General features: G+C 73.3%; 55 protein-coding genes and 5 tRNA genes (2 of these 60 running past the window's edge). 36 read left to right on the top strand and 24 right to left on the bottom strand.

Features of this window, described 5'->3' with window-relative positions:
* On the bottom strand, positions 1 to 1,287 hold the beginning of the coding sequence (locus tag BM028_RS13730; protein ID WP_092387146.1) for an ATP-dependent Clp protease ATP-binding subunit. Its footprint begins 1,308 nt before the window's first position; 1,287 of the gene's 2,595 nt are visible here — the first part of the coding sequence; its start codon is at positions 1,285 to 1,287; its stop codon lies beyond the left edge, outside the window.
* Positions 1,288 to 1,382: 95 nt separating this feature from the next.
* Positions 1,383 to 1,868 carry a Cys-tRNA(Pro) deacylase gene (gene ybaK / locus BM028_RS13735; protein ID WP_070418963.1) on the bottom strand — a complete coding sequence of 162 codons (486 nt, stop codon included), beginning with the start codon at positions 1,866 to 1,868 and terminating at the stop codon, positions 1,383 to 1,385.
* A gap of 67 nt (positions 1,869 to 1,935) precedes the next feature.
* Between ybaK and BM028_RS13740 the strand changes: the two genes are divergently transcribed.
* Positions 1,936 to 2,211 carry a hypothetical protein gene (locus BM028_RS13740; protein ID WP_070418962.1) on the top strand — a complete coding sequence of 92 codons (276 nt, stop codon included), beginning with the start codon at positions 1,936 to 1,938 and terminating at the stop codon, positions 2,209 to 2,211.
* 67 nt (positions 2,212 to 2,278) lie between these two features.
* The gene (locus BM028_RS13745; protein WP_092387148.1) at positions 2,279 to 3,016 is read left to right on the top strand and encodes a YidC/Oxa1 family membrane protein insertase; all 738 of its coding nucleotides are present in this window, start codon (positions 2,279 to 2,281) and stop codon (positions 3,014 to 3,016) included.
* A 24-nt stretch (positions 3,017 to 3,040) separates the two neighbouring features.
* On the opposite strand, the gene BM028_RS13750 is transcribed toward BM028_RS13745, so the two are convergent.
* On the bottom strand, positions 3,041 to 3,244 hold the full coding sequence (locus BM028_RS13750; protein ID WP_070418960.1) for a hypothetical protein: 204 nt from the start codon (positions 3,242 to 3,244) through the stop codon (positions 3,041 to 3,043).
* 90 nt (positions 3,245 to 3,334) lie between these two features.
* On the opposite strand from BM028_RS13750, the gene BM028_RS13755 reads away from it, so the two are divergent.
* Together BM028_RS13755 and BM028_RS13760 are read left to right on the top strand one after the other, a co-directional pair.
* Positions 3,335 to 4,381: a hypothetical protein gene (locus BM028_RS13755; RefSeq protein WP_092387150.1), complete on the top strand. Its 1,047-nt coding sequence runs from the start codon at positions 3,335 to 3,337 to the stop codon at positions 4,379 to 4,381.
* A 241-nt stretch (positions 4,382 to 4,622) separates the two neighbouring features.
* On the top strand, positions 4,623 to 5,984 hold the full coding sequence (locus tag BM028_RS13760) for an MFS transporter (protein WP_092387152.1): 1,362 nt from the start codon (positions 4,623 to 4,625) through the stop codon (positions 5,982 to 5,984).
* A gap of 62 nt (positions 5,985 to 6,046) precedes the next feature.
* Here the strand turns inward: BM028_RS13760 and BM028_RS13765 are convergent, their stop codons facing one another.
* Positions 6,047 to 8,095: a carboxypeptidase-like regulatory domain-containing protein gene (locus tag BM028_RS13765; protein WP_092387154.1), complete on the bottom strand. Its 2,049-nt coding sequence runs from the start codon at positions 8,093 to 8,095 to the stop codon at positions 6,047 to 6,049.
* Positions 8,096 to 8,206: 111 nt separating this feature from the next.
* Positions 8,207 to 8,659, bottom strand: coding sequence for an NUDIX hydrolase (locus tag BM028_RS13770; protein WP_092387156.1), 453 nt, complete (start codon positions 8,657 to 8,659; stop codon positions 8,207 to 8,209).
* Positions 8,660 to 8,756: 97 nt separating this feature from the next.
* Between BM028_RS13770 and BM028_RS13775 the strand changes: the two genes are divergently transcribed.
* Entirely contained in the window at positions 8,757 to 9,665 is a 909-nt protein-coding gene (locus tag BM028_RS13775) for a universal stress protein (RefSeq protein ID WP_175496081.1), read from the top strand.
* Here BM028_RS13775 and BM028_RS13780 read toward each other — a convergent pair.
* From BM028_RS13780 to BM028_RS13790, 3 genes are all read right to left on the bottom strand, one after another.
* The gene (locus BM028_RS13780; protein WP_071294662.1) at positions 9,617 to 10,636 is read right to left on the bottom strand and encodes an SGNH/GDSL hydrolase family protein; all 1,020 of its coding nucleotides are present in this window, start codon (positions 10,634 to 10,636) and stop codon (positions 9,617 to 9,619) included. The two genes, BM028_RS13775 and BM028_RS13780, sit on opposite strands and share 49 nt — an antisense overlap.
* A gap of 117 nt (positions 10,637 to 10,753) precedes the next feature.
* Positions 10,754 to 11,110 (bottom strand): PRC-barrel domain-containing protein, encoded by a 357-nt coding sequence (locus tag BM028_RS13785; protein WP_070418952.1) that lies wholly within the window; start codon positions 11,108 to 11,110, stop codon positions 10,754 to 10,756.
* Between the two features lie 50 nt (positions 11,111 to 11,160).
* A complete protein-coding gene (locus BM028_RS13790; protein ID WP_092387159.1) occupies positions 11,161 to 12,144 on the bottom strand; it encodes a glycosyltransferase family 9 protein in 984 nt (327 codons plus the stop codon).
* Between the two features lie 100 nt (positions 12,145 to 12,244).
* Between BM028_RS13790 and BM028_RS13795 the strand changes: the two genes are divergently transcribed.
* The 7 genes from BM028_RS13795 to BM028_RS13825 are packed head-to-tail and all read left to right on the top strand — an operon-like array spanning position 12,245 to position 19,128.
* Complete coding sequence (locus tag BM028_RS13795; RefSeq protein ID WP_092387161.1) at positions 12,245 to 12,796, top strand: HAD-IIIA family hydrolase; 552 nt, start codon at positions 12,245 to 12,247, stop codon at positions 12,794 to 12,796.
* On the top strand, positions 12,793 to 13,872 hold the full coding sequence (locus BM028_RS13800; protein ID WP_092387163.1) for a glycosyltransferase family 9 protein: 1,080 nt from the start codon (positions 12,793 to 12,795) through the stop codon (positions 13,870 to 13,872). The genes BM028_RS13795 and BM028_RS13800 overlap by 4 nt, the downstream gene beginning before the upstream one ends.
* Positions 13,873 to 13,924: 52 nt before the next feature.
* Positions 13,925 to 14,926 (top strand): glycosyltransferase, encoded by a 1,002-nt coding sequence (locus BM028_RS13805; protein WP_092387165.1) that lies wholly within the window; start codon positions 13,925 to 13,927, stop codon positions 14,924 to 14,926.
* Entirely contained in the window at positions 14,923 to 16,287 is a 1,365-nt protein-coding gene (locus BM028_RS13810) for a glycosyltransferase (protein ID WP_092387167.1), read from the top strand. Before BM028_RS13805 ends, BM028_RS13810 begins: the two co-directional genes overlap by 4 nt.
* Complete coding sequence (locus BM028_RS13815) at positions 16,284 to 16,907, top strand: D-sedoheptulose-7-phosphate isomerase (RefSeq protein ID WP_071294657.1); 624 nt, start codon at positions 16,284 to 16,286, stop codon at positions 16,905 to 16,907. Before BM028_RS13810 ends, BM028_RS13815 begins: the two co-directional genes overlap by 4 nt.
* Positions 16,904 to 18,385: a PfkB family carbohydrate kinase gene (locus BM028_RS13820; RefSeq protein WP_092387169.1), complete on the top strand. Its 1,482-nt coding sequence runs from the start codon at positions 16,904 to 16,906 to the stop codon at positions 18,383 to 18,385. Before BM028_RS13815 ends, BM028_RS13820 begins: the two co-directional genes overlap by 4 nt.
* Before the next feature lie 38 nt (positions 18,386 to 18,423).
* Entirely contained in the window at positions 18,424 to 19,128 is a 705-nt protein-coding gene (locus BM028_RS13825) for an SDR family oxidoreductase (RefSeq protein ID WP_092387171.1), read from the top strand.
* 54 nt (positions 19,129 to 19,182) lie between these two features.
* Here the strand turns inward: BM028_RS13825 and BM028_RS13830 are convergent, their stop codons facing one another.
* A complete protein-coding gene (locus tag BM028_RS13830; protein ID WP_092387173.1) occupies positions 19,183 to 20,289 on the bottom strand; it encodes a glycosyltransferase family 9 protein in 1,107 nt (368 codons plus the stop codon).
* A gap of 134 nt (positions 20,290 to 20,423) precedes the next feature.
* On the opposite strand from BM028_RS13830, the gene BM028_RS13835 reads away from it, so the two are divergent.
* The 5 genes from BM028_RS13835 (at position 20,424) to BM028_RS13855 (ending at position 26,147) form a co-directional block, all read left to right on the top strand.
* Positions 20,424 to 21,824 (top strand): aldehyde dehydrogenase family protein, encoded by a 1,401-nt coding sequence (locus BM028_RS13835; protein ID WP_092387175.1) that lies wholly within the window; start codon positions 20,424 to 20,426, stop codon positions 21,822 to 21,824.
* Positions 21,821 to 23,329, top strand: a complete 1,509-nt coding sequence (gene rfaE2 / locus BM028_RS13840) for a D-glycero-beta-D-manno-heptose 1-phosphate adenylyltransferase (protein WP_092387177.1) — start codon at positions 21,821 to 21,823, stop codon at positions 23,327 to 23,329. The genes BM028_RS13835 and rfaE2 overlap by 4 nt, the downstream gene beginning before the upstream one ends.
* 120 nt (positions 23,330 to 23,449) lie before the next feature.
* Entirely contained in the window at positions 23,450 to 24,157 is a 708-nt protein-coding gene (locus BM028_RS13845; RefSeq protein WP_092387179.1) for a DedA family protein, read from the top strand.
* Entirely contained in the window at positions 24,154 to 25,488 is a 1,335-nt protein-coding gene (locus BM028_RS13850) for a sensor histidine kinase (RefSeq protein ID WP_092387181.1), read from the top strand. The genes BM028_RS13845 and BM028_RS13850 overlap by 4 nt, the downstream gene beginning before the upstream one ends.
* Entirely contained in the window at positions 25,485 to 26,147 is a 663-nt protein-coding gene (locus tag BM028_RS13855; RefSeq protein ID WP_071294651.1) for a response regulator, read from the top strand. Before BM028_RS13850 ends, BM028_RS13855 begins: the two co-directional genes overlap by 4 nt.
* A gap of 41 nt (positions 26,148 to 26,188) precedes the next feature.
* On the opposite strand, the gene phoA is transcribed toward BM028_RS13855, so the two are convergent.
* From phoA to BM028_RS13900, 9 genes are all read right to left on the bottom strand, one after another.
* The gene (gene phoA / locus BM028_RS13860) at positions 26,189 to 27,880 is read right to left on the bottom strand and encodes an alkaline phosphatase (RefSeq protein ID WP_092387183.1); all 1,692 of its coding nucleotides are present in this window, start codon (positions 27,878 to 27,880) and stop codon (positions 26,189 to 26,191) included.
* A 168-nt stretch (positions 27,881 to 28,048) separates the two neighbouring features.
* Positions 28,049 to 28,546 carry a Dps family protein gene (locus BM028_RS13865; protein ID WP_070418937.1) on the bottom strand — a complete coding sequence of 166 codons (498 nt, stop codon included), beginning with the start codon at positions 28,544 to 28,546 and terminating at the stop codon, positions 28,049 to 28,051.
* Positions 28,547 to 28,655: 109 nt separating this feature from the next.
* Complete coding sequence (locus tag BM028_RS13870) at positions 28,656 to 29,069, bottom strand: SIP domain-containing protein (protein ID WP_071301600.1); 414 nt, start codon at positions 29,067 to 29,069, stop codon at positions 28,656 to 28,658.
* Positions 29,070 to 29,098: 29 nt separating this feature from the next.
* A complete protein-coding gene (locus tag BM028_RS13875) occupies positions 29,099 to 29,752 on the bottom strand; it encodes a TetR/AcrR family transcriptional regulator (protein ID WP_254789585.1) in 654 nt (217 codons plus the stop codon).
* Positions 29,749 to 31,788, bottom strand: a complete 2,040-nt coding sequence (locus BM028_RS13880) for a CocE/NonD family hydrolase (RefSeq protein ID WP_092387187.1) — start codon at positions 31,786 to 31,788, stop codon at positions 29,749 to 29,751. Before BM028_RS13880 ends, BM028_RS13875 begins: the two co-directional genes overlap by 4 nt.
* The gene (locus BM028_RS13885) at positions 31,785 to 33,581 is read right to left on the bottom strand and encodes a dipeptide ABC transporter ATP-binding protein (protein WP_092387189.1); all 1,797 of its coding nucleotides are present in this window, start codon (positions 33,579 to 33,581) and stop codon (positions 31,785 to 31,787) included. Before BM028_RS13885 ends, BM028_RS13880 begins: the two co-directional genes overlap by 4 nt.
* Entirely contained in the window at positions 33,578 to 34,456 is an 879-nt protein-coding gene (locus BM028_RS13890) for an ABC transporter permease (protein ID WP_071294646.1), read from the bottom strand. The genes BM028_RS13885 and BM028_RS13890 overlap by 4 nt, the downstream gene beginning before the upstream one ends.
* Positions 34,453 to 35,487 carry an ABC transporter permease gene (locus tag BM028_RS13895; RefSeq protein WP_071294645.1) on the bottom strand — a complete coding sequence of 345 codons (1,035 nt, stop codon included), beginning with the start codon at positions 35,485 to 35,487 and terminating at the stop codon, positions 34,453 to 34,455. The genes BM028_RS13890 and BM028_RS13895 overlap by 4 nt, the downstream gene beginning before the upstream one ends.
* Positions 35,484 to 37,085, bottom strand: a complete 1,602-nt coding sequence (locus tag BM028_RS13900; protein WP_070418931.1) for an ABC transporter substrate-binding protein — start codon at positions 37,083 to 37,085, stop codon at positions 35,484 to 35,486. The genes BM028_RS13895 and BM028_RS13900 overlap by 4 nt, the downstream gene beginning before the upstream one ends.
* 256 nt (positions 37,086 to 37,341) lie before the next feature.
* Between BM028_RS13900 and BM028_RS13905 the strand changes: the two genes are divergently transcribed.
* Genes BM028_RS13905 through BM028_RS13915 form a run of 3 tightly spaced genes read left to right on the top strand, consistent with a single transcriptional unit; the run spans position 37,342 to position 38,968 of the window.
* The gene (locus BM028_RS13905; protein ID WP_092387191.1) at positions 37,342 to 37,935 is read left to right on the top strand and encodes a molybdopterin-dependent oxidoreductase; all 594 of its coding nucleotides are present in this window, start codon (positions 37,342 to 37,344) and stop codon (positions 37,933 to 37,935) included.
* Positions 37,932 to 38,717, top strand: a complete 786-nt coding sequence (locus BM028_RS13910) for an FAD-binding oxidoreductase (RefSeq protein ID WP_254789587.1) — start codon at positions 37,932 to 37,934, stop codon at positions 38,715 to 38,717. Before BM028_RS13905 ends, BM028_RS13910 begins: the two co-directional genes overlap by 4 nt.
* The gene (locus tag BM028_RS13915; protein WP_070418929.1) at positions 38,714 to 38,968 is read left to right on the top strand and encodes a DUF6510 family protein; all 255 of its coding nucleotides are present in this window, start codon (positions 38,714 to 38,716) and stop codon (positions 38,966 to 38,968) included. The genes BM028_RS13910 and BM028_RS13915 overlap by 4 nt, the downstream gene beginning before the upstream one ends.
* A gap of 290 nt (positions 38,969 to 39,258) precedes the next feature.
* Here BM028_RS13915 and BM028_RS13920 read toward each other — a convergent pair.
* A tRNA-Gly gene (locus BM028_RS13920) sits at positions 39,259 to 39,330 on the bottom strand.
* A gap of 42 nt (positions 39,331 to 39,372) precedes the next feature.
* Between BM028_RS13920 and BM028_RS13925 the strand changes: the two genes are divergently transcribed.
* From BM028_RS13925 to BM028_RS13960, 8 genes are all read left to right on the top strand, one after another.
* A complete protein-coding gene (locus BM028_RS13925; protein WP_092387193.1) occupies positions 39,373 to 39,588 on the top strand; it encodes a hypothetical protein in 216 nt (71 codons plus the stop codon).
* 112 nt (positions 39,589 to 39,700) lie between these two features.
* Entirely contained in the window at positions 39,701 to 40,153 is a 453-nt protein-coding gene (locus BM028_RS13930) for a hypothetical protein (protein ID WP_092387195.1), read from the top strand.
* Between the two features lie 87 nt (positions 40,154 to 40,240).
* Positions 40,241 to 40,939 carry a GAF and ANTAR domain-containing protein gene (locus tag BM028_RS13935; protein ID WP_092387197.1) on the top strand — a complete coding sequence of 233 codons (699 nt, stop codon included), beginning with the start codon at positions 40,241 to 40,243 and terminating at the stop codon, positions 40,937 to 40,939.
* 12 nt (positions 40,940 to 40,951) lie between these two features.
* On the top strand, positions 40,952 to 41,665 hold the full coding sequence (locus BM028_RS13940; RefSeq protein WP_070418924.1) for a GAF and ANTAR domain-containing protein: 714 nt from the start codon (positions 40,952 to 40,954) through the stop codon (positions 41,663 to 41,665).
* Positions 41,666 to 41,753: 88 nt separating this feature from the next.
* Positions 41,754 to 42,851 (top strand): fatty acid desaturase family protein, encoded by a 1,098-nt coding sequence (locus BM028_RS13945; RefSeq protein WP_092387199.1) that lies wholly within the window; start codon positions 41,754 to 41,756, stop codon positions 42,849 to 42,851.
* A 29-nt stretch (positions 42,852 to 42,880) separates the two neighbouring features.
* Positions 42,881 to 43,666 (top strand): alpha/beta fold hydrolase, encoded by a 786-nt coding sequence (locus BM028_RS13950; protein WP_092387201.1) that lies wholly within the window; start codon positions 42,881 to 42,883, stop codon positions 43,664 to 43,666.
* A gap of 102 nt (positions 43,667 to 43,768) precedes the next feature.
* Positions 43,769 to 44,011 (top strand): hypothetical protein, encoded by a 243-nt coding sequence (locus tag BM028_RS13955; RefSeq protein WP_070418921.1) that lies wholly within the window; start codon positions 43,769 to 43,771, stop codon positions 44,009 to 44,011.
* A gap of 12 nt (positions 44,012 to 44,023) precedes the next feature.
* The gene (locus tag BM028_RS13960; RefSeq protein WP_092387203.1) at positions 44,024 to 44,893 is read left to right on the top strand and encodes an SMP-30/gluconolactonase/LRE family protein; all 870 of its coding nucleotides are present in this window, start codon (positions 44,024 to 44,026) and stop codon (positions 44,891 to 44,893) included.
* Here the strand turns inward: BM028_RS13960 and BM028_RS18895 are convergent.
* Entirely contained in the window at positions 44,859 to 45,935 is a 1,077-nt protein-coding gene (locus BM028_RS18895; RefSeq protein WP_092387205.1) for a GNAT family N-acetyltransferase, read from the bottom strand. The genes BM028_RS13960 and BM028_RS18895 overlap by 35 nt on opposite strands.
* Before the next feature lie 44 nt (positions 45,936 to 45,979).
* On the opposite strand from BM028_RS18895, the gene BM028_RS13970 reads away from it, so the two are divergent.
* Both BM028_RS13970 and BM028_RS13975 read left to right on the top strand, forming a co-directional pair.
* Positions 45,980 to 46,660: an HAD family hydrolase gene (locus tag BM028_RS13970; protein ID WP_092387207.1), complete on the top strand. Its 681-nt coding sequence runs from the start codon at positions 45,980 to 45,982 to the stop codon at positions 46,658 to 46,660.
* Positions 46,661 to 46,721: 61 nt separating this feature from the next.
* Complete coding sequence (locus BM028_RS13975; protein WP_070418919.1) at positions 46,722 to 47,546, top strand: ornithine carbamoyltransferase; 825 nt, start codon at positions 46,722 to 46,724, stop codon at positions 47,544 to 47,546.
* Between the two features lie 13 nt (positions 47,547 to 47,559).
* Here BM028_RS13975 and BM028_RS13980 read toward each other — a convergent pair whose 3' ends face one another.
* Positions 47,560 to 47,883: a hypothetical protein gene (locus BM028_RS13980; protein WP_070418918.1), complete on the bottom strand. Its 324-nt coding sequence runs from the start codon at positions 47,881 to 47,883 to the stop codon at positions 47,560 to 47,562.
* A 253-nt stretch (positions 47,884 to 48,136) separates the two neighbouring features.
* Here BM028_RS13980 and BM028_RS13985 point away from each other — a divergent pair, with 253 nt between their 5' ends.
* Positions 48,137 to 48,664: a hypothetical protein gene (locus BM028_RS13985; RefSeq protein WP_070418917.1), complete on the top strand. Its 528-nt coding sequence runs from the start codon at positions 48,137 to 48,139 to the stop codon at positions 48,662 to 48,664.
* A 146-nt stretch (positions 48,665 to 48,810) separates the two neighbouring features.
* Here the strand turns inward: BM028_RS13985 and BM028_RS13990 are convergent.
* The 3 genes from BM028_RS13990 to BM028_RS14000 all read right to left on the bottom strand — a co-directional run bounded on the left by BM028_RS13990 (position 48,811) and on the right by BM028_RS14000 (position 49,128).
* Positions 48,811 to 48,885, bottom strand: a tRNA-Val gene (locus BM028_RS13990).
* 15 nt (positions 48,886 to 48,900) lie between these two features.
* Positions 48,901 to 48,974 (bottom strand) — tRNA-Cys (locus BM028_RS13995).
* An 82-nt stretch (positions 48,975 to 49,056) separates the two neighbouring features.
* Positions 49,057 to 49,128 (bottom strand) — tRNA-Gly (locus tag BM028_RS14000).
* A gap of 205 nt (positions 49,129 to 49,333) precedes the next feature.
* On the opposite strand from BM028_RS14000, the gene BM028_RS14005 reads away from it, so the two are divergent.
* The 5 genes from BM028_RS14005 to BM028_RS14025 form a co-directional block, all read left to right on the top strand.
* A tRNA-Val gene (locus tag BM028_RS14005) sits at positions 49,334 to 49,406 on the top strand.
* Positions 49,407 to 49,490: 84 nt separating this feature from the next.
* Entirely contained in the window at positions 49,491 to 51,023 is a 1,533-nt protein-coding gene (locus tag BM028_RS14010; protein ID WP_092387209.1) for a DUF3375 domain-containing protein, read from the top strand.
* On the top strand, positions 51,020 to 51,814 hold the full coding sequence (locus BM028_RS14015) for a DUF4194 domain-containing protein (RefSeq protein WP_092387211.1): 795 nt from the start codon (positions 51,020 to 51,022) through the stop codon (positions 51,812 to 51,814). Before BM028_RS14010 ends, BM028_RS14015 begins: the two co-directional genes overlap by 4 nt.
* A complete protein-coding gene (locus tag BM028_RS14020) occupies positions 51,811 to 55,179 on the top strand; it encodes an ATP-binding protein (protein WP_092387213.1) in 3,369 nt (1,122 codons plus the stop codon). Before BM028_RS14015 ends, BM028_RS14020 begins: the two co-directional genes overlap by 4 nt.
* Positions 55,180 to 55,437: 258 nt before the next feature.
* Positions 55,438 to 55,633, top strand: partial view of a glycoside hydrolase family 16 protein gene (locus BM028_RS14025; protein WP_092387215.1) — the 5' end (the start) only. 722 nt of this gene lie beyond the right edge of the window; 196 of the gene's 918 nt are visible here — the first part of the coding sequence; its start codon is at positions 55,438 to 55,440; its stop codon lies beyond the right edge, outside the window.

The following is a 55,633-nucleotide window of genomic DNA, read 5'->3' on the forward strand; positions in this document are numbered from 1 at the left end:
GTAGCGGTGCGAGAGCTCGACCGAGGCGCGCAGGGCGTCCGGCGTGTAGGTGACGCTGTGGTGCTCCTCGTAGCGCGGGGCGAGTCCGGTCAGGATCGCGACGGCGTCCTCGACGCTCGGCTCCCCCACCGTGATTGGCTGGAAGCGACGCTCGAGTGCGGCGTCCTTCTCGATCCGGCGGTACTCGTTCAGCGTGGTCGCGCCGACCATGTGCAGGTCGCCACGGGCCAGCCGGGGCTTGAGGATGTTGCCGGCGTCCATCGAACCGCCCTCGCCGCCACCACCGGCGCCGACGACGGTGTGGAGCTCGTCCACGAACACGATGAGCTCGTCGGCGTGCGCCGCGATCTCGTCCATCGCCTTCGTGAGGCGCTCCTCGAAGTCGCCGCGGTAGCGCGTGCCGGAGAGCATGCCGGCGAGGTCGAGGGCGACCACGCGCTTGCCCTGGAGCAGCACGGGCACGTCGGCGTCCGCGATGCGCTGGGCGAGTCCCTCGACGATGGCGGTCTTGCCGACGCCGGGCTCGCCGATGAGGACGGGGTTGTTCTTGGTGCGACGGAGCAGGATCTCGACGGTCTGCTCGATCTCGTCGGCGCGGCCGATCACCGGGTCGATGCGGCCGTCGCGGGCCCGCTCGGTGAGGTCGCTGCCGAACTGGTCGAGCATCGGGGTGTCGCTCTCGGTGTCGGTGGTCTGGTCGGTGCTCGTGGGCATCGTGCGCCCCTCCCTGGCGGCCGCCGCGGCCTGCGCGGCGTAGTCCTGCATGACCTGCGGGGTGACGCCGGCACTGGCGAGCAGCTGCCCGGTGACGGTGTCCTGGTCCATGACGAGCGCGAAGAAGACGTGCTCGGGATCGGTGTAGGTGCTGCCGAACCCGCGGGCGGCCTGGGTGGCCTCGAGCAGGATCCGCTGCGCGGTCCCGGTCAGGGCCGGGCGACCGTCGGGCTGCTGGCGGGGTTCGCCCGCCATCGGCAGGCGCTGCTCGACCTCGTCCGCGAACTGCTCGGGGTCGACACCGGCGTGCCGGAGGACCGCGGTGAACGGGCCGGTACGGACGAGCACGTGCAGGACGTGCAGGGCGTCGATCTCGTGCTGCCCCTGCTCGGCCGCGAACTCCGCGGTGCGCTGGAGCAGCTCGTGGGTGCGACGGCTGAGCAGTCGCGTGATGTCGACCGGGCGTCCCAGCGGTACGGATCGCTGGGCGCCGGAGTCCTGTGCCGCGAGCAGGCGGGCGAGGAACTCGTCGAACGAGTCGTTGCCGCCGGTCGGGCCGAACGTTGCTGGCAAAGGGACCTCCTGGGAACTTGAGTGCCTTCGACTCAATGCAACGCAGGAGGGGCCGGGTCATTCCCGGTCGTGGAAGAAACTTGCGGCGACCCGGCTCAGGTCCGTGCGATCGGTGCTGCGGTCGCCTCGGTGATGCGCACGAGGTCCGCCGGGGACACCTCGATGTCGAAGCCGCGACGCCCGCCGGACACGAAGATGCTCGCGTAGGACAGCGCCGACTCGTCCACCACGGTCGGCAGCTTCGTCTTCTGCCCGACCGGGCTGATCCCGCCCACCACGTAGCCCGTGCGCTTCTCGGCGAGGGCCGGGTCCGCGAGCGTCGCCTTCTTCCCGCCGACGGCAGCCGCGATCGCCTTGAGGTCGAGCCGGTTCGCCACCGGGACGATCGCCACGGCCAGGGCACCGTCGACCGACACCACGAGGGTCTTGAACACCTGCTCCTCGCGGAGCCCGAGGGCGGCCGCGGCCTCCTCGCCGAAGTTCGTGGCGGTCTCGTGGTGCTCGTACACGTGCGGCGTGTACGCGACCCCTGCCCGCTCGAGGGCGGCGGTCGCTGGGGTGCTCGGCGAACCTGCGGTCATGGGCACGATCCTGCCGTGACCAGCCACTTCCCCCACGACGGCGCGCGGGCGTTACCCTGAACGGACCATGACCGTCGTCGAACTCCTGCTGCGCGCCACCGCCGCGCTGGTGCTCGGCGACCCGTCGGTCAGTGCCGTCCCGCTCCTCGCGGTGGCCGCGCTCGGGCTCACGGCCGTGGCGGTCGCGGTGCTGGTCGCCGGCGTCCTCGCGATCGTCCTCGGCCTGGTGCCGGTCCGGTCGCTTTCGTCCCGCGCCCCGGCCGACCTCGTGACGCGGATCGCGTGGAGCCACCCCGACGCCGACGGGCACGCCCGACCCCGGGCACCGGGAGCCGTCGCCTGAGGCCCTGACCACCGACCGGTGGACGGGCCGTACAAACGACCCCTCCCACCGAACCGATCGGAACGTCATGGACCTCACCACCCTGCCCCTCGTCGGGCCGCTGCTGCACGGCGGCGCCGACCTCCTCGCCGCCACCAGCGCGGCGCTCTCCCCCGTCGCCGGAGGGCTCGCCGCCGCCGTCGCCGTCGTGCTGCTCACCCTCGTGGTCCGGGCCGTGCTCGTCCCGCTCGCCGTGCTGCAGGTCCGCGCGGAACGGGACCGCCGACGCCTCGCCCCACAGATCGCCGCGCTCCGGAAGCGCCACGCGAAGGACGCCGAACGGCTGCAGCGGGCGATGCAGGAGCTCTACACGAACGAGAAGGTCTCGCCGCTCGCCGGGTGCCTGCCGGTCCTCGCCCAGGCACCGGTGCTGTCGCTCCTGTACACGCTGTTCACGCACGCCTCGATCGACGGCACGGTGAACACCCTGCTGACGGCCACGCTCGCGGGCGTCCCGCTTGGGCACTCGCTCGTGGTCGTCGTGACCTCGCCGCTCTGGTGGCACGCGTGGGTCGTGGTGCTCCTGCTCGCCGTGCTCGCCCTCGTGGTCGAGCTCACCCGGCGGGCGAACCTGCGGTGGAACCCGGCGGCGGTGCCGGACGCCGCGGTGCCGGGAGCGGGTGCGACGGCGGCGATCGGCCGGTGGGCGCCCTTCGTCACGGTGGTGTTCGCCGCGATCGCGCCCCTGGCCGCCGCACTCTACGTCGTCACGAGTGCCGCGTGGACGCTCGGGGAACGTGCGGTGCTGCGACGCGTGCTCGCCTGACGTGGCGGTCGGGCGGCGGGCGTGTCAGCCGCCCTGACCCTCCTGCTGCGGGCCCTGGTCGACGGGGTCGTACTCGGTGCCGCGTCCCTGCTCCTCGTCCGGCAGGGGGACGTGCCGCTCGGTGCCCGTCCCGCCCGGGCTCGTCGCGACGTAGTCGGCCTCGCCGGACTGCGCGTCGTGGCTCAGGGGCTCGAGGGTCTCGGGGTCGGGATCGTGCTTGTCGCTCATGATCCCCGTCTACGCCCCGCGAACTGGGTGCGCGCCCGCACGGCGCCGGTGGGACGATGGGCGGACAGTGCGACCGGACCGGGAGTGCGCATGGCCGACGACGACGTGGCAGCAGAACGAGCACGGCTCGAGGCGCTCGCATGGGGTGGTGCCGCGTCCGAGACCGACGCGGCCGCAGCGCGGCTCGCCCTCGAGCGGCTCGGCCGAGGACGGCGCGGTCCAGGAGGCGCGGCTCCCGTCTCCCCGCGGGCCCGGTCGACGGGGCGGTCGCGTCCGACCTCCGCGGCCGGCTCCGACCGGGCCGTCACGTCCGGCACGACGAACCCGTTCCACACCGGCGGTGCGCGGCCCCTCGCCGGTTCCTCGGGAGCCGTCGCCGACCGGGTCACGACGCCGGCACCGGGTCCGGTCTCGGTGCGGTCGACACCGGGGCCGCGGACACCGGACGCGGGACCACAGGGCGCGGCCGCCGCCGCGGATGCTCCGGGCCCGGTCGACCCGGCGGCGACCGACGACACGAGCGGGGTCCCCGACGGACCGGACCACGGGGTGGGGACCGGCCACGGGACGGAGCCGGGCGACCGTGGCGGAGGCGGGTCGAGCCTCCTGGACCGCATCGGCGCCTGGCGGACGCGAGCCGCACGGGTGCTCTGGACCACCCGGCCGCGCGTCTGGATCGGGCTGGGCGTCGCGGCGGCCGTCGGCGTGGCGTTCGCGGCGGGGACGGTGGTCGGGACCTCGAGGCCGGACCCGGCGGCGGCGCCGAGCGTCACGCCGAGTGCCGGGACGATCACGCTCGAGGACCTGCTCGACGCGCCGCAGACCTACGCCGACCAGCTGCCGGGACCGGTCGAGGCGCCGGTCACGCTCCGGACGACGCGGCTCATCTTCACGAACCGTGCGCTCGACGGCGGCTCGTTCGAGACGCCCTGGAGCGTGTGGGCCGGCGTCGGGACGGACCGCTCGACGATCTGCCTCGTCGCGACGGCGAACCGGCTGGAGTCGACGTCCGCGTGCTACCCGCGGCAGGACGCGCTGCACGGGTCGGTCTCGCTGTCGGCGCAGTCGATGAGCGGCACGCTGACGCTGAGCCTCCGGGGCGGCGGGGTGCAGGGCACCGTGACGAACGAGAACTGATCGGGAATGTCTCGGCACTGACGGCGTTGGAGCGCTCCTAGGACTTTCTCGGCGAAGGCCCTCGCATCTCCTCGCTGCAGCGTGCAACACTGGAAGAGCGCACTCGCCGTGGAGTCGTACCCACAATCCACACACCACAGCGAGCGCGCATCGTCGGCCGGCACCGTCCGGTCCGGTCGTCGTCACGTCGTCACGTCGACACCGACGCGCGCTCCGCCGTTCCCCGGAGGAGGTCAGCATCGTGTCCACCAACACCACCACCTCGGCCGTGTCGACGAACACGCGGCCGATCACCGTCACCACGCAGTCGATCGTCGGCATCGCCGTGCTCGGGCTCGCGACGTTCTTCGCGATCACGACCGAGCTCATGCCGGTCGGGCTGCTCGGCACCATGAGCGCCGACCTCGGGGTCTCCGAGTCGACCATGGGCATCGTCGTGACGGTGTACGCCGCCGCCGTGGCGATCCTCGCGCTGCCGCTCACGTCCTTCACCGCCCGGCTCCCCCGCAAGACCGTCCTCGTGGCGACGCTCATCGGCTACACGGTGTCGAACGTGATGATCGCGCTCGCGCCGTCCTTCGCGGTGGTCTGCGCCGGCCGCATCGTCGGCGGCGTCGCACACGCACTCTTCTTCTCGGTCGCCTCGGCCTACGCGACGCGCATCGTGCCGCCGCGTCTCGCCGGTCGCGCGATCGCGTTCGTGTACTCCGGCAGCTCGCTCGGCTTCGTCATCGGCGTGCCCGTGGCGACCTGGGTCGCGCAGTCGATCGGGTGGCGCCCGGCCGTCGGTGCCGTCGCCGTCGCCGCAGCAGCACTGGCCGTCGTCGCGCTCCTGTTCCTGCCGAGCGTCCGCGGCGCATCGTCGCCGCACATCGGATCCCCGAAGGCCTGGGCCCGCACCGGACTGCTCTCCGTCGTGATCGCCGACCTGCTGCTCTTCGCCGGGCACTACGTCGTCTACACGTACATCGGGCCGTACGCGATCGACGCCGGGCTCGACGCCGACATGGTGAGCGGGGCGCTGCTCGTCCTCGGTGGCACGGGTGTCGTCGGTCTCTGGCTCGCCGGCATGTTCGTCGACCGGGCTCCGCGGCAGACGCTCATCGCGGCCGTCGCCGTGATGGCAGCGGCGTTCGCGGTGCTGCCGTTCGTACACGGGTCGCTGCTCGGCACGATGGTCGTCGCCGGTGTGTGGATGGCCGCGAACGGCACCACCGGCACGCTCTTCATGGCCGCGGCGATCCGCTCCGGCGGTGTCTCGCCCGACATCGCGGGTGCGCTCATCAACGGTGCGTCGAACATCGGCATCGCCGGCGGCGCGGCCATCGGCGGCCAGGCACTCGGGGTCGTCGGGCTGCAGTTCATGCCGTTCGCCGGGGCCGTCGTGCTGGTCGGGGCGCTCGGCGTCGTGATCGCGGCGCGTCGGGGCTTCCCGGTGCACACGCACAACCAGGAGCACCTGTCGACCTCGTCGATCGAGGCGATCACGTCCTCGCTCGCGGTCGTCACGACCTCGGTGCCGGTGGTGTCGCGGGCGATCCAGACCCTGACGGGGTCGGTCGCGGTGGCGACGGGTTCGGTGCCGACGCGTCGGCGGCGCTGAGGCGCCCCGCACGCACGACGGGGCGGGACCGGCAGCGCCGGCCCCGCCCCGTCGTCGTGCGGTCAGTCCTGCAGGTGCGACGTCCGGCGGCGGTTGCGCACCGCACGGAACGTCAGCAGCCCGCCGCCGAGCAGCACGAGCACGCCCGCCGCGATGAGCCCCGGCGTCAGGTCGGCGCCCGTGTACGCCAGCGCGCCGCCGGTGGTCGATCCGCCACCGGACGAGATCGGCGTCGTGCCGGAACCGCCGCCGGGGGTCGGAGCCGGAGCGGGAGCCGACGGCGTGGGCGTCGGGGTCGGGGTCATGACGGCGGCCGGGACCGTGATCGCCAGCGCCGCGGCCGAACCGCTCGCGGGCGTGGTGATCGTCACCGGGTCCGCGCCGTCGACCTCGACGGTGTACTCCGTCTCGGGCGCGAGGCCGGTGAGGTCGAACGTCCCGTCCGTGCCCGTGGTGGTCCGGACGGGGTCACCGGCCTCCGGGTCGGTCGGGGTCGCGACGACGTCGACGCCCGCGGCCGGGTCGCCGTTCGTGTCGGTGACCGTGCCGGGCTGGTCCGTGGTCGTGACGACCGGCGCCGCGGGCGTCGCGAACGGCAGGTTCGACTCCGCGCTCGCGCCACCGGCGACGGTGACCCCGGTGTTCTGGGTCGGGCCGGTCGCGCCGGGCTCCGGGACGGTGGTGCGGACGGTGTACGTGCCGGCCGCGGTGTGGAACGTGTAGCGGCCCGAGGCGTCCGTGGTGGTCGAGGCCACGACGGTGGTGCCCTGCAGCAGCTCCACGACCTGACCGGCCGCGACGGGAGCGCCGTCGAGGCTGACGACACCGGTGACGGTCGCGATGACCGCGGCGGGGGCCTCGATCGGGTCGAGCGCGGTGGGGTCGCCACCGGCCGGTCCGGTCGTGATCGTCGTCGGGTCCTCGTCGCCGACCGAGACACCGAGGTCGGTGCCGGCGGGCAGGTCGGAACCGGTGTAGACGCCGTCGCTGTTCGTCGTCGTGTTGACGAGTTCCTCGCCGTCGGACGGGTCGACGATCACCACGGGGACGTTCGACACCGGGTTGCCGTCGGCGTCGGTCACGGTGCCGATCACCGAGGTGGTGCCCTGTGGTGCGGTGAACGGGAAGTCCACGACCTGGTCGGCGCCGCCGGGAACCGTGTTGAGGGACGTCGTCGTCGACGGGGTGCCGTCGGCGTTCGGCGGCGGCGTGATCGTCACGGTGTAGCCGCCGATGACCGGGAGCTCCGGGAACGAGTAGGTGCCGTCGGCGCCCGTGGTCGTCGTGTAGAGCGTGCCGCGGGGTGCCTGCACCGTGACGGTCGCGCCGGGGATCGGGGTGTCGTCGAGCGTCGCGGTGCCGGTGATCGCCGCCGTCCGGTTGGCGAACCAGGTCTGGTAGACGGGGAACCCGCTGCGCTGCTGGTAGGTGATCGTCAGGGTCTCGAGCGGGACCGTCGGCGTGAACCACGCGGTCGCGCCGGAGGTGTCGTTGGCGGCCGCGTTCCCCGTCAGGGTCCGGGTCGCGGCGTCCCACGTGGGGGTGTCCTGGCCAGCAGGGACCCCGCCCGGATCGGCCGGGCAGCTCCATCCGCCGGCGGAGACGGACGAGCACGAGTTGTACGAGCTCTGGTAGCCGAGCTGTGCCGCGGTCGCCGCTGCGCCGCCCTGGACGGTCGCGGAGATCGTCGCCTGGTCGGCGTCGACGTCACCGAGGACGAAGGACCAGCTGCCGTTGCCCGGGGTCGCACCGTCGAAGGTGTAGGTCGTGGTCGACGCTGCCGACGAGGTCGGCGAGTCGGCGTTCGGGCGCTGGTTGATGTAGGTGTTCCCGCGGCTCGAGCCGTACACCGCGCCCGGTCCCGTCGACGGCCCCTGCCAGGTCGAGGCACCGCTGATCACGGTGGACTGCCGTGAGTTCGACGAGAACGTCGTCGCCGGGAACCCCGGCAGTGTCATCGTGCCCGTGTAGGCCTTGCTCGACCCGCTGACGGTGAACGTGCCCCAGTGGCCGGCCGGCGCGGCGGACGCGCTCGTGGCGCCCCCGATCGCCAGACCCGCTCCGAGCACGATCCCGGTCAGCCCTGCGGTGACTGCGCGCCAACGCCGCATGTGGAACTCCCCTGTTTCGGCGCCGCCTCACCACGACGCTCGCTCAGGTTATCCAGCGACCGCGAAGTCCGTCCACACCGAGACGTGTTCGTGACACGCGCCCGGAGCCGGTCACTCCGCGGTCAGCCGGTCCAACGCCGCGACCTGTCCCGCGACGACCATCGACCGCGCCTCGTCGATCGGGACCCAGCGTGCGTCGTCGACCTCCGGCACCTCGACGAACCGTCCGGAGCCCCGCGGCAGCTCGATCCGCGCCGTGTTCGACCGCACCCGATCGACCGAGAAGCCCGGGGCGTCGACCGCGAACACCCGCACGCGCTTGCCGGACGCCTGCCGCACCTCGCCGAGGTCGGTCACCGGTCCGTCCGGTGCGGCGACCCCGATCTCCTCGGCGAACTCGCGCCGTGCGGTGTCGAGCGGGTCCTCGTCCCCCTCGACGATCCCCTTCGGGATCGACCACGCGCGCGGGCGGTTCCGCCAGAACGGCCCGCCCATGTGCGCGATCCAGACCTGCACGCCGGCGTCGTCGGCCCGGTACAGCAGGAGTCCAGCGCTCAACACCACAGCGCGAGGCTACACAGCGGGCAACGGGAGTAGTTTGCAGCGCAAGGAGCGCCATGGCGACGCCCCCGGAGGACCCCGGACGAGGAGGTCGATCGGGATGGACGAACGGTGGACGACGGTCACACTGGCCGCCGACGCGGCGAAGCCGCGCGAGGAAGCCCTGCACTGGGTCACGTCCCGGGTCGGCACGGGCATCGAACGCATCCGGGTCATCGGCGTGGACCCGGCGATCGAAGGGCGCACCGGTCCGGACGGCAAGCGCGTGGCCGACGCCCTGGCGGACGCTGCCCGCAGCGCGATGCCCGACGTCCGGGTCGAGGTGCGTCGACACGCCGGGCCCTTCGCCGCGGCACTCGTCGAGGAGTCGGACGGTGGCGACCTGCTCGTCGTCGGGACCTTCCGCGGCCGGCGCGGTTCGACGGCGGGTGGGGACCCGGCCCGGGTCGCCGAACGTGCAGCGGTGCCGACGGTCGTCGTGCCGGAGGGACCGCACCCGATCGACGGCGACGTCGTCCTCGCGGTCGAGGAGCCGATCGACGAACGCGCCCTCGCGATCGCCGTCGACGAGGCGCACCGACTCCACCGTCGCGTGACGCTCCTGCGTGCCTGGGAGATGCCGGTGCTGACCCGCACGGGCCTCACGGACTTCGCCGAGGACCCGATGCGGTGGCGCACCAGGAACGCCGAGCTGCTGCAGCGGGTCACGACGGACCTGACCGCTCGGTACCCCGGCGTCCGGTTCCACCCGCTGCTCGTCGAGGGGCACCCGGGGCACGCGATCGCCGCGCACACCCGCCGCGCCTCGCTCGTCGTGCTCGGCCTCGGGCACGTGACGGCGTTCTCGGGGTCGGTGCTGCACGACGTCCTGCGGGAGACCGCGTCGCCGGTGTGCGTGGTCCCGCGGGCGGCGCACGGCGCACACGACGCCGGCAGCGCGGAGGTCCCCGCCGCGACCGGTCAGCCGGCGAGGTCGCGCGCGGCGGCGGCCACGCGCTTCGTGAGGTAGGCGACGCCCCGCGTGTTCGGGTGCAGGGCGCCCGGCTCGAGGTCGATCCGCCGCAGGTCGCCGGTGCCGTCGAGCGAGACGCCCGACACGTAGGGCTTCTTCGTCGCGCACGCCGAGTGCGCCTGGGTGGACGAGAACACGTCCACGAACCGGACCCCGGCCGCCCGTGCCGCCGACGCCGAGACGTCGTTCAGCGCCTCCTGCACCCCGTGCAGGTACCGCACGTCGGTGTTCGTGAACGGGTACGAGTTCGTCGGGAAGGACCCCGCGAGCGTCCCGAGGTCGAGGGCGGACCGGAAGCAGCCGCCCTTCGGCGTGTGGTCGGCGTCCGGGAAGATCGCCGGGTACCCGAGGAAGAGGATCGTCGCGTTCGGCGCGGCTTCCTTGACCGTGGCGAGGGTGTCGGCGATGCCGAGGGCGACGCGGGACTCGATCTTCGTGCCGAGCAGGTCCTCGCCGTCGGTCACGAGCGTGCTCCGGCAGGACGGTGCGTCGCGTCCGGAGAACACCGGGCCCTTCGCCGAGAGCGCGAGGCAGGACGCCGCCGTGCCGAAGAGGTCGGCGTCGTTCCCGCCGATCGTCAGCGTCACCAGGCGGGTGCGTTCGGACAGCGACCGGATCTGCGGGGGCACACCCTTGAACTGGAAGCCGCTCGTGACGTCGTCGCTCGTGGCGCCGCCGCACGTGACGTCGGTGAGGGCGAGCCCGAAGCGCGCGGCGATGCGGTGCGGGTAGTCCTGGGCGGACTGCCCGCACGCACTCGTCGGCAGGTGCGTCGGGTCGGACAGCCCGTACCCCGCGGAGTACGAGTCGCCGAGCGCGACGTACTCGCTGCCCGGCGGGATGTCCGCGAGCGTCTCCGCCGGCACACCGGTCACCGGGTAGGGCTGCGGGACCGGCCACATCGGTGCAGCCGACGCCGCACCACCACCCGCGACCGATCCGGCGAGCACGACGAAGGCCGCCACCACGGCGAGCAGCGTCGAGCGGACGGAGCGGAGCAGGTTCGGCCTCCAGGGACGGGTCGGACGGACCAGGCTAACCGGTCGACCCGGCTGCCGCGGTCAGCGACCGACCGGGCGCCGCGGTCAGCGACGACCCAGGCGCCGCTCTCCCCCGCTGCCGGTGCGGTACTCGAGCCCGTAGTGCTGGTAGACCTCCGGTTCGAGCGACGCGTCGAGCTCGCCGTCGGTCGCGATCGTCGGCGCGGCCTTGATGGTCTTCTTCGGGTACGCGACACGCAGGTGCTTCGGCGCGACGAGGGCTCCGGTCAGGGGCACGAACAGGAGCTTCTGGAAGCCGACCATCCCCGTGGTCACCGCGCCGAAGGCGGGCTCGGACGTCGCGGTGTCGTAGTAGATGCTCTCGAGCGTCCCGACCTTGTCGTCCGCCTCGTCGACGACCGGCAGGCCGATCCAGTCCCGGATGTTCGCGGCTTCGAACACGTGCGCCTCCTCGCGAGCACCCGGCGCGTCCGGGTCGCTCTCCGTCGACGCTACCGGGCCGCGGACGGGTCGGTCACGCCGAGCGAGTCCACCGCGGCGAGCACGTCGTCGGGCCCGATGGCGAGCAGCGCGGGGTCCGGGTCCTCGGCGAAGACGTCGCCGCGCCGCACCGAGGCGTCGGTGAGGACGACGTGCGGACCGGAGGCCGGAGGCCCCCACGCCTCCGGCGGCGCCGGACCGAAGACGACCACCGACGGGACGCCGTAGGCGGACGCGAGGTGCGCGGCGCCGGTGTCGACCGTCACGACGAGCCGTGCGGCCGCGATCACGCCCGCGAAGTCCTGCAGTGCGAGCACGCCGGCCAGGACCGCCCCCGGCGCCAGCCCGGCCGCCTGCGCGACGGCGGCGGCGCGCTCGACGTCGTCCGCGCCTCCCGTCAGCACCACGTCGAGGCCGCGCTCACGCAGTCCGCGCACCACGGCGGCGAAGCGGTCCGTCGGCCAGTGCCGCGCACCGTGGAACGCGCCGACGTGCACCACCGCGGCACCCTCGGCGACCGGCCGCGCGTCGGGACGGGCGATCGCGACGTCGTCGGGGTCGGCTTCGATCCCGTGCCACCGGAGCAGCTCGGCCCAGCGGTCGCGCTCGTGCACCGCGTCGGGCCACTCCGGTCCGTCGAAACCGTTCGTGGGGTCGGCGTGGCCGATCACCCGACGGGCACCGAGCGCGGCGACGAGGTCGGACGACTCCGGCCCGGCGCCGTGCAGGTTCACGGCCACGTCGACCGCGCCCGCGGGTGCGCCAATCGGGTGGTCCAGACCGTGCTGGGCGAGGTGCACGTCGACGTCGGGCACGAGCTCCACGACGGGCGCCAGCCAGGCCGTCGTCGCGAGCGAGATCCGGTGGTCCGGGAAGGCGCGGCGCAGCGCGTGCAGTGCGGGCACGGCGACGAGCAGGTCGCCGAGCTTGATGGCGCGGAGCACGAGCAGCTCGGGGCGCCCGTCGGACGGGGGCAGGGTGTCGTCGGCGGTCACCGCGCCGACGGTAGACGAACACCCCCGCCCGCCCGTCCGGGAACGCGTTCCGCGGCTGTTCCTGAACCCGTCACCGGCCCGCGGTCGGTACGTCAGGAGCATGGCCCTCGCTCCGGACCGCACCGTGCGCGGTCTCCTCTTCGACCGGGACGACACGCTCGTCATCGACGTCCCGTACAACGCCGACCCGCACCGGGTGGTGCCCGTCCCCGGCGCGCGTCGAGCGGTGGCACGTGCCCGTGCCGCCGGGCTGGCGCTCGGGGTCGTCACGAACCAGTCGGTGATCGCGAAGGGGATGGCGACGCGCGAGCAGGTCGACGCCACGAACGCCCGGGTGGACGAACTCGTCGGACCCTTCGACGTGTGGTGCGTCTGCCCGCACGACGCCGACGACGACTGCGTGTGCCGGAAGCCGCGGCCCGGGATGGTCCTCGACGCGGCCGGACGACTCGGCCTCGACCCGTCCGAGCTCGTGGTCGTCGGCGACATCGGCGCGGATGTCGCCGCCGCTCTGGCCGCGGGCGCCCAGCCAGTCCTGGTCCCGACACCGCGCACCCGGCAGGAGGAGGTCGACGCCGCGCCGACGGTCGCGGCGACGTTCGAGGACGCCGTGGCGCTCGTCCTCGACCACGTGCGGGCGGTGCGGTCGTGAGAACCGGACCCCGGGTCCTCGTCGTCCGGCTCGACTCGTTCGGCGACGTCCTCGTCGCCGGGCCCGCCGTCCGGGCCGTGGCCGCCGGCGCGTCCCACGTGACGATGCTGTGCGGGCCGCAGGGTGCGCCCGCCGCGGACCTGCTGCCCGGCGTGGACCGGGTCCGGGTCTGGGCGGCGCCGTGGGTCACCGAGACCGCCCGCCCGATCGACGACGCACTGCTCGCCGACTTCCGCGCCCTGGTCGCCGAGGAGGCGCCGGACGAGGCCGTGGTCCTCACGTCGTTCCACCAGTCGCCGTTGCCGGTCGCGCTGCTGCTCCGCCTCGCGGGCGTCCGTCGCGTCTCCGGCGCGAGCGTCGACCACCCCGGTTCACTGCTCGACGTGCGGCTTCGACCCGGCGAGGACCTCCCCGAGGACGTCCCGGAACCCGAGCGCGCCCTCCGCATCGCCGAGGCCGCCGGGTTCCGACTGCCGTCGGGTGCGTCCAGGAGGCTCGGCGTGCGTCTCGACGTCGCCCCGCCTGCCGAGGTGGCCGGGCTGGGCCGGTACGTGGTCGTGCACCCCGGCGCGAGCGTCCCGGCCCGCGCCTGGCCGGAGGACCGTCACCGGGCCCTCGTCGCCGCGTACGCGGCGCAGGGCACCGCCGTCGTCGTCACCGGCTCGCCGGGCGAGCGCGCCCTGACGGCGCGGGTCGCCGGCGACACCGCGATCGACCTCGGCGGACGCACCACGCCGGCCGAGCTCGCGGCGGTCCTGGCCGGTGCCGAGGTCGTCGTCGTGGGCAACACGGGGCCGGCGCACCTCGCCGCAGCGGTGGGCGTGCCGATCGTCAGCCTGTTCTCGCCGGTGGTCCCGGCGGTCAAGTGGGCGCCGGACGCACCGCTCGTCGAACTGCTCGGCGACCAGGGGGCTCCGTGTCGCCTCAGCCGAGCCCGAGCGTGCCCGGTGCCGGGGCACCCGTGCCTGTCCTCCGTGCGCATCGAGGACGTCCTCGAAGCGCACCGGAGGCTGCTCGACCGCGCTTCCCGGATGGTCCGGAGAAGTCTGCGGAGCACGCCAGAAGGTGCTGCGTAGCTTCCGCACTGCTCCTCCTCCTCTTCTCCTCATCCCGACCGGAAGGCCCCGCATGCGGATCCTCGTGTGGCACGTGCACGGCGGCTGGATGGACGCCTTCGTCCGCGGCCAGCACGAGTACCTCGTCCCGACCACGCCCGCCCGGGACGCCTGGGGGCTCGGCCGTGCCGACCGCGCCTGGCCGGCCTCCGTCGTCGAGATCGACCCGGCCGACGTCGCCGACGCCGAGGTCGACGTCGTGGTGCTGCAGCGGCCCGAGGAACTCGACGAGGCGCGCCGGCTGCTCGGCGGGCGCGAGGTCCCGATGGTGTTCGTCGAGCACAACGCACCCCGTGTGGACGTGCCGAACAGCCGCCACCCGCTGCGGGACCGCGACGACGTCACCATCGCCCACGTCACGCACTGGAACGCGCTCATGTGGGACTGCGGCTCGACGCGGACCACGGTCGTCGAGCACGGCGTCGTCGACCCCGGGCCCCGGTACACCGGCACGCTCGACCGACTCGGCGTCGTCATCAACGAACCCGTGCGCCGCAGCCGCGTCGTCGGGACCGACCTGCTCCCCCGCTTCGCCGCGGTCGCGCCGGTCGACGTCTGGGGCATGGGCACCGAGCGCCTGCCCGAACTCGACTTCGGCGACCGTGTGGTCGCCCGCGGCGACGTGCCCGCCGACCCGATGCACGCCGCCCTCGCCGAGCGCCGGGCGTACGTGCACCCGAACCGGTGGACGTCCCTCGGCCTGTCGCTCATCGAGGCGATGCACCTGGCGATGCCGGTCCTGGTCCTGGCGACGACGGACGCGGCCCGCACGGTCCCGGCCGAGGCGGGCGCGATCGCGACGGACGTCGAGGAGCTGGTCCGCGCCTCCAGGACCCTGCTCGAGGACCCGGACGAAGCGCGCCGACGGGGTGCCGTCGCCCGCGAGGCCGCGCTCGCGCGGCATGCACTCGGCCGCTTCACCGCGGACTGGGACGACCTGCTCGACGACGCCGTGACGCGCGCCGTGACGCGGAACCGCACGGCCTCCGCCGCGCTGGAAGGGAGTGCGCGATGAGGATCGCGATGGTGTCCGAGCACGCGAGTCCGCTCGCGGTCCTCGGCGGGGTCGACGCCGGCGGGCAGAACGTGCACGTCGCCGAACTGTCGGGCGCGCTCGCGGACCGCGGGCACCGGGTGACGGTGTACACGCGACGCGACGACACCGACCAGCCCGTGCGCGTCCTGCTCCGCCCCGGCGTCGAGGTCGTGCACGTCGATGCCGGGCCCGCGCGGGCGGTCCCGAAGGACGACCTCTTCCCGTACATGGGGACCTTCGCGTCGGTGCTCGCCGCGGAGTGGTTCGTCGACCGGCCCGACGTCGTGCACGCGCACTTCTGGATGTCCGGGCACGCGGCCCTCGAAGCCGTCGCCCAGGTCCAGGCGCGCACCGGCGGCGTCCGCATCCCGGTCGTCCAGACCTTCCACGCGCTCGGGGCCGTGAAGCGCCGACACCAGGGCGCTGCCGACACGAGCCCGGCCGAGCGCGAGTGGCTCGAGCCCGCGGTGGGCCGCAGCGCCGACCAGGTCGTGGCGACGTGCTCGGACGAGGCGTTCGAGCTGAAGGCGCTCGGTGTCCCGCTGCACCGCATCTCCGTGGTGCCCTGCGGCGTCGACGTGTCGCTGTTCCGACCCGAGGGCGCCGGTCTCCCCGTGGAGGAGCGCGGCCGTGCCGCCCGGATCCTCACGGCGTCGCGGCTCGTCCGGCGCAAGGGCGTCGGGACCACCATCGCCGCACTCGCCGCGCTCGTGCACGAGGGTCGCGATGTCGAACTCGTCGTCGTCGGCGGTGCCGGGGTCGCCGGCGCCGACCTCCCGGACGACCCGGAGTACCAGCGCCTCGACGCGCTCGCGCGGTCCCTCGGCGTCCGCGACCACGTCACCTTCCGGGGCCAGCTCGGACAGCACGACATGCCGGCGGTCTACCGCAGCGCGGACGTCGTCGTCTGCGCGCCCTGGTACGAGCCGTTCGGGATCGTCCCGCTCGAGGCGATGGCGTGCGGACGCCCGGTCGTCGCGTCGAGCGTCGGGGGGCTGATCGACACCGTCGTCGAGGACGCCACCGGGCTGCACGTGCCCCCGCGCGACGAGCACGCCGTCGCCGCGGCCGTCGGCGGTCTGCTCGACGACCCCGACCGACGGGCGCAGTACGGACGGGCCGGCCGCGAGCGTGCCGAGTCGCGCTACACGTGGCAGAAGGTCGCTGCGGACAGCGAGCGGGTCTACGAGCGGCTGCTCGCCGGCAGCCGGTCGGTCGCCGCCCCCGTCCCCGACGCCCTCGCCCCCGACGCCCTCGCCCCGATCGACACCGAGACCCGCGGTCCACGGGCCGGACGGACCGCCCGCTCCACCCTGTCCACCGAGAGGACGGCACGATGACCATCGACCAACGCACGGGGACCGTCGACGAGCGCACCAGCGCCAGTGCGCGGATCGTGCTCGACCACGTGGCGGCCTCGGTCCCCGTGGTCGCGTCGCTCGTCGACCACGGCGACCACATCGGTGCCTGGGCGGACGACATCGCCGCGCGGCTCGTCGCCGGACGCCGGTTGCTCGCCGCGGGCAACGGCGGGTCGGCGGCCGAGGCGCAGCACCTCACGTCCGAGCTGACCGGTCGCTTCGACGGGGACCGCCCGGCGTACTCGGCAATCTCCCTGCACGCCGAGTCCTCCGCCGTGACGGCCATCGGGAACGACTACGGCTTCGACGAGGTCTTCGCCCGACAGGTCTCGGCGCACGCACGGGCCGGCGACGTCCTCGTCCTGCTGAGCACGAGCGGCCGCAGCCCGAACCTGCTCCGCGCCGCCGAGGCCGCCCGCGCCGTCGGGGCCCGGACGATCGCGATGACCGGGCCGCGGCCGAACCCGCTCGCCGAGGCGGTCGACGATGCGATCTGCATCGACGGGCCCTCCGCGAACGTGCAGGAGGCGCAGCTCGTCCTCGTGCACGCACTGTGCCGGGCGATGGAACCGGCGCTCCGCCGCGGGGCACGGCGATGACCGGGCCGCACGGGAACCCCACCGTGCCGCGCGGGAACCCCACCGTGCCGCACGGGTCCGCGACCGCTCCGCGGCTCCGCATCGCCGTCGTCGGGGACACCCTGCTCGACGTCGACGTCTCCGGCACGAGCGAGCGCCTCAGCCCCGACGCGCCCGTGCCCGTCGTCGACGTCCGCACCGACGACCGCCGTGCCGGTGGCGCAGGCCTCGTGGCGACGATGCTCGCGCGCGACGGCCACGACGTGACCCTCGTCACCGTGCTCTCCGACGACTCCAGGGGACCGGAGATCCGCAGCCTGCTCCCGGACGTCACCGTCGTCGCGGGTCCGTCCGGAGCGCCCACGCCCGTGAAGACCCGCGTGCGCGTCGTCGACCACGCCCTCGTGCGGATCGACGAGGGGTGCGGCACCCCGCCCGTCCCGGACGTCACCGACGCGATGACCGCCGCCCTCGACGGGGTCGACGCCGTCGTCGTCGCCGACTACGGCCGCGGGGTCGCCGCCGCCCCGACCATGCGGGAGGCCCTCGCCCGGGCGGCCCGGAGCACCCCCGTCGTCTGGGACCCGCACCCGAAGGGCGCCACTCCGGTCGCCGGAGTCGCGGTCGTGACCCCGAACTCCGCCGAGGCGCGCCGGTTCACCGCCGACGCGGTCGTGGCACCCCACGCGGGCGCGGGCAGCGCCGGCAGCGCGGACGTCACCTTCGCCACTGCGGCAGCGGCCCACCTGGTCGCAACGTGGCGCGTCGACGCCGTCGCCGTGACGCTCGGCGACCGCGGCGCGCTCGTCGCGAGCAGCAGGGACGGCAACCGCTTCGTCCCGGCACCCTCCGTCACCGCGGGCGATCCCTGCGGCGCGGGCGACCGTCTCGCCGCCGGTGTGGCCGTCGCCCTCGCCTCGGGAGCCGACGTCGCCGAAGCCCTCACCGCCGGGGTGACCGCGGCCTCCGAGTACCTCGCCGCGGGTGGCGTCACGGCGCTCTTCGCCCAGGAGGGTCCGGCCCCCGTGCGCGTCCCCGGCGCCGACCGCGACGCGATGCGCCTCGTGCACGACGTGCGGAACGCGGGCGGGACCGTGGTCGCCACCGGTGGCTGCTTCGACCTCCTGCACGCCGGGCACGCCCGCACGCTCTCGGCAGCCCGGGCGCTCGGGGACTGCCTGGTGGTCTGCCTGAACTCCGACGACTCGGTCCGGGCGCTCAAGGGCCCCGACCGGCCGATCATGGGCCAGGACGACCGCGTCGAGCTGCTCCTCGCGCTGGACTGCGTCGACGCCGTCGTGGTCTTCGACGAGCACACGCCCGACGAGGCCCTGCGCCGCTTCCGTCCGGACGTCTGGGCGAAGGGCGGCGACTACACCGAGGCCGAGCTCCCGGAGTCGCACACCCTCGCCGAGTGGGGCGGCCGCGTCGTGACGGTCCCGTTCCACCCCGGCCGGTCGACCACGCGACTCGCGGCGGCCCTCGAACACGTCGGCTGAGCCGGCACGCCCCACCACCCCACCACGGAAGGAAGTCCATGCCCGTCCCCACCACCCCCATCGGCCGTGTCCTCGTCACCGGCGGCGCCTCCGGCCTCGGGGCCGCCGTCGTCGCCGCGGTCACCGAGGCCGGCGGCACGCCGATCGTCCTCGACCTCCGGATCGATGCCGTCCCGGACAGCCTCGACGCCGTCGCGGTCGACGTCACCGACACCGAGGCGACCGAGCGAGCCGTGCGCGAGGCAGCGGAGCGGCACGGCGGCCTCGACGCCGTCGTGACCGCGGCGGGGATCGACAAGCCCGCACCGATCGGCGGCATCTCGTCCGGCGACTGGGAGCGGATCGTCGCCGTCAACCTGCTCGGCACGGCGGCCGTCGTCCGTGCGGCGCTGCCCGCGCTCGAGGCGTCGCACGGTCGGGTCGTCACGGTCTCCTCGTCGCTCGCCCTCCGCGGCGTCGGGGACGGCACCGCCTACTCGGCGTCGAAGTTCGGCGTCCGCGGGTTCTCGCAGGCCCTCGCCGCCGAGACCGGCGGCAGCGTCGGCGTCACGAACGTGATCCCGGCGGGCATGCGGACGAACTTCTTCGCCGACCGCACGGAGCAGTACAAGCCCGGGCCGGACGCGCAGCTCATCGAGCCGGAGTACGTCGCGAACGCGATCCTGTTCGCGCTCGCGCAGCCGGCCGGCTGCGAGATCCGCGAGCTGTCGATCATGCCGGCGACGGAGCCGAGCTGGCCGTAGACGCGACCGTCTGACGGACGGGAGGCGCGGTGCGGGCCCGCACCGCGCCTCCAGTCACGTGGTGCGGAGCAGGTCCGCGACGTCGTCGAGCACGGCCTGCGGCTCGACCTCGTCGACGTAGGACGGGTCGTGCGCGCAGCGCTCGGCCGTCCACCCGACCTGCGTCACGTCGACCCCGCACACCGGGCACCGCGTCACGTACGAGAGGTGGACGCGGTGCCGACCGCGGTCGAACGGACCGGCGTTCACCACGTTGCCGAACCAGAACACGCCCACCGTCGGGGTGCCCACGGCCACGGCGAGGTGCCGCGGGCCGGAGTCGTCGCCGACCATGACGTCCGCCGCCGCGAGGACCGCCGGAAGGTCGGTGAGCGGGAGCGCGCCGGTGCGGTCGTGCACGCGGTCCGCGGTGTCGGCGGGCAGCGCGGCCCGGATCGCTGCCGCCGCGGGCACGTCCGTGGCGTCACCGACGAGGAAGACGTCGTCACCGGCGGCGAGCCGAGCCCGGGCGACCGCGGCGAACCGGTCCGGGCTCCAGCGGCGCCGCGGATCGGTGGCCCCCGGGTGGATCACGACGAGCCGCCCGCTGCGGTCCGACGCGGTGCGGACGCCGAGCCGGTCGCGGACCGCCACGCGCTCCTCGTCGGAGACGCGCACGCGGGGGTCGAGGGTCACCGGTGCGGCACCGGCGAGCGAGACGACCTCGAGGGCCCGGAGGACCTCGTGCTGGTAGTAGACGTAGCGGACCCAGCGCTCTGTGACCTCGGCGTCCTCGGTGGCGGTGCCGACCGTGTGCCGGGCGCCGAGCCGGAGGAGGAACGGGTTCGAGTTCCGTCCGCCCCCGTGCAGCTGCACGGCGAGGTCGAAGCGCCCGGCGAGCCGCGACTCGAAGTCCGCGAGGGTCGGGGCACCCTCGCCGGAGTCCCGGACGCCCGGGACGACCGGCAGCTCCTCGAACGCGTGCACGGCGTCGGTCCGGCCGCGCAGCACCGCCGGGGCAGTCGGCGTGCCGAGCAGGGTGATGCGCGCGTCGGGGTACGCCGCTGCCAGGGCCTCGAGCGCCGGCACCGCGAAGAGCAGGTCGCCGAGGCCCCCGCCCCGGAGCACCCCGATCTCGCGGACGTCGTCGAACCGTTCTCCACCGTTGCCGATCAGTTGCACCCGTCCCGTCTACCGACCGGGGGCCGCCCGGACGTCCAGCAGCGGGCTCGGATGGACGAGAAACGCGATGCCGTGGGCGTGCCCAGCTTCCCGCGAGGACCGTCGGACCCCCGCCCGTCCCCCGGAAGGACACCATGACGATCGCTCCCCCCGCTACCGATGACATCGTGGTGGCCGACCCCGCCACCGGGACCCTCGCCTCGACGGTGCGCCGCGCCTCCGAGGAGGAGGTCCGCACCGCCGTCGCCCGTGCCCGCGCCGCGGCCCCGATGTGGGCCCGGACCGCACCGGCGGAGCGGGGTGCCCTGCTGCACCGCGCTGCCGAGCACGTCCGCGCGCACGCCCAGGAGCTGGCTGATCTGAACACCCGGGAGACCGGCAAGGTCCCCGGCGACGCGCTCGGCGGGGTCGAGGCCGGGGTCGGGACGCTCGTGCAGTACGCCGAGCTCGGACCCGTGCACCGCGGCGAGGCCCTGCGCGGCGCGTTCGGCGCTGCCGACTGGTCGGTGCCGCACCCCCGCGGCGTGGTGCTCGCGCTGACCCCGTGGAACGACCCGGTCGCCGTGGCGTGCGGGATCCTCGGCGCCGCGATCGTCACCGGCAACACGGTCGTGCACAAGGGCAGCGAGCGCTCCCCCGTGACGATCGCCCGGCTGAACGCCCTGCTCGCCGAGGTCCTGCCGGACGGCGTCCTCGTCGGGGTGGACGGCGACGGCGCGACGGGTGAACTGCTCCTCGCGCAGGACGGCATCGACGTGTACGCGCACGTGGGCTCCACCGCGACCGGAGACCGGCTCTCCGAGGCTGCGGTGCGGACCCGTGCCCACGTCGTCCGGGAGAACGGCGGGAACGACGCGGTCGTCGTGGACGCCGACGTCGACCCGGTGTGGGCCGCGGCCCAGGTCGCCCTCGGCGCCTTCGCGAACACCGGCCAGATCTGCACGAGCGTCGAGCGGGTCTACGTGCACCGCGCGGTCGCCGAGCCGTTCGTGACCGCACTCGTCGCCGAGGCCGAGCGGCGCACGTCGGCCCCGGCCGCGGAGTACGGGCCGCTCGTCGACGACCGGCTCCGGCGCACCGTGCAGTCGCACGTCGACGACGCGCTGCAGCGTGGGGCGTCGGCGCGCACCGGCGGGGCCACACCGGACGGCCCGGGCGCCTTCTACCCCGCGACCGTGCTCACCGGTGTCACCGACGACATGCTCGTCATGACCGAGGAGACCTTCGGGCCGATCGCCCCAGTGCGCGTCGTCGAGGACTTCGACGAGGGCCTGCGGCTCGCGGCGGCCGACCGCTACGGCCTCGCGGCGACGGTGCTCACGAACGACACCGGACACGCCCTGCGTGCGGCCGCGGAACTCCCCGTCGGCACGGTGAAGGTGAACGCCGTCTTCGGCGGGGCCCCGGGTGGCAGCGCGCAGCCCCGGGGTGCCTCCGGTGCCGGGTTCGGGTACGGCCCGCACCTGCTCGACGAGCTCACCACCACGACGGTCGTGCACCTCGAGGCCGCCCCGACGGCCGGGGGTGACCGGTGAGCGTCGACGTCCGGCTCGTCCGGGACCTCGTCGCCACGGTCGACGACCGCGAGCCGCTCGTCGTCGTCATCGGCGACTGCATCCTCGACCGCTGGACCGTCGGCGAGGCGGAACGGGTCTCGCGCGAGGCCCCGGCCCCGGTGGTCCGCGTGACGGAGACCGTTGCAGTCCCGGGTGGCGCGGCGAACACCGCGGTGAACGCCCGCGCACTCGGCGCCCGCGTCCGGATGGTCGGGCTGCTCGGTGACGACGAGGCCGGCGCCGTGCTCCGCGAACGCCTCGACGCCGCCGGGGTGGACACGTCCTGCATGGTCGTCGTCCCCGGCACCCGCACCACGACGAAGTCGCGGGTCGTCGGCGGCGACCGGGTCGTCGTCCGCGTCGACGAGATCGCCGCGGAGCCCACCGCCGAGCACGGCGTCCGGCTGGCCGAGGCCGTCGCCCGTGCGCTGCGGTGCACCGACGCCGCAGTCGTCTGCGACTACGGCCTCGGGGTGGACCCGGCCGACGTCGTCCCCGTGCTCGACGCCGATCGTCCCACCGCGGTCGTCGTCGACGCGCACGACCTCACCCGCTGGGCGGCGCTCCGGCCCGACCTCGTGACGCCCAACGCCGGCGAGGCGGCCGCCCTGCTCGGTGCGCCGCTCGGGACCGGCCCGGACCGGGCGTCCGCGATCGTCGATGCCCGGCACGAGGTGCTCCGACGGACCGGCGCACGTGCGGCGGTCGTGACGCTGGACCGCGACGGCACGGTCCTGGTCGAGCACGGTTCCGACGGTGGCTTCCGGACGCGGGCGGTCCCCGCGTCGGAGCAGCAGGCCTCGGGTGCCGGCGACACCTTCTGCGCCGCTGCCACGGTGGCGCTCGCCGTGCACGCCCCGCTCCGCGACGCCGTGTCGGTCGCCCAGGCGGCAGCCGACGTGGTCGTCCGCGAGGCCGGCACCTCGGTGTGCTCGGCCGCGGCGCTGCTGGAGTCGGTGACCGCGCCGGCCGCGACCGTCGTCGACCACGACGAGCTCGCCGCCGCGGTGGATGCCGCGCGCGAGGCCGGACGACGGATCGTGTTCACGAACGGCTGCTTCGACGTGGTCCACCGCGGACACACGACCTACCTCCGGCAGGCCCGGGACCTCGGCGACCTGCTCGTCGTCGCACTGAACGACGACGACTCCGTCCGGCGCCTGAAGGGTCCGGAGCGGCCGATCAACCCGGCCGAGGACCGGGCCGGTGTCCTCGCCGCCCTCGCGTGCGTCGACCTGGTGACGGTCTTCGCCACCGACACCCCGATCCCGCTCATCGAACGGCTGCACCCCGAGGTCTACGTCAAGGGCGGCGACTACTCCCCCGAGATGCTGCGCGAGACCGCGGTGGTGCAGGGCTACGGCGGCGAGGTCGTCATGGTCGACTACGTGCCCGAGCACTCCACGACCGCCGTCGTCCGACGGATCCGCGAGGCGGCCGCGGCGACCGAGGCCGCACGGACGGACCCCGAGGCCACACCGTGACCCGTCAGGGGGAAGTCATACCGCGGTAGGGGGTGGTCGAGACCCGCGCGGGATGGCAGCCGGTCGCACGCTCCGTAGCGTCGAACCCGTCGACGAGGTCCGTCGGCGGAGGGAGCCACCGTGTTCGACCAGATCACCCCGCTCGTCGTCGAGCTGGCGGCCAGCCCGCTCGTCTTCGTCGTCCTCTTCGCGCTCTGCCTGGTGGACGGCTTCTTCCCACCCGTGCCGAGCGAGGCCGCCCTCGTCGCGGTCGCCGCCATCGCCGCGACCTCCGGCCAGCCGGTCCTCGCCGGGGTCCTCGCGGCCGCCGCACTCGGGGCGGTCGCCGGGGACTCCGTCGCCTACTGGATCGGCCGTCGGATCGGACTCGGACGCCTCGCGCGGTCCCGGCGTCCGAGGATCGCCGCGGCGTTCGCGTTCGCCGAGCGCCAGATGCGACGGCGGTCCGCGAGCCTCATCCTCGTCGGTCGGTACATCCCCGTCGGACGAGTCGCGGTGAACATGACCGCCGGTGCGACCCGGCTCCCCTACCGCCGGTTCCTGGCGATCAGCTCGGTCGCGGGGCTGGCGTGGTCGGCCACGTCGATCGGGATCGCCCTCGCGGCGTCGAGCGTGCTGCACGAGCCGCTCGTCGCAGCACTGGTCTCGATGGTGGTCGCCGCCGGGCTGGGGATCGCCGTCGACCGGGTCATCGGTAGAGTCACCCGGAAGCGGGAGGCCCGAGCAGCCGCCCGGGCGGACGACCGCGCGGACGCCCGGGCAGCGGTCCTCGACGCCGCCCGCACCGCCCCGCACCTCGCCCACTCCGGAGGGACCGCACGACCGTGACCGCCCACGTCCCACCCGCGACGCCGCGCCGACGCCGGCCGTGGTCGACGCGCCGGGAGTGGGCGACCTGGCCCGTCGTCGCCGCCCGGATCGTGCTCGTCGTCGTCGCCGCGACGCTCTTCGCGGTGGCCGCACCCGTGACGGTCGCCGTGTACGACGTGCCCGTCCCGCTCGCGCTGCTCGTGACCGCGGTGCTCTCCGTCTCGCTCGGGCTCGCTCCCGTGCTGCCGCGGACGGCCTCGGTGGTGCACCTGGCGGGGGTGGCGGCCCTCGGGCTCCTCACCGCCGGGTCGCCGGCCGGTCCGTGGCCGCTCCCGGTCACCGCGATCATCGGCGTCGGCGCGCTCCTCGTCGTGCTCGGCGTCCGCACGGACTGGCGACTCACCGCGGCTGTCTGGACCGCGGCGACGGTGCTCACGCTCGGCCTGGTCGCGGTCGTTCCCGGTCGGTGGGACCCGGCCGACGTCTGGGCCGCGACCTTCGTCGTCTCCGCCGGCAGCGACCTCCTCCTCGCCGGGACGGCCGTGGCGATCGGGCAGCGCCGGGCCGTCCGGGTGGAGCTCGCCGAGGCGCGCCGCGACGCCGAACTCGAGCAGGCCCGCCGCCGGTCGGTCGAGGAACGCTCCCGGATCGCCCGCGAACTCCACGACGTCGTGGCGCACAGCATGTCCGTCGTGCACATGCAGGCCGAGTCGGCGCCGTTCCGCGTGGCCGACCTCCCGCCGGCAGCACGTGCCGAGTTCGCGGCGATCGCCGAGACCTCGCGGACGGCGCTCCGCGAGATGCGGCAGCTGCTCGGCACGCTGCGCGGCGACGGCTCGGCCGAACGGGCGCCGCAGCCCCGGCTCGCCGACCTCCCCGCGCTCGTGCAGGCCACGCGGGCCGCCGGGATCCCGGTCGAGCTCCACCTCGACGACGCCGCACCCGACGACGGGGACGACCGGCTGGCACAACTGAGCGCGTACCGGGTCGTGCAGGAGGCCCTCGGGAACGTCGCGCGGCACGCTCCCGGTGCGGTCACGATCGTGACGGTCGCCCGGCGCGGCCCCCTGCTGGCGGTCGAGGTGACCAACGCCGCGCCACCCGCCGGCACCGTCCCCGCCGCTCCCCCGGACGACGGCGGGTTCGGGCTCGCCGGCATGCGGGAGCGCGTGTCGGCACTCGGCGGGACGATCGAGCACGGGCCGCTCCCGGACGGCGGGTTCCGGGTCGCCGTGACCCTGCCCGCCCACCCGAGCACGCCCCCGCCCCTCCACCCGAGCACGCCCCCGCCCGCCCACCCGATTACCGCTCGCCCGAACGCAGGCCCGCCCGACCGAGGAACCCGATGACGCGTGTGATGGTGGTGGACGACCAGCAGATGTTCCGCATGGGACTGCGGGCGATCCTCCAGGCCCAGGACGACGTCGAGGTCGTGGGCGAGGCATCGGACGGCGCCGAAGCGGTCGTCGAGGCGCTGCGGCTCCGACCCGACGTCGTGCTCATGGACGTCCGGATGCCCGAGCTCGACGGGATCGAGGCGACCCGACGGATCACGGCCGCCCCGGCCACGCAGCCGGTCCGGGTCGTCATGCTCACGACGTTCGACATCGACGACTACGTGTTCGACGCCCTCCGTGCCGGGGCGAGCGGGTTCCTGCTCAAGGACGCCAGCGCCGACGAGCTCGTGCAGGCGGTCCGCACGGTCGCGGCGGGTGACTCGTTGCTGGCGCCGCGGGTGACCCGGCACCTCGTCGAGGCGTTCGTCGCGGGCCCGCTCCCGGCGGCACCCCGGACCGAGGTGCTCGAGGTGCTGACCGAACGGGAGCGCGACGTGTTCCTGCTGCTGGCTCGGGGTCGGTCGAACGGGGAGATCGCGGCGGAGCTCTACATCGCCGAGCAGACGGTGAAGACGCACGTCGGCCGGATCCTGGCGAAGCTGCAGCTGCGGGACCGGGTGCACGCGGTGGTACTGGCGTACGAGACCGGCCTGGTGACGCCGGCCCCCTGAGGGACCGGTGCTACCAGGCCGTCTCGACCGAGCCGAGGAGGCTAGCGGACCCGCACCTGCTTCGAGGCCTGCTTGCCCGACTGCACGCCGGTGAAGGTGATCGTCGACTTCCCCGACGTCGCCTTCCACGCCACCGTCGCCGTGCCGTCGATGACGTCCACCGTGTCGAGGTCGGTCGACCCGACGGCGACCCGCACCTGGCGGTCACCGGCGAACCGCGACCCGGTGAGCGTCACGCGCTGGTTCGGACGCGATGCCCCGACGGACAGGTCGATGCGGGCGCCGCGCGACAGTGCTGCGAGGTCGTCGTGCAGCCGGAGCCCGTCGCGGATGGTGGAGAACGTGTCCGTCTGGTCCGACAGCCCGACGACGTTCGCGGCACCCGGGCCGTACGCCGCGATGCGGACCTGCGTGCCGGTGTGCTGCTGCGAGCTGCCCGCGGCGGAGGTGCCGTACGAGACCTTCATCGTGGTGCCGTCGGCGGTGCGGAGCGCCGTGGAGAGCGAGGTCGGCGGCGTGCTGTCGACGATCTGGCTCGAGTGGGCGTGGTTGGCCGTGGCGATGACGAGCGTGTTGCCGTCCTTCTTCGCGAAGGCGAGTGCGGACTGCACGGCCTCGTCGAAGTCGATCGTCTCGCCGATCTGGCCGCAGGCGTCGGCGGCGTGGTCCTGCTTGTCGATGCTCGCGCCCTCGACCTGCAGGAAGAAGCCCTTGCCGGTCTTCGCACGGTCACGGTTCAGCAGGTCGATCGACTTGTTCGTGAGCGACTGCAGCGACAGCCCGGTCGACAGGCGTGCCGGGTTCGTCGTGCACTGCACCGGTGCCTGGTCCGCCCCGCCGACGGTCGCCGTGGTGGGTGCGTACCGGGTCGGGAAGTTGCCCGGGGTGAAGAGCCCGAGGAGCGGCTTCGACTGGTCCGCACGACGGACGGCGGCGAGGCCGTCGGCGTCGGAGACCACCTGGTAGCCGCGCTGCGCGGCCTGGTCGAAGAGCGTCGAGCCCTGCCACTGGCCGGCCTTCGCGGTCTGCTGGAAGCTCGCCGAACCGCCGCCGAGAGTGAGGTCCGGGCGCGTGTTCAGCAGCTGCTCGCTGATCGACCCGAGCCCGCCGTTCTGCAGCGCGTCCGTGCCGCACGACGCCGTGTCCGGGCCGTAGCAGGAGCGGGCGCCGACGTGGGCGACCTGGACCGCCGGGGTGGCGTCCTGGATCTCGGCGGTGGACACGTCGCCGGTGCGGAGGCCGTTCGCCTTCGCGAGCTCGAGGAGCGTCTGCTGCTGCTTCCCGTCGATGTCGACCGAGATCGCGCCGTCGTACGTCTTCGTCCCCGTCGCCCAGGCGCTGCCGGAGGCCGCCGAGTCGGTGACGTAGTCGGGCTTGCCCTTGTCCGCACCGTCCTTGTAGAGGGAGTACGTCGTGTACGAGCCGGTGAGCGGCAGCGCGTCGAGGCCCGGGAGCCGACCGGCCGCGCCGTACTGGTAGTTCCGCGCGATGGTGATCTCGGAGTCGCCCATCCCGTCGCCGATGAGCAGGATGACGTTCTTCGCGCCGGCCCGCTTGATCTCCTGCTGGATCGAACGGGTCTGGTCGCCCTGGTGGCGCTGTGCGCCGCCGTGCTGGTTCAGCGCGAGCTGCCCGACGGCCTCGGCCGCGCCCGGCAGGGCGACGGCGCCGGCGATGAGCGCGGCGCCGAGTGCGAGCGCCGCGCGGCGGCGGCGCTGCGGAGTGTGCTGCATTGGGTGTTCCCCTCGTCTGTGCCCCGAACGGGTGCCATCCGAGGATGGCTGTGCGTGGGTACAGGCGGGTGAACGGGCCCGGTCTGGTCGATGAACAGACGCGGTGACAGCGAGACGGGAGGCGCGGTGCCAGCTGGCACCGCGCCTCCCGTCGGAAGTCGGTCGCGTCTACGCGGCGAGGTGCGCCTGCAGGAACCAGCGGTCCTTGGTCAGGCCGCGCTCGATCTCGATGACGACGTCCTGGCTGTTGAGGTCGACCTCGTCGAGGCCCTCGACGGCGCGGCGGACCTGCAGCAGCGCGGCGTCGATCTCGGCGATGACCTCGGTGATGGTCACGTCGGAGTTCTGGAAGCCCTCGGACAGCGGCGGGATCGTGGTGTTCGCGGCGACCGTGGCGATCCGGGAGTCGACCGGGAGGCCGAGGGCGACGATGCGCTCCGCGGCGAGGTCGGCCCACTCCTGGGCGTGCTCGACGATGGTGTCGAGGAGCTCGTGGACGCCGACGAAGTTGCGGCCGCGGACGTGCCAGTGCGCCTGCTTGCCGTTGACGACGAGCGCCTCGAGGTCGATCACGACGGGGGCGAGGAACTGCGCCACCCCAGCGGCGAGCTCCGGCGTCGTCGAGAACGGGGACGTGGTGGGCGTGGTGCTGGTGGTGTTGGTCATGTCGTTTCCTCCTGCCTCGTGGTCCCACCCGAGTGGGGTGGATCCGATGGTGACAACAGTGCCCGCTTCTCTTGTATGCCGCAAGGAAGCGAAGGCTGACCTCACCCGGTCAGCCGACGAGTGTGTCGAAGCCGGCGTCGGCCAGTTCGATCTGCACGACGGAGCGGGCGCGCTCGACCCAGGGGCTGTCGGCGCAGCCGATCCAGACGCTCGTGCGCGGTTCGCAGTCGGCGACGCACCACTCGGCCGCCCACCCGGTGACGGCGTGCGCGAGGGCCTCGCCGTGGTCGGCGAAGACGAGGGGTGACACCGCGGACGTCCGGGCGCTCCGGAGCAGCCACGTCACCGTGACGCGCGGGGGCGCCGGGAGCGTGCGGACCTGCTCGGCGAGGGCTGCCTCGACGAAGACCTGGCCGTAGGCGTTCTCGGGCAGGTCCTCGAGCATGCGGGTCATCTCGGGAAGGTCGTCGACACTGCCGGCGATGAGGATGCGTTCGCTGGGCTGTCGCCGGGTCCGTGCCATGCGACCACGGTAAGGCAAGCCTTGCCTCATCACAAGGGCGTTGCGGCGGTTCCCCCGATACGCGCAGGTGCCACACCGAGTTCGTGGGCGAGGAAGGTCCACATCCAGGACAGGGCGACCGTGTTCGTCAGGTCCGGCACCCCCTGCGCGATCTGCGTCGCCACCCCGTCGCTGTACGCCGCGAGCTTGAGCGCCACGATCTCGGGCGACTCCGCGGGCGTGAACACCCCCGCCTCGATGCCCCGACGGACGACCCGGACCAGGCAGGCCTCCCACACGCGGATCCGCTCCGCGTACTCCGCCGCGACCTCGGGCCGCCGCACGACCGCCGTCCAGTAGTCCGACCAGATCCGCCAGTGCTGCCGCACCTGCTCGGTGTCCCCGAAGAGCGGTTCCACGAGCATGCGGATGCCGGCGACGGGGTCCGGCTCCGCGTCGACCGCGGCGACGATCGCCCCGTAGAAACGCTCCGTCTCGAGCACGACGACCTCGTTGAGGATCTCCGCGACGCTGCCGAAGTGGTACGTGACGGTCCCGACCGAGACGTCCGCCTCGGCGGCGATGTCCCGCAGCCCCGTCGCCCCGACGCCGTTCCGGACGATCACGGCGCGTGCCGCCTCGACGATCATCGCCCGCCGGACCTCGGGACGCTGCCGGACCCGTGTCTGCTCCGGCCCGCTCACGCCGAGGTCCTCGGCACCTCGTCGACGAACGTGTGCTCGGCGACGAGCACCTCGGCGACGTCGGGACCACCGTCCCGGGCCCAGGCACGCACGGTGTTCCGGACGTGGAAGGCGTCGCCGTCCGCGGTGACCTCGGAGGCGGTCTCGAGCCGTGCGGCCCACTCCGGCTTCGCCAGGCCGATCGACCAGCGGGACGTCGCGCTGGCACTGGTCGGGTCGTCGGACCGGATGCGGTAGGTCTCGCGGGCGTCCTCGCTGAAGACGAGCCCGTCCGGGTACACGCGTCCGCCGCCGTACCCGGGGTCGACGTCGAGCGTCCACTCCCCCGACTCGACGTCGTGCGTGACGGTGCGCTGCGGCAGGACCTCGGTCGGCGCGACCCGTTCGATCGCGAGCGGCTCGGAGCGCTCCGGCTGCTCGAACCGCACGCCGTCGTCGGTGGCGCGTGTCCAGACCGGGAGCTCGACGTGCGAGCCGACGGGGTCGATCGTGACGGTCGGTGCGACGCCGTGCGGCCAGACCCACGGCCAGTACGACGTCGACACGGCGATCCGGAGCCGGTGTCCCGCGGCGAACCGGTGACCGGTCGACACGAGCCGGACGGGCAGCGACGCCGCGGCGCCGGGCTCGAGCGGGTCGCCCCGGTCCATCCCGTCGCGCTTCGCGGCGTTCAGCACACCCCGGGTCACGAGGGTCGACGACCCGTCCGGCGCGACGTCGCACAGGCGTACGGTCACGGTGGCCCGGAGCTGGTCGCTCGTCACGGCGAGGTGGACGAGGACGGTGCCGAGCACGTCGACCGGCTCGTCGAGCGGCAGGTCGAAGCAGACCGAGCGGCCGTCCTCGGCGCGTTGGTCCGGCGGCAGGTCGGTGGCGTTGCCGAACGGGAAGAAGCGTCCGGCGTCGGCACCGGTGTGCTGCGGCGACCGGACGACGACCGCGCCGTCCGCGCCGCCGCGGAACCCGGCGAGGGGAACCGTGCGGGACGCGGTGGCGGACGACGGCCAGGCCTCGGCACCGACCCACCGGCCGCGGCGCGTCTCGTAGTACGTCGCCGGCGGCTCGCCCTCGTTGATCCAGGCCCGGAGCGCGGGCTCCTGCTCGACGCCGGTGTCGACCCCGCGCAGCCAGCGGTCCCACCACCGCAGGGTCTCCTGCAGGAAGCCGATCGACGGCCCGGGTGCGAGGCCCCGGTCGGGGTACTGGTGCGACCACGGTCCGACGATCCCCTTGACCGGGGCGTCCACGTTGGCCACGAGTCGGAGCACGGCGTCGCGGTACGGGTCGGCCCAGCCGCCGACCGCGAGGACCGCGGCGCCGATGTTCCCGTACTCCTCCGCAGCGCTGCCGTGCCGCCAGTAGTCGTCGCGCTCCTGGTGGGACAGCCACACGGGCGTCATCGGGCGGTTCGCATCGAGGCGGTCACGCCATCGGTCGACCCAGCCGGAGCCGACCACCTCGGGCCGCGGCGGCCGCGAGTTGAACGCGAACATCGTCGCACCCCACGCCGCCATGTCGATCCCGAGCACCGCACCGCCGACGTAGTGCACGTCGTTGTCGTACCGGTCGTCGGTCGAGCACACCGTCACGATCGCCTTGAGGGCCTCAGGTGCCCGGGCCGCGAGCTGCAGCGCGTTGAACCCGCCCCACGAGATGCCGAACATCCCGACGGCGCCCGTCGACCACTCCTGTGCGGCGAGCCAGGCGATCACGGCCTCGCCGTCGCGGAGTTCCTGCTCGCTGTACTCGTCGTCGAAGAACCCGTCCGACGAGCCGGTCCCGCGGATGTCCACCCGCACCGAGGCGTACCCGTGCTGCGCATACCAGGGGTGCCGCTCGGAGTCCCGCGGCGCGGTCCAGTCGTCGAGCCGGTAGGGCAGGTACTCGAGCAGCACCGGCACGGGGCCGTCGGGTGCCGCCGGGGACCAGATCCTCGTGTGCAACCGGACGCCGTCGGACATCGGGATCCACTCGTCGCGGACGGTCACACCGTCGGGCAGGGCCGGGTCCACCCCGAGTGCGGTGAAGCCGGTCATGCGTCCTCCCAGTTCCGGGTCAGGTGTCCGTCGCCGCGGTCGGTCCACCCCGGAGCCTCGCGCCACCGCGGCACGCCGTCGCCGACGTCGGGCAGCTCGGTGCTGCCGGGTTCGAGCGTCGCCGCGAGGAGCGTCGCCGTGTACGGGTGGTTCGGGCCGCCGAACACGGCCTCGGTCGGGCCGATCTCGACGATGCGCCCGCCGGTCATCACGGCGACGCGATCGGCCACACCCCGCACCACCGCGAGGTCGTGGCTGATGAACAGGCAACTCAGCCCGCGCTCGCGCTGCAGGTCGGCGAGCAGCGCGAGGATCCCCGCCTGCACCTGCACGTCGAGCGCGGTCGTGATCTCGTCGGCGATGACCAGGCGCGGCTCGGCGGCGAGGGCCCGGGCGATCCCGACACGCTGCCGCTGCCCGCCGGAGAGCTGCGCCGGCAGCCGGTCAGCGAACTCCGGCCCGAGGCCGACCTGGGAGAGCAGTTCCCCGACCCGATCGCGCGACGAGGAACCGGTGAACAGCTTCAGCGGCCGCGCGATGGCGGCCCCGACGGTCCGGCGGGGGTTCAGCGAGGTGTCGGCGTTCTGGAACACGAGCTGCACCGCACGACGGAGGTCCGGGGACCGTCCGGCGATCGGCTCGCGCAGGTCCCCGCTCACGGTCCCGTCGTCGAACGAGAACGTGCCCGACTCGGCCGGGACCAGACCGGCCAGGGCCGTCGCGAGCGTCGACTTGCCGCTGCCGGACTCCCCCACGACGGCGAGCGTCTCGCGCGGCGCGATCGTGAACGAGACGCCGTCGACGGCGGCCGGCAGGCCGCGTCCGTAGCGGATCACCAGGTCCTCGGCGGTCACCACGGGGCGGACGAGCGGTTCTGGGCCCACGCCGCCGGTTCCGGCGCGACGCGCCAGCGGCGGGCCGGCCGTGCCGGTGGGGAGACCAACGGTCCGGCCGGCCCTGGAGGCGACCGTGGACGAGACGGTCGCCGTCTCGGACACGTGGTCCGTTCCTCCTGGCCGGCGCCCGTCCGGCACCGCGGCCAGCAGGGCACGCGTGTACTCGTGCTGCGGGGCGGCGAAGAGCGCCGCCGTCTCGGCGTGCTCGACGACCTCGCCGTCGCGCATCACGGCGATCTCGTCGGCCATCGCGGACACGACGCCGAGGTCGTGGCTGACGAGCAGGACGGCCATCCCGAGCTCGCGGCCGAGGTCGGCGACGAGGTCGAGCACGGCGGCCTGCGTGACCACGTCGAGGGCGGTGGTGGGTTCGTCGAGGACGAGCACGCGGGGGCGCGCGGCGACGGCCATCGCGATCGCGACGCGCTGCTGCTGCCCGCCGGAGAGCTGGTGCGGGTACCGGCGGACGATCGTCTCCGGCGACGGCAGCCGCACGAGCCGGACGAGCTCGAGCACGCGCTCGGGGCCGTCGGGCTCGCCGTGGGCGCGGAGGGCCTCGCGGATCTGCTCGCCGACGGGCATCGACGGCGTGAGTGCCTGTCCGGCGTTCTGCGCGACCACCGACGCGGTGCCGCCACGGAGCGCCCGTCGGCCGGCCGGCGAGAGGGCGAAGACGTCCTCGCCGTCGACGTGCACGGTGCCGTGCTCGACGCGCGACCCGGTCCGGAGGTGCGCGAGCAGGGTGCGGGCGACGGTGGACTTGCCGCTGCCGGACTCGCCGACGAGCCCGAGGGTGCGGCCCGCCTCGATGGCGAACGAGACGCCGCGGACGACCGGCACGGAGCGCTTGCCGGCGGCGTACGAGATCGCGAGGCGGTCGACCTGGACGATGCTCACGCGCTGACTCCCTTCGTCGCGCGGTCGACACCGAGCGACTTGCTCAGCCCGTCGGCCGCGAGGTTGAGGCCGACCACCAGGGTCGCGAGCGCCACGATGGGCGCGAGCGTGCCGAGGGGCACGACCGTGAGGGCGGTCCGGTTCTCCTGGACCATGAGCCCCCAGTCGGGTGTCGGCGGGTTCGCACCGAAGCCGAGGAACGACAGCGACGCCACGAGCAGCACGATCCAGGAGGCGCGCATCGCGTACTCGACGAGGACCACGTCGAGGACGTTCGGCAGGATCTCGCGGAACACGATGGACAGGGAGCGTTCGCCCCGGGCGCGCGCGGCCGTGACGTAGTCCTGCGTGATCACCGTCCGGGCCGCGCCGCGCACCACCCGGGTCACGGCGGGCGCGTAGACGATCGTCACGGCGAGGACGATCACCCAGAGCCCGGCGTCGAACACCGTGACGACGACGAGGAGCGCGAGGATCGACGGCACGCTGAGCAGGGCGTCCACGATCCGCATGACGACCTCGTCGAACCAGTTGTCGGCGTACGCGGTGACGCAGCCGAGGACGGTCCCGACCGCCACGGCGATCGTCGTCGCGAGGAAGGTCACGAGCAGGGCGTAGCGGCCGCCGTTGAGCGTCCGGGACAGGATGTCGCGGCCGTACTGGTCGGTGCCGAGCCAGTGCGTCCACGTCGGGCCGGCGAGCACGTCGGCGGAGTTCGTCGCGACCGGGTCGTGGCCGGCGATGACGGGGGCGAGGACGGCGAGCACGAGGTGCAGCGCGATCAGGCCGAGGCCGATGGCCAGCGCGGTGGAGCTGCGCAGGGGGGCGACGGCTGCGCCGATGACGTTCCGGGAACGCGGGGCGATGGCGGTCATGCTGCTGCCTTCCGGGTGGGGCGTGTGCCGGTGCGGCTGCGGGTGCGCGCCCGTCGCTGTCGTGTTCGGAGCTTCGGGTCGAGCACCAGCGCGACGAGGTCGGCCGCGAGGTTGCACACGACGTAGACGAGGGCGCTGAGGAGCGCGATCGCCTCGATCGTCGGCAGGTCGCGGTTGAAGACGGACTCGAGCATGAGCTTGCCCATGCCCGGGTAGTTGAAGACGTTCTCCACGACGACCACCCCACCGAGCAGCCAGGCCACGTTGAGCGCGACGACGTTGAGCGTCGGCAGGAGCGCGCTCGGGACCGCGTGCTTCCAGACGACCCGGCGCATCGTCAGGCCCTTCAGCTCCGCGGTGGTCACGAACTCGGACGCCATCACGTCGATCGTCGAGGAACGGGCGGTCCGGACGATGTACGCGGCCATCGCCAGGGTCAGCACGATGATCGGCAGCCAGATCGTCGGCAGGAGCTCGCCGACCGTGGCGTCGCTACCGCGCAGGACGACGGCGGGGAAGAGCGGCAGCCCGATCGCGAAGAGCAGCACGAGCACGGTGGCGACCATGAACTCCGGCACGCTCATCACGACGAGGCTGACGATCGAGATCACCCGGTCGGACGCACGGCCGCGGCGGACCCCGGCGATGACGCCGAGCGCGAGGGACAGTGTGACGCCCACGACCATCGCGGGGACGGCGATGAGCATGCTGTTGCGGAACGCCGTGAACAGCGTCGGGGCGACCGGCTCCCCGCTGACCAGCGAGGTGCCGAAGTCGCCGTGCACCGCTCCGGCGAGCCACTGCAGGTACCGGAGCCAGACGTTCTGGTCGAGGCCGAGCGACTCCCGGAGCTGCTTGACGGCGTCGGGTGTGGCGTTCTGCCCGAGCAGCTGCTGCGCGACGTCGCCGGGCAGCGCCTGCACGGCGAGGAACACGAACAGCGACGCGAGCACCACCGTGAGCACGGCGATGCCGAGCCGACGGAGGACGGGGACGAGGACGTCCGAGGGCTTGCTCGTGGTCGTCGTCATCGTCGCAGTCCGATCCGGAGGTAGTCGAACTCGAAGCCGTACTCCGAGTAGTTCACGACGTCGCGGGACAGCCCGACCAGGCGGTCGCCGAACATCGGGGTCATGTCCGCGCCGTCCTCGACCACGAGCCGCTGGGCGTCCTGGTACAGGGTCAGTCGCTTCGCGTCGTCCATCTCGGCGCGGGCGTCGTCGAGCAGCCCGTCGAACCGCTCGTTGGACCACGCGCTCTCGTTGTACGACGAGCCGGACCGGAAGATCTGGTTGAGCAGCTGGTCGATCGGACGGCCGGTGAACCAGTAGCTCACCATGAGCGGCTTCTGCATCCAGATCTGCGTGTAGTACGAGTCCGAGCTGGCGTTCTTCACCGTCAGGCGGATGCCCGCGTCCGCGACGGCGTCGCGGTAGGCGACGGCCATCGGGGTGAAGACCGACTCGTAGCTCGACGTGTAGATCGACGCGCGGAGGTCTGACCGACCGGCGGCCTTGAGCAGCGCCTTCGCCTTGTCGGGGTCGTACTCGCGGTGGTCGTCCACGAAGGCGGCGAGCTGCGGCGGCACGGGGTTGTCCCAGCCCGGCGACCCGGTGCCCTGCAGGGCGGTGTCGACGATCGTGCGCGGGTCGTAGGCGAGCTTCATCGCCTGGCGGACCCGCGGGTCGCGGAACTCCTCGGAGGTGGCGAGCATCGGGATCGTGTACCACTGCGCGTTCTTCGAGCGGGCGATGGTCGCACGATCGGAGGCGGCGACGACCCGAGCCGTCGCGAAGTCGAGGTTCGTCTGCGAGATGAGGTCGATCTGCCCCGCGAGCAGGGCGTTCACCCGGGCGGTGGTGTCCTGGATCGAGTAGAAGTCGATGCCGTCCAACGCGGGGCGGCCGGCGAAGTGGTCGTCGAACGCCTCGACGCTGCCGGCACCCGCCGGAGTGAAGGACGACAGGCGGAACGGCCCGGTGCCGATGCCCGTCCGGCCGATGTCGGCGATCGCCCCGGCCGGCACGATGTAGCACTGGTACGCGGTGAGCAGCGACGGGAACTCCGCGTTCGGCTTCGTGAGGGCGAACCGCAGCGTGTACGGGTCGACGGCCGTCATCGAGCGGGCGTCCATCACCTCGCCGAGCACCCCGGCCTGCGGGCTGCCGGTCTTCTCGTCGAGGATGTGCCGGATGCTCGCGATCGCGTCGTCGGCCGAGAAGCGCGACCCGTCGTGGAAGCGCACGCCCCGGCGGAGGCGGAAGGTCCACTCGGTGCCGTCCTGGTTCGCCGACCACTCCTCGGCGAGGTCGGGCACGGTCCGGCCCTGCTGGTCGAGCTTGACGAGCCGGTTGTAGAGCGCGCCGAGGTACTCGTACGCCGACAGGGAGCTCGCCGAGTCGAGGGTCTCGGCGGCCGACGCGGCGGGTCGGGCGATCCGGAGTCGACCGCCGCTCCGGGCGGTGCCGGTGGCGGCGGCCTCGGGAAGGTCGGTGGTGCCGGCCGAGGCGCCGGAGCTGCACCCGGTGAGCGTCAGCAGGCCGAGGCCGGCGAGTCCTGCGGCGCCGGTGAGGAGCGCACGACGGCTCGGGCCGCGGGCGTTCCGGGGTTCGGGGACGATGGGCTGCATTCGGGGTGACCCCTCCTGGTAATCGTTCCGGTGAACGATAGAGGGCGGATCGTCCCCGGCCAAGCCCGACGCGACGGACGCCGGCTGTCTGCATGGGGCCCCGATCCGCACGGTGACCGCGATCGAGCGGTCTCCCGCAGCCGCACCAGAGGCACGGGAACGTTTACCAACCCGTTACACGAGCGCCTGTGCGAGGCGGGATGATCGACCAGAGCGGCGCCCGCGTGGTCGCCGGACACGCGACCGAGGAGCACCGATGGCGACGTTCACCCGAGGCTTCGGCGGTCGCCGTGACGACCGCGACGACCCGCGCATCCCACCGGGTCAGACGCTCGTCCGCGACTGGCCCGTGCTGTCGGCCGGCGCCACCCCCGAGATCGAACCGTCCGACTGGAGCTTCTCGATCCGCACCGAGTCCGGCCTGCACAGCTGGACCTGGGACGAGGTGCAGGCGCTCGGCGTCGAGGACGTCACCGTCGACATCCACTGCGTGACGCACTGGACGAAGCTCGACATGCCGTGGCGCGGTGTCCCGTTCGACCGGCTGTTCGCCGACGTCGAGACCTCGCTGGACTACTGCATGGTGCACAGCTTCGGCGGCTACACGACGAACGTGCCGCTCGACGAGCTCCTCGACGGGCAGGCGTGGATCGCGTTCGAGGCCGACGGCGAACCGCTCACCCCCGAGCACGGCGGTCCCGCACGCCTGCTGGTCCCGCACCTGTACTTCTGGAAGAGCGCGAAGTGGGTGCGCGGCATCGTCATGCAGTCCGACGACGAACCCGGCTTCTGGGAGAACGCGGGCTACAACCTGCACGGCGACCCGTGGAAGGAAGAGCGGTACTGGTGAGCGCGGTGGAGGGCCTGGAGGAACGGATCACCCCGCCGACGTCGGCTGCCCTCCGGCGGCGGCCGGCCTGGCACGCAGCGACGATCGCCGCGGTCTCCCCCGAGACCCCGAACGCCAGGCGGATCGTCCTGGACGTCCCGACCTGGCCGGGCAACGACCCCGGCCAGCACCTCGACCTGCGCCTCACCGCCGAGGACGGCTACCAGGCGTCCCGCTCCTACTCGATCGCCTCGTCCGGCGCGACGACGTCGGTCGTGCTCGCGGTCGACCGGGTCGAGGACGGCGAGGTCTCGCCCTTCCTGGTGGACGCCGTCGAGGTCGGGGACGCACTCGAGGTGCACGGACCGCTCGGCGGGTGGTTCGTCTGGCGCCCGGGCGTGTCGGAGCGGCCCGTGCAGCTCATCGCCGGCGGTTCGGGGATCGTCCCGCTCGCCGCGATCGCGAGCGCGCACGCCGACGCCGGTGACGCCGCACCGTTCCGGCTCCTCTACGCCGTGCGCACGCCGGAGGACGTGTTCTTCCGCACCGAGCTCGCCCGTGCCGAGGCCGCCGGGGTCGACATCACCGTCGTGTACAGCCGCCGTGCCCCGGACGGTGCCGCGGTCCCGGCCGGCCGACTCACCCGGGACGCCCTGGCCGCAGCGGTGTTCCCGCCGGACGCCGGGGCCCTCGTCTACGTCTGCGGGTCGACGCCGTTCGTCGAACAGGTGCTGACGTGGCTCGGCGAGCTCGGGCACGACACGAGCGACGTCCGCGCCGAGCGGTTCGGAGGCAGCGCATGACCGTGCTCGACGGCAACGCGTTGGCCGGGCTGCTCATCGGGTTCCTCGGCTCGGACCCCACGGTGGCCGCGCTCCGGTGCTCGGGGTGCAGGACGGTCGGGGCGCTCGCGGGCACCCGGGTGCACGCCAGCCCGATGGGCTTCGTCGCGCGGTGCCCACACTGCGACGATGTGCTCGTCACGGTCGTCGATGCTCCGGGCGGACCGTGGGTCGGCATCCCTGGTGCACGGGTCGCGCTCGACGCCGACTGAGAACGTCCGTCCGGGCGGAGTGCAAACGACACGCCGAGCACGTGCGAGGGGATGCGGGATCCGTGCGGGAAACCGCACGGTCCGGGATCCGACCCATCCGGACGGGGCGCCGCTCCGGATCATCCGATGGGCGCCGACCGGACCACCCATCCGCCGGCGCTCGAGAGGGCACGGTGGCCCGCGCGTCCGAGGGGCGCGGGCACCCGAAGCCTGCGCCCCACGGACCGGATCCGGCCACCAGCCCGGACGACGAAGGCCCCGGTCGAGTGACCGGGGCCTTCGCAGTTCCGAGCGGATGACGAGATTCGAACTCGCGACCCTCACCTTGGCAAGGTGATGCGCTACCACTGCGCCACATCCGCGTACACGAGAACACTACCAGGCCGAGGGAGTTCGATCACACCATGAGCTACGTGCACGACAACCCCGGCGGTACCGAGGCCCACGGTGTCGACCTCGTCGACGGCGACGAACCAGCGGCGCGGATCCTCGTGCACGGCGACCTGCCGACGACGATCGAGCACGAGGGTCGGACCTGGCTGTCCTCCGGCGAGAGCCACGACGACGGTGACGACCAGGCGCCCCCGATCGCGATCTACCGGCCGGTCCAGCAGCCCTGACCCTCCTGGCTGGGAGCCTGCACATCCGGTGGCCCCACACTGACGGCACGGTGTCACCAGGGTGGACCGCGGAACCCCTCGGTCACCCTGGGGAACCCCCGAGGGAGACCCCATGACGAACCCATCCGAGGCGGCCACGACACCCCTCGCACTCACGAGCGTGGTGGCCTCCGGGCTCCCCAGCGAACTCGGCAGCCCCGTGGCGGCGAAGTACTACGACGTCCCGGCCGTGTTCAACCGTCGACCAGACGCCACCGAGACCACGGCGCTGCGCGGTGCCGACGGACACGCCCGGCTCGCCGCAGCCGGGTACCCCGACGTGACACTCGACGTCCAGGACCGCCGCCTGGTGATCGGGCACACGAACCTCGGGCAGCTCGAACGCGGCCTCGCCACCGCCGTCGCGACGATCGTCGACACCGTCAGTCGCGCCTCGCTGGCCGAGAAGGAGCTCGCGCGGGACGCCGCACGGGCCGACTTCGACGACCGGACGGCCCGGGCGCAGGACGTGACGCGGGCAGCGGAACGCATCCGCTTCGTCCCGGAGGCAGCGCAGGTGCACTAGGGTCTCGGAAAACGGACAATGCATCGACGGCCGGATGGACCGTGCGACGGATCGCACGACGGCGGACGACCGAGAACGGTGTCACCCATGGATCACTTCGCTGCAGCAGCGGCCGCCATGCAGGCCGCGCCGGAGGGCACCGACCTGTGCCCGCCCTTCCTCGCCACCCTCCCCGTGACGAGCGTCGGGATCTCGACGCTCGGCGACCCGTTGGGCTCGATGACGGTGTGCGCGAGTGACGCGATGGCGGAGCGTGTGGACGAGATCCAACTCGACCTCGGCGAGGGGCCGTGCTGGCAGGCGCTCGAGACCCGGCGTCCTGTCCTCGAGGCCGACCTCACCGCCACGACGACCACGAGCTGGCCCGTCGCGCTCGAGGAACTCCTCCGTGCCGGGGTCGGTGCGCTCTTCTCCTTCCCGATGCGCATCGGCACGATCCCCGTCGGCGCCGTCGACCTCACGGTCGGCGAGGAACGGACCTTGACCCGCGGGCAGGTCCAGGGGGCGATCGAGCTGAGCACGGTCGCCGCGCGGCGTGTCCTCCGGGACGCCCTGCTCGCCGCTGCCGCCGACGGGCGCGCGGACATGGAACCCGGACGATACTCGAGGCGGGAGGTGCACCAGGCCACCGGCATGGTCGCAGCCCAGCTCGGCGTCAGCGTCCAGGACGCCCTGCTCGTCTTGCAGGCCCACGCGTACGCCACCGAACGCACCGTCCGCGACGTCGCCGCGGACATCATCGAACGCCGACTCGACCTCGCCCGGCCGTACGGTTCCGAGACCTAGGGAGCACGCACCATGGCACCGACCCGCGAGCACCGACTCGTCGACACCTTCGTCGCGCTGACCGACATCCTCGTGGACGACTACGACGTGGTCGAACTCCTGCAGAACCTCGTCGACAGCGTCGTCGACATCTTCGACGCGTCCGCCGCCGGCATCCTGCTCGTCAACCAGTCGCAGGAGCTCGAGGTCCTCGCGTCCACGAGCGACCGGTCGAGCTTCCTCGGACTCCTGCAGCTCGACGCCGGCGAGGGCCCCTGCGTGGAGTGCTTCGCCACCGGGCGCCCGGTGTCGGTGCGCGACCACGCCGAGATGGAACGCCGGTGGCCGACGTTCGCCGCGGCCTCGGCCGAGTCCGGCTACGCCTCGGTCCACGCCATCCCGATGCGGTTGCGCGACACCACGCTCGGGTCGCTCAACTTGTTCCGAGAGACCGAGGGCGCCCTGAACCGCGAAGACGCCCTCGCCGCCCAGGCGCTCACGGACGTGGCCACGATCAGCATCCTGCAGCAGCGGTCGCTCGAACACGCCAACCTGGCGCAGCAGCAGCTCCAGCGCGCGCTCGACAGCCGGATCGTCATCGAGCAGGCGAAGGGCTTCCTCGCCCAGACCCACCGGATCGACATGGACCAGGCCTTCGCGAAGCTGCGCGCCCACGCGCGGTCCAACCAGGAGCTGCTCGCCGACGTCGCGCGCGCGGTCGTGGAACGGCGACTCGTCATCCCCTGAGCCGCGCAGGTCGCTCCGCGTAGCGTGCAGGACACCACGTAGCCCCGGTCCCCGGTTACAGCGTCACCGCTGCACCCAGGAGGACACCATGGTCGACGACACGACCGCACCGGTCGGCTACCGGAAGACCACACCGCGCGTCGGCCTGACCGACACGACGTCGACCTACACCGCGCTGCTCGCCCAGGTCCGCACCGCCGGACTCCTCGGGCGTCGGACCGGCTGGTACTGGGGGCTCGTCGCCGTCCTCACGGCGCTGCTCGTCGCCACGGGCACCGCGTTCGCCGTGCTCGGCGGCTCGTGGTGGCAGCTCGTCGTCGCGGGGGTGCTCGGACTGCTCTTCACCCAGTTCGCGTTCCTCTCGCACGAGGCGGCACACCGGCAGGTCTTCGCCAGTCACGACTGGAACGACCGTGCCGCACGGTACGTCGGCACGTTCCTGACCGGCATCAGCTACGCCTGGTGGATGAACAAGCACACCCGGCACCACGCGAACCCGAACACGGTCGGCAAGGACCCGGACATCTCGTTCGACGCGATCTCCTTCCGGGCGGAGGACGCGCGGAGCCGCACCGGGTTCCTGCACGTCCTGGTCCGGGTGCAGGGGTGGGCGTTCTTCCCGATGCTCCTCGTCGAGGGCGCGAACCTGCACTGGCAGTCGATCCGCACCTACACGGGACGCGGAGCCGTCAAGCACCGCTGGGCCGAGGGGTCCGTCTTCGCCGGACGCTTCGTGCTCTACGTCGGCGCGGTCTTCTGGGTCCTGCCGATCGGCATCGCGTTCGCGTTCCTCGGCGTCCAGCTGGCGGTGTTCGGGTTCTGCATGGGGATCGCGTTCGCGCCGAACCACAAGGGCATGCCGATCATCGAGGCCGGACGCCGGGTCGACTTCCTCTCCCGCCAGGTGCTGACCTCCCGCGACATCAGCGGCGGGCGGTGGGTCGAGTTCTTCATGGGCGGGTTGAACCACCAGGTCGAACACCACCTCTTCCCGAGCATGGCCCGGCCGAACCTCCGTGCGGCGCGGGACCTCGTGCGCCGGTACTGCGACGAGCAGGGGGTGCCGTACACCGAGACGACCCTCGTGCACTCCTACGTGATCGTCGTCCGGTACCTGAACGAGGTCGGCCTGGCGGCGAGCGATCCGTTCGCCTGCCCGGTGGTCGAGCAATTCCGGGCCCCGTGACCGTCGGCGGTCCCCGCTAGGGTCCGAGCGTGATCACACGCACCACCGGTCAGGGCCGCCCGCTCGTCGCCGTGCACGGCTTCGGCATCGACCACCGCATCCTGCTCCCCCTCGAGCGCGCCGTCACGGACGCGCCGTGGCGGTGGGTCCACCTCGACCTGCCGTGGGTCCGCGAGTCGCCGGGGTACGACCCCTCGGCCTCGAGCGCGCAGGACGTCGCCGACGCCGTCCGGGAAGCGGTCCGTGCGCACCTGGGCGACGAGCCGTTCGCGATCGTCGGCAACTCGTTCGGCGGCATGGTCGCGCGCTCCGTCGCGCACGAGCTCCGCGGCCAGGTGCTCGGCCTCGCCACGATCGTCGGCGTCGTCGAACCGGACCACGCACGCCGACGAGTGCCCCCGCGACAGGTCGTCCTCCCCGATCCGGCCGTGGTCGCCGCGGCCGAGCCCGGTGCCGCCCGCGACGACTTCGCCGCGCTCAGCGTCGTCCAGACCACCGCGACGCTCGAGGCGTACGAACAGTCCGTGCTCCCCGGCCTGCGCGCCGCCGACCAGGCCGTGGTCGACCGGATCGCGTCCGACTACGCGCTGCGCACCGAACCCGAGGCGCTCCACCCCGATCCGTTCACCGCGCCGACACTGCACCTCTTCGGCCGTCAGGACGACGTGGTCGGGTACGAGGACGGCTGGGCGCTGCGCGACCACTACCCCCGCGCGACGTACGCCGTGCTCGACGCGGCGGGGCACAACGCCCACCTGGAACGTCCGGCCGTCGCGGCGGCGCTGTTCCGCGACTGGCTCGACCGGATGGCCTGAGCCGGGGCGTCCGCCGCCCAGGCGCCGAGGACTACCTTCGAGCCAGGTGACCCCAGCCCACGGCCGCCGGAACGATCCCATCGTCCAGCGACCGGAAGCACCATGACCTCCCTCCCCAGCACCGACCACTCCGAGACCGACGACGTCCGCTGGGCGGCGGTCGATCCGCGGACCTGGGAGGCGCGGTGCGGCTCCGTCGTGATCGGCACGGTGGTCTTCGGGTCGCGGTACGTCGTGCGGTTGCGGGACGGCGACATGACGGGCTTCCACACCAGTCTCGAGAGCGCGAAGGCGCAGCTCGAGGCGTGGGTCCGCTGGCAGTCGGGGCCTCCCGGCGAGCTCTGAGAGGCTGGGTCGGTGCACATCACACTCGACTCCACGACCGCGACCGACGTCGTCACCGACATCCGGTTCCCCGAGGGCAACCGGTGGCACGACGGCCGGCTCTGGTACTCCGACATGCACACGGGCGAGGTGTTCTCGCTGCGCCCCGGCCCGGGCGCGCAGCCCCGGCTCGAGGCCACGGTGTACGGGCAGTCCTCGGGCCTCGGGTGGCTGCCGGACGGCCGGTTGATCGTCAGCGCGATGGAGTCCCGCACGGTCGTGGCCGTGGGCGGGGACGGCGCGGCCGAGGTGTTCGCCGACCTGTCCGGGGTCGAGTCCTCGCTGCTCAACGACCTGGTCGTCGACGACGCGACCGGCCGCACCTACATCGGCGCCTTCGGCTACGACCTCTACGGCGGTGAGGAGCTCCGCCCCGGCCCGCTCTGGGTGATCGGCACCGACGGGTCCCACCGCCTCGCCGCGGACGGGCTCGTCTTCCCGAACAGTGCGAACGTCCTCCCGGGGACCCGCACGCTCGTGGTCAGCGAGACGTGGGGTGGTCGTCTGACGGCGTTCGACATCGAGCCCGACGGTTCCCTGGCCGGACGACGCGAGTGGGCGGCGCTCCCCGCCGGCACCACGCCGGACGGCAGCACCGTCGACCGCGACGGCGCGGTCTGGGTCTGCTCCGTCGACACCGGCGAGTTCCTGCGGGTCGTCGAGGGCGGCACGGTGACGGACCGCATCGAGGCCCCGGGGCGGTGTGCGATCGACTGTGCGCTCGGCGGCGATGACGGGCGCACGCTCTACCTCGCGACCGCCGACAGCTACGACCCCGCCGTGACGGCACGGACCCGGGCCGGTCGGATCAGTTCCGTGCGCGTCGAGGTCCCGGGGTGGTGACGGCGACCGGTCGGTCGTGACGCCGCGCGGAGATCGCTCCGTGCGGCCGCGGGGTCGCGTCGTCGGCGTCTCGGGTGACCGCCTCGACGACGTCGAAGCCCGCTGCGGAGACCGCTGTTGCCAGACGGTCCACCGACCACCGGTGCGCGGTGGTGACCGCGTGGTCGAACGGCTCCACGTCCGGTCCGGTGGGGAACCCGACGAGCAGCCGGCCGCCGGGGCGGAGGACCCGCGCGAACTCCTCGAGCGGACGTCGCAGGGCAGCCGGGTCGTGGTGGATCAGCGAGTACCAGGCCAGGACGCCACCGAGGCTCTCCGGCTCGTCGGGGAGCGCGTCGACGTCCGCGACCGCGAACGGGATGCCCGGGTGCGCCTGCCGGGCGTGGGCGACGAACTCCGGGATCCGGTCCACACCCCGTGCGTCGTGACCGAGCGAGGCGAGCTGTGCGGTCCAGTGTCCGGGGCCGCACCCGGCGTCGAGCAGGGGTCCGTCGACGGTCGACGCCCACGCCGTCACCAGCGCCTCGTCGGCCGCGTGCACGGACGTCATCGACCCCAGGTGCTCGATGTACTCGGCGGCGCGACGCGAGTACGCCGACGTGACGGGGTCCGGGTCGCCGGGACGCACCATCACCACGTCGACGTCGTCCTCGTGGTCACGGACGAACCCGTGCCGCGCGTAGAGCCGCTGTGCCGCACTCCCCTGCAGCACGATGAGTCGCGTGTCCCCGGCGTGCGGCTCGGCCAGCACGGTCCGCAGCACCGTCGACCCGATGCCGCACCCCTGCAGGTGCGGCGCGAGGTAGAGGTGCTCGATCCACCGGTCGCTGCCGTCGAACCGGACCGTGACGGAGCCGACGTCGGCGCCGTCGACCACGATGACCCGCGTGCTGTCGGGCAGGAACCCGCGCCGCAGCCGCTCCCGGACGCGCACGTCGTCGTACCGGCCGAGTCGGCGGAGATCGGCTCGGAGCACCTCGGCCCGGAGCTCCGCGACCCACTCCACGTCGTCGGGGGTACCGGGGCGCAGCGAGATGTCCATCACCGCCATCGTACGGTCGCCGGGACACGCCGTACCCTGGCCGCGTGGCACCTTCGCGAGCAGTCGGGTTCGACCTCGACGGGACCCTCTTCGACCACCGGGGCGCCGCCCGCACCGGCGCGGAGCAGTTCCTCACCGGGCTGGGCGTCACCGTCACCCCGTCGGTGCTCGACGCCTGGTCCGCCGCCGAGGACGAACACTTCGAGCGCTGGCGCTCCGGCGAGATCGGCTTCCAGGAGCAGCGGCGCGAGCGGCTCCGGACCGTCCTGCCCCCGCTCGGGATCGTGCTCCCCCACGACCCCGACGCTCTGGACAGCGTGTTCGAGCGGCACCTCGACGCCTACCGCGCCGCCTGGCGGACGTTCCCGGATGTTGTGCCGCTGCTCCGCGAGCTCCGGACGCGCGGCTACCGCCTCGGGCTGCTGACGAACGGGTCCGCTGCGCAACAGTCCGAGAAGCTGGCGGCGACCGGACTCGACACCGCCCTCGACGTGGTGTGCATCTCGGAGCGCATCGGCGTGCAGAAGCCCGACGAGGGAGCCTTCCACGCGCTCGCCGACGCACTGGGGGTGCCCGCGTCGGCGTGCTTCTTCGTCGGCGACGACCCGGTCCGCGACGTCGCCGGGGCCCGGTCCGCGGGGATGCGCACCGTCCTCGTCGACCGGTACGCCCACGGTGCACTCGACGTCCGGCACCAGGTGCTGTCCGCGCTCGGCGAGTCCTGAACGACGCGGCGTCCCGGTCGGCTCGTGCCGTGGGTCTCGTGGCGTTCCCTAGGCTGGTGCGATGCGCTCCCTGACCCGGCTCGACGACTGGACGGCAGACGAGGTCGAGGAGGTCTTCGCCCTCGCGGACGCGTACCGCACCGGTCAGGGGCCGACGACCGACGGCTCTGCGGTGATGTTCTTCCCCGCGACCAGCCTGCGCACGCGGGTCACGTTCGAGCGCGGTGCCGCGACGATGGGACTGCAGCCGATCGTCTTCCCGGACACCACGCTCGACAAGCCCGAGGCGCTCTCGGACGTCGCCGGGTACCTGGCCTCGTGGGCGGACGTCCTCGTCGTCCGTCACCACGACCTCACCGTCGTCGAGGGTCTCGCGGCTGCCGGAGCACTCCCCGTCGTGAACGCGATGACCGACGAGAACCACCCGTGCGAGGTGCTGTCCGACCTGTACGCCCTGCGGCGGGAGCAGCGCGACCTCGGCACGCTGCGCTTCCGTTTCGTGGGCGCCGACGGCAACATCGCCCGGGCGTGGCAGGAGGCCGCACGTGTCCTGCAGCTCGACCTGGTGCAGTGCTGCCCCGCCGACCTCGCGACCCCAGGAGCCGCGTGGACGGACGACCTCGCGACCGCGATCCGGACCGCTGACGTCGTCATCACCGACGGGCCCGGACGGCATGCCGAGGCGCTCGAGCCGTTCCGGGTCACGGCGGACCTGCTCGACACCGCACCGGCCGGCGTCCGCTTCGCCCCGTGTCCGCCGTTCGTGCGCGGGCGCGAGGTCAGCGCGGACGCCGTGGCACACCCGGCCTTCGTCGGACACGGCTTCAAGCGGTCGCTGCTGCCGGTGCAGCAGGCCGTGCTGGCGCACTGCATCGGTCTCGCCTGATCCGGCTCACTCCCTACCGCTCGACTCGCACGGGAGCACGGCCCGACCGACCAGCCCGGACCCGGAGACATCGCACGGAGAGCGCGATGCCCACTCCGTCGAGCACGACGAGGAGGCCGAGCGCAGCGTGCGCGACCACCCAGAGCGCAGCATCGTGCGGCAGCAACTGTGACGGGTCGAACGCGCCGGTCGACTCCGAACGGTCGACAGCCCGGTCGTGAGCCTCCGTGTACAACGCGAAGAAGGCGACGAACGCCGCGTTGAACACGGCCGCAAGCGCCCAGATCACCGAGACCGTCACCCGGGAGAGCGGCCGGAGCGCACCGACGTCGGACATGGGGCAACCGTAGACGGGAACGACCGGGCGACCGGCAGGGGAACCGCGTCCTGGCGTGAGCGTCCTCGAAGGGACCGAACGACGAAAGCCCCCGGTTTCCCGGGGGCTTCCTCGTGGTGCACGGCAGCGTCGGCGTCTGCGGTGTCAACGGAATGGCGCAGACTCGGAGCAAGCATGACGGGACGCTGACTGTTCGGTCACGAACGGTCCGGGAGCAACAGGCCTGCACCGTGATTGCCGCATAGTTGCAGTCATGGGGACATGGACCGCACGTGAGACCTTCGGGCTCGTCGGCAAGAGCTACCTGTGGATGGTCGGTGTCACCACCCCCACCGTGCTGCTGGTGTGCATCCTGGTCAGCCTGTTCTCCGGTGCCGACGGCTCCGCAGTGTTCCTCGGCATGACCACGGTGTTCATCGCCGGCATCATCAGCATCGGCGGGGCCGCCGTTGCACTGCCGTTCACCTACGTCACCGGCAGGCTCCTCACCTCCGTCCGGAACACGGCGGTGCACGTCGCCACCCACGCGGTCGTCGCCGGTGCGCTGGCTGCCGGCTGCATGCAGGGAGTGGTCGCGTTCTCCGGCGGCGGCTGGATCTGGCAGTTCCCCTTGCTGGTGTCAGCACCAGCGGGTGCAGCGGCCGCCATCGCCACATGGCGTCACACGCACCCGCAGCCGGCCCCGCCTGTCCGCCATGCCGTTGCTCCACCTCATCGAGGTCGACCCGATGAAGCGCCGGCACCGATGTCGGCCGTCGAGCGCGACCGACGCAGATGCTGAACCGATGGCTGAACACGCCGAGCTCGCACCACGGGCAGACGCGGACGCTCGATCGCGCAGAGACCATGCCACGTGCTCTGATCCGGGGTTCGCGCAGTGGCTGATCAAACACGAAAGCCCCCGGGAGACCCGGGGGCTTTCTTCTGTGGTGGGCGATACTGGGATCGAACCAGTGACCTCTTCCGTGTCAGGGAAGCGCGCTACCGCTGCGCCAATCGCCCAGAGGAGTGTGGAACTGGAGGTGGGGACGGGATTCGAACCCGCGTGGACGGCTTTGCAGGCCGCTGCCTAGCCTCTCGGCCACCCCACCATCGAGGTTCACGTCTCCGTGAGTACCCGAACGGTGGGATACCCTCTGGTGAGTCGTGACGTTCCTGAGAACACCACACTCGAGCGGATGACGAGATTCGAACTCGCGACCCTCACCTTGGCAAGGTGATGCGCTACCACTGCGCCACATCCGCATTTGTCTGACCCGCTGTCGCGGCGACGACGTAAACTCTATACGAACCCGGGGGCATCCACCAAAATCCTCCTCGTTCACCGGGCGTGTCCCCCGTGTTCATGCGGATCGGGCGGCTTCCACCGCCCGCGCCACACCCGGGACGCGCGCCGTGTTCGGCACCGGCCCCGGCATCCGCTACTATCGACTGGCACGCACAGTGCAGGGGGCGATTGGCGCAGTTGGTAGCGCGCTTCGTTCACACCGAAGAGGTCATCAGTTCGAGTCTGGTATCGCCCACCCACCCGCAAGAGCCCGGCGCAACAGCGTCGGGCTCTTCGCATCTGTTGAGACAGTCACCAGCCAGATCGGACGAAGGGGCGCATGACCGACGTCGACCTCGAGTTCGCCCGGGTCCGGGCAGTCCTCGACCGTCCGACCCTCCGGCTGATGTCCCGGCCGACCAGCGCCGTCGTCCTCGCGGTGTTCCGCACGGTGTTCGACCGCGACGTGCAGTACGTCCCCGCGGACCGGATGCACCTGCAGGTCGAGGAGCACGTCGCACGGCTCCAGGCCGCCGGCGCCCGCACCCCCGCGAACGAGCAGGCGGAGCAGCCCGAGCAAGACGCCCGACCGAACGGCCGCGCCCTCTGTCGCGAGTGGGTCGCCGCGCAGTGGCTCGTCCGCTCGAACTCCCCCGACGGCGACGAGCAGTACTCCCTGACGAGCCACGCGCTCGAGGCCCTGTCCCTCGTCGACGCCCTGTCGTCCGACCGGGCGCTCATCAGCGAGAGCCGGCTCGCGATGATCGTCGACGCCGTGCACCGCTGGGCCGCCCGCGCCGAGCCCGACCCCGACGTGCAGATCCGCCGCATCGACGCGCAGATCGCCGAGCTCCAGGCCGAGCGTGAGCGACTCGAGCAGGGTGACGTGGACACCGTGGACGACGCCCGGATGCGCGACGGCTACACGAACATCTCCGACCTGATCCGCCAGCTCCCGAGCGACTTCAAGCGCGTGGAGGAAGCCGTGGCGACGATGCACCGCTCGATCGTCGAGGACTTCCGGCAAGAGGTCCGACCGATCGGCGAGATCCTCGACGACTACCTCGCCCGCACGGACAACCTCATGCAGGCCACCCCCGAGGGCCGTGCGTTCGAGGGCGCGTTCGAACTGCTCCGCGACGACGCCCTGCTGCTGCGGCTCCGAGACGACATCGCGACGATCCTGGCCCACCCCTTCGCGGACTCCCTCGGGGCGTCCGAGCGCCGGGCCTTCCGCAACACGGTGGTCATCCTCCGCCAGGGCATCGAGGACGTCCTCGCCCAGCGACGACAGCTCACGGCGACGCTGCGCGACCAGATCGTCGCGCACGACGTCGCCCGCGACCGTGAACTCGACGCCGTCATCCGGTCGATCGAGCGCGGACTGGCGACCTGGATGGAGCACGGGTCGGCGCGCGACCGGCTGCCCCTCGGTCTCCTGCCGGCGACGGCCGAGGTCGGCACGCTGCGCGAACGGTTCTACGACCCGGACGCCGAGTCCGTGCCGCCCGCGATCGAGGAGCCGGACGACGACGTCTTCGAGGAACTCGACGTGGAGACGCTCCGGCGACACGGCGGACCGCTCCTCACCGAGCTCCGCGCGGCACTGCGCTCCGCCGAGGCCGACTCCAGCGTCGACGCCTTCCACGGCCTGCCGCCGGAGCAGCGGCGTCCGGTCGAGCTCTTCGGGCTCGCGCACCTCCTCACCGGTCACGAGGACTTCGAGTCCGCCACGCACCTCGCGGAGCACCGGACGGTCCGTCCCGACGGCAGCCCGGTCACCTTCCACATGCCGACCGCGGCGCTCACCGACGAGCGCCACGACCGGACGCCAGACACGACGAACGACGAACACGCACAGGAGGCGCGGTGAGCGACACGACGCCGGCACCGGTCGACGAGACGGTCCCCTACGACGACCCCGCACCCGTCCCGCAGGACGACGAGCGCGACGAGACCAGCTTCGCCCTCTTCGAGGGCGACGAGGGACGACTGGACGACCGGCAGCGCCGTGCCCTCGTGGCGCTGCTCCGCAACTCCTACGTCAGTGCACGGACGCACGCCGACGAGTGGCGCGCCGTGCTCGACGCGGAGTACCAGCTCCGCTCGCGCCTCAACGACCTGTTCCTCGAACTGCACGTGGACCGCGACCGCGAGGTCGCCTGGAAGCGTCAGGCCCGCTCCGAGAGCCAGCGCCGCGGCTTCCCCACGCTGCTGCGCGACGTCCCGTACACGCGCGAGGAGACGATCGTCCTCGTCTACCTGCGCATGCGCCTCCGTGCCGACACCCGCCCGGGCCCGGACCAGGTCGTCGTCGACCGCTCCGAGATCCTCGGGCACGTCGCCGGGTTCCGCCCCGCGACGGCGACCGACCGCACCCGTGACGAGGGCCGCGTGGCGAAGGCGGTCGAACGCCTCGTGACCGCCCGGATCCTCCTGAAGACGAGCGACCCGGACCGGTTCCGGGTCGCGAGCGTGGTCGAGGTACTGCTCCCGCTGGAGCGGCTGCGCGACCTCGACACGTGGTTGGCGAGCACAGCGTCGCGGACCGCCGCCGCGCCCGGGGACGCGACCACCCCGGACGGCGAGCCGACCGACGGGGACGACCCGTCCCTCCTGGCCGACGAGACCGACACCGACGACGAAGGCGAGACGGAAGCGTGACCGACACCTTCGAGATCCCGGCCCTGTTCGACACGGTCGCGCAGTGGCGCGCCGAGTCGATGCAGGTCGTGAACTGGGGCGGCTTCCACGGCCACCGCCAGGTCGAGCTGTCCGGCACCGCGACGCTCATCTCGGGCGCGTCCGGCACCGGCAAGTCGACGCTGATGGACGCGTACCTCGCCGTGATGATGCCGTCGGACGTGCCGTTCAACGGCGCGTCGAACGACGCGACCACCGGGCGCGCGCGCAGTGCCGACCAGCGGAACCTGCTGACGTACCTGCGCGGCAAGGTGGACACCCGTCGCGACCCCGAGTCCGGTGCCCTTCGCGACGTGAACCTGCGCGGCGACGACCAGACCACGTGGGGTGCCGTCGCGGTGACGTTCCGGAACGACGACGAGCGGCGCTTCACGGTGCTGCGCGCGTACATCGTGCCGAAGCGTGCGCGGGGCGTCGGCGACATCCAGATGACCATGGCGACGGTGGACGACACGTTCGACCTGCGCCGGCTCGAGGAGTTCGTGCCGACGCGCTTCCACCACCTCGAGCTGACCGGCCGCGTGCCGGGGCTCGTGATCCGCGACACCTACCAGGAGCTCGCCTACACGCTGCAGACCCGCCTCGGCATCGGTGACTCCGGTGGTGGCAACCGGGCGATGCGGCTCCTCGCGCGCATCCAGGCAGGGCAGCACCTGCCCACCGTCGACGCCCTGTACAAGTCGCTCGTGCTCGAGACGCCGGGCACGTACGAGGCCGCCGACCGTGCCCTCGCGCACTTCTCCGCCCTCGACGAGGCGTACGAGGCGATGGACACCGAGGAGCGCAAGGTCCGCATCCTCTCCCCCATCACCGAACTGCACGCCGAGATCGCGCGCTCGAGGGCCGCGGCCGAGGCGCTCGACGGGATCGCGACCGGCGCCGAGGTGTCCCCGTTCGCGCACTGGACCGCATCGCGCAAGCGCGCGCTCCTGGACGCCGAGGTGGACCGCAACGGGCGCGAACGCACGGCTGCCCGCGCCGAGGTCGCCGCGGCGGAGGCCCGGCACGCCGCGGTCGAGATCGAGCTGCGCGATGCCGAGGCCCGGCTCCGCGACCAGGGCGGGAACGCGCTGGCCCAGCTCGAGGACCGCATCGACCGTCGGACGCGCGAGCGCGACGCCGTCGTCCGCACCCGGGCGACGTTCGACGAGCGGACGGCCGTGCTCGGGTCGCCCGTGTCCACCGAGCAGTCCTTCACCGCCGTGCAGCGGGCGTCGCACGAGTTCCTCGGCACCTACGCTGCGTCGCGCGCGGAGCTCGACGAGCGCCGTGACGCCCTCACCCGCGAGGAGTACCCGCTCCTCGACCGCGAGCGGTCCCTCCGCCAGGAGCGCCAGTCGCTCGAGCACCGACAGGGCGCCATGCCGCTGCCGATGCACGAGGCCCGACTGGCGATGGCCCGCGCCGCCGGCATCGACCCGTCCGAGCTGCCCTTCGTCGCCGAACTGCTCGACGTGCTGCCCGGCGAGGAGCGCTGGCGCACGGCGATCGAGTCCGTCCTGGCGCCCGTCGCCCGCACGCTCCTGGTCGACCAGGACCGCCTCGCCGACTTCAGCGAGGCGATCGACGCGCTCCGCCTGCCGGTGCGCGTGCAGTTCGAGGGCGTGCCGACGGGGCCGCACATCGACGTCGACGGCGACCCGTCCATGGTGTCCGGCAAGCTCGCGATCAAGCAGTCGCCGTTCAGCACCTGGGTGCGCGAGCGCATCGAGTCCGACCGCACCGACGCCCGGTGCGTCGGGTCCGCCGCGGACCTCGGCGGCGGCGGCCGGCGCGTCACCGAGTCCGGGCAGCTCCGCGACGGTCGACGCGGTGCCCACGGCGACCGACGTCAGGCGAACGTCATCGGCTTCACGAACGAGGCGCGGGTCGCCTCGGTGGAGCAGGAGCTGGCCGCGATCGCCGAGGACCTCGCCACGCTCGAGGCCCGGCGTACCGACGTCGCCCAGGACATCACGGCGCTCGACGTCCTCCGCGCCGCGCACCAGCACATCGTCGACGTCACGTGGGAGGCGATCGACGTCGTCGGGCTCGAGGACTCGCTCGCCCGCCTCGACCAGGAACGCCAGGCACTCCTCGCCGCCGACGACGGCCTCCGCACGCTGCGTTCGGCCGTGGGTCGGCTCCGGGCGTCCCTCGACGAGGCGTCGGACCGTCGCGCCGCTGCCCGCCAGTCGGTCGCCCGGCTCGAGGAGCGGCACGCCGTGCTCGTGGACGGTCAGGACGCCGCGGCCGAGATCCTGTCGCGCTTCGAGGACACCCCTGACGCCCTGCCGGACGACCGACAGGCACAGCTGCTGTCCGAGACGTTCGAGGAGATCGGAGCACCGGACGGCGTCGACGGCTTCGACGACGCCACCCGCCGACTGAAGCGCCGGCTCGAGGAACGCCTCGCGCAGGCGCTCGACGGCGCCGCGTCGGCCTCGACCGCGTTGACGCTGACCTTCCAGCGCTACCAGGACGCCTGGCCGGACCCGAACCTCGGGACCGGCGTCGCGTCCTACCCCGACTACCGCGCCATCCTCGACCAGATCGTCGCGACCGGCCTGCACTCCCGCCGGAGCGAGTGGCGCCGACGCCTGTCGCAGTGGAGCGGCGAGGACCTCGTCCCGCTCGCCGGTGCCTTCGACCGGGCCGTCGTCGAGATCGAGGAGCGGCTCGAACCGGTCAACGAGATCCTCCGCGAGCTGCCCTTCGGTGCGAACCGCGACCGGCTGAAGATCCAGATCCGCCGGGTCACGCGCGAAGAGGTCACGGCCTTCCGCCGGGAGCTGCGGGCACTGTCGGCGTCCGTCGACACCGACCTGACGGACGACGTGCTCGAGACCCGGTTCCGCCGGCTCCGACGCTTCATGGCCGTCATCCGCCCCGACCCGTCCGTCCCGCGTGGCGGCCGGACCACGCAGCGCGACGCCGTGCTCGACGTCCGGCGACACATGGAGATCACGGCCGTGCGGTACGACACCGAGGGCAACGACCTCGGCGTGTACTCGTCCCTCGGCGACAAGTCCGGCGGTGAGACGCAGGAGCTCGTGGCGTTCATCGTCGGTGCCGCGCTCCGGTACCAGCTCGGCGACGAGACCCGGCCGCGGCCGCGGTTCGCGCCGGTGTTCCTCGACGAGGCCTTCATCAAGGCGGACTCGGAGTTCGCGGGGCGTGCGGTGACGGCGTGGCTGCGGCTCGGGTTCCAGCTCGTCGTGAGTGCGCCGCTCGACAAGGTCACGGCGCTGGAGCCCTCGATGGAGCGGCTCCTGTCGATGCGCAAGCACCCGGACACCGGACACTCGTCGATCACCGAGATCGCGCGGGCTGCCGTGGGGGCGTAGGCGCGCCGCCCGTCCCCGGGCCGCCGCCCGTCCGTGGGCCGACCGCCCGTTCGCGGGCCGCCGGGGTCGCACGAACTGCCGCCCGGCGCCGGCAGCAGCGGCACCTCGTGCGACCCCGGCGACGGGCGCACGGCATGTCGTGCGACCAGGGCGACCGTTCCCGCCACCCCCGGACTGGGGTGCCGGCAACAGCAGGCCGCCGGGCACTCCTTGGCTACGATCGCCAGGAGCTCCACCGACTCCAGCAGGGACCGTACCGTGACCACTCGCACACGCACCGCAGGCGCGATCGTCACCGGGCTCCTCGTCGCCGGCGCGCTCGCTGCGTGTGTCCCGTCCTCCACGGCACCGGGGTCGACAGCGGCACCGACCACCGCCACGGCGACTCCGCTGGTCACACCGACGCCGAAGCAGACACCGACGCCCACACCCACCCCGACCCCGACCGCGACCC

This window comes from Curtobacterium sp. YR515 (assembly GCF_900113095.1).
In the GTDB taxonomy this organism is placed as follows: Bacteria; Actinomycetota; Actinomycetes; order Actinomycetales; family Microbacteriaceae; genus Curtobacterium.

Excerpts from the sequence above, each read along its gene's own strand:
- BM028_RS13975 (WP_070418919.1), top strand. The coding sequence starts at position 46,722 with ATGCGCTCCCTGACCCGGCTCGACGACTGGACGGCAGACGAGGTCGAG.
- BM028_RS13795 (WP_092387161.1), top strand. The coding sequence starts at position 12,245 with ATGGCCCTCGCTCCGGACCGCACCGTGCGCGGTCTCCTCTTCGACCGG.
- BM028_RS14010 (WP_092387209.1), top strand. The coding sequence starts at position 49,491 with ATGACCGACGTCGACCTCGAGTTCGCCCGGGTCCGGGCAGTCCTCGAC.
- BM028_RS13935 (WP_092387197.1), top strand. The coding sequence starts at position 40,241 with ATGGATCACTTCGCTGCAGCAGCGGCCGCCATGCAGGCCGCGCCGGAG.
- BM028_RS13980 (WP_070418918.1), bottom strand. The coding sequence starts at position 47,883 with ATGTCCGACGTCGGTGCGCTCCGGCCGCTCTCCCGGGTGACGGTCTCG.
- BM028_RS13945 (WP_092387199.1), top strand. The coding sequence starts at position 41,754 with ATGGTCGACGACACGACCGCACCGGTCGGCTACCGGAAGACCACACCG.
- BM028_RS13835 (WP_092387175.1), top strand. The coding sequence starts at position 20,424 with ATGACGATCGCTCCCCCCGCTACCGATGACATCGTGGTGGCCGACCCC.
- BM028_RS13825 (WP_092387171.1), top strand. The coding sequence starts at position 18,424 with ATGCCCGTCCCCACCACCCCCATCGGCCGTGTCCTCGTCACCGGCGGC.
- BM028_RS13870 (WP_071301600.1), bottom strand. The coding sequence starts at position 29,069 with ATGGCACGGACCCGGCGACAGCCCAGCGAACGCATCCTCATCGCCGGC.
- BM028_RS13745 (WP_092387148.1), top strand. The coding sequence starts at position 2,279 with ATGGACCTCACCACCCTGCCCCTCGTCGGGCCGCTGCTGCACGGCGGC.
- BM028_RS13765 (WP_092387154.1), bottom strand. The coding sequence starts at position 8,095 with ATGCGGCGTTGGCGCGCAGTCACCGCAGGGCTGACCGGGATCGTGCTC.
- BM028_RS13750 (WP_070418960.1), bottom strand. The coding sequence starts at position 3,244 with ATGAGCGACAAGCACGATCCCGACCCCGAGACCCTCGAGCCCCTGAGC.
- BM028_RS13855 (WP_071294651.1), top strand. The coding sequence starts at position 25,485 with ATGACGCGTGTGATGGTGGTGGACGACCAGCAGATGTTCCGCATGGGA.
- BM028_RS13895 (WP_071294645.1), bottom strand. The coding sequence starts at position 35,487 with ATGACGACGACCACGAGCAAGCCCTCGGACGTCCTCGTCCCCGTCCTC.
- phoA (WP_092387183.1), bottom strand. The coding sequence starts at position 27,880 with ATGCAGCACACTCCGCAGCGCCGCCGCCGCGCGGCGCTCGCACTCGGC.
- BM028_RS13925 (WP_092387193.1), top strand. The coding sequence starts at position 39,373 with ATGAGCTACGTGCACGACAACCCCGGCGGTACCGAGGCCCACGGTGTC.
- BM028_RS13820 (WP_092387169.1), top strand. The coding sequence starts at position 16,904 with ATGACCGGGCCGCACGGGAACCCCACCGTGCCGCGCGGGAACCCCACC.
- BM028_RS13810 (WP_092387167.1), top strand. The coding sequence starts at position 14,923 with ATGAGGATCGCGATGGTGTCCGAGCACGCGAGTCCGCTCGCGGTCCTC.
- ybaK (WP_070418963.1), bottom strand. The coding sequence starts at position 1,868 with ATGACCGCAGGTTCGCCGAGCACCCCAGCGACCGCCGCCCTCGAGCGG.
- BM028_RS13815 (WP_071294657.1), top strand. The coding sequence starts at position 16,284 with ATGACCATCGACCAACGCACGGGGACCGTCGACGAGCGCACCAGCGCC.
- BM028_RS13890 (WP_071294646.1), bottom strand. The coding sequence starts at position 34,456 with ATGACCGCCATCGCCCCGCGTTCCCGGAACGTCATCGGCGCAGCCGTC.
- BM028_RS13905 (WP_092387191.1), top strand. The coding sequence starts at position 37,342 with ATGGCGACGTTCACCCGAGGCTTCGGCGGTCGCCGTGACGACCGCGAC.
- BM028_RS18895 (WP_092387205.1), bottom strand. The coding sequence starts at position 45,935 with ATGGACATCTCGCTGCGCCCCGGTACCCCCGACGACGTGGAGTGGGTC.
- BM028_RS13930 (WP_092387195.1), top strand. The coding sequence starts at position 39,701 with ATGACGAACCCATCCGAGGCGGCCACGACACCCCTCGCACTCACGAGC.
- BM028_RS13940 (WP_070418924.1), top strand. The coding sequence starts at position 40,952 with ATGGCACCGACCCGCGAGCACCGACTCGTCGACACCTTCGTCGCGCTG.
- BM028_RS13915 (WP_070418929.1), top strand. The coding sequence starts at position 38,714 with ATGACCGTGCTCGACGGCAACGCGTTGGCCGGGCTGCTCATCGGGTTC.
- BM028_RS13900 (WP_070418931.1), bottom strand. The coding sequence starts at position 37,085 with ATGCAGCCCATCGTCCCCGAACCCCGGAACGCCCGCGGCCCGAGCCGT.
- BM028_RS13985 (WP_070418917.1), top strand. The coding sequence starts at position 48,137 with ATGGGGACATGGACCGCACGTGAGACCTTCGGGCTCGTCGGCAAGAGC.
- BM028_RS13880 (WP_092387187.1), bottom strand. The coding sequence starts at position 31,788 with ATGACCGGCTTCACCGCACTCGGGGTGGACCCGGCCCTGCCCGACGGT.
- BM028_RS13775 (WP_175496081.1), top strand. The coding sequence starts at position 8,757 with ATGGACGAACGGTGGACGACGGTCACACTGGCCGCCGACGCGGCGAAG.
- BM028_RS13865 (WP_070418937.1), bottom strand. The coding sequence starts at position 28,546 with ATGACCAACACCACCAGCACCACGCCCACCACGTCCCCGTTCTCGACG.
- BM028_RS13755 (WP_092387150.1), top strand. The coding sequence starts at position 3,335 with ATGGCCGACGACGACGTGGCAGCAGAACGAGCACGGCTCGAGGCGCTC.
- BM028_RS13805 (WP_092387165.1), top strand. The coding sequence starts at position 13,925 with ATGCGGATCCTCGTGTGGCACGTGCACGGCGGCTGGATGGACGCCTTC.
- BM028_RS13740 (WP_070418962.1), top strand. The coding sequence starts at position 1,936 with ATGACCGTCGTCGAACTCCTGCTGCGCGCCACCGCCGCGCTGGTGCTC.
- BM028_RS13955 (WP_070418921.1), top strand. The coding sequence starts at position 43,769 with ATGACCTCCCTCCCCAGCACCGACCACTCCGAGACCGACGACGTCCGC.